Origin of the sequence: Bradyrhizobium sp. ISRA464 (assembly GCF_029910095.1) — a bacterium.
Lineage (GTDB): Bacteria > Pseudomonadota > Alphaproteobacteria > Rhizobiales > Xanthobacteraceae > Bradyrhizobium.
Window position 1 is genome coordinate 5,464,772 of the sequence record NZ_CP094526.1, and the last position, 57,671, is coordinate 5,522,442.

Annotated in this window: 46 protein-coding genes (1 of these 46 cut by a window edge); 27 read left to right on the top strand and 19 right to left on the bottom strand. The window is 64.0% G+C overall.

Going from position 1 to position 57,671, the window contains the following annotated elements; translation table 11 throughout:
- Nucleotides 1-303 precede the first annotated feature (303 nt).
- The 4 genes from MTX19_RS25570 to MTX19_RS25585 all read right to left on the bottom strand — a co-directional run bounded on the left by MTX19_RS25570 (nucleotide 304) and on the right by MTX19_RS25585 (nucleotide 7,032).
- Nucleotides 304-729 (bottom strand): hypothetical protein, encoded by a 426-nt coding sequence (locus MTX19_RS25570; protein WP_280979861.1) that lies wholly within the window; start codon nucleotides 727-729, stop codon nucleotides 304-306.
- Nucleotides 730-1,014: 285 nt separating this feature from the next.
- Nucleotides 1,015-4,521, bottom strand: a complete 3,507-nt coding sequence (locus MTX19_RS25575) for an error-prone DNA polymerase (protein ID WP_280985525.1) — start codon at nucleotides 4,519-4,521, stop codon at nucleotides 1,015-1,017.
- Entirely contained in the window at nucleotides 4,518-6,002 is a 1,485-nt protein-coding gene (locus tag MTX19_RS25580) for a DNA polymerase Y family protein (RefSeq protein ID WP_280979862.1), read from the bottom strand. The genes MTX19_RS25575 and MTX19_RS25580 overlap by 4 nt, the downstream gene beginning before the upstream one ends.
- A 235-nt stretch (nucleotides 6,003-6,237) precedes the next feature.
- On the bottom strand, nucleotides 6,238-7,032 hold the full coding sequence (locus tag MTX19_RS25585; RefSeq protein WP_280979863.1) for a DNA repair protein: 795 nt from the start codon (nucleotides 7,030-7,032) through the stop codon (nucleotides 6,238-6,240).
- A gap of 257 nt (nucleotides 7,033-7,289) precedes the next feature.
- On the opposite strand from MTX19_RS25585, the gene MTX19_RS25590 reads away from it, so the two are divergent.
- The gene (locus MTX19_RS25590; RefSeq protein WP_280979864.1) at nucleotides 7,290-8,717 is read left to right on the top strand and encodes a UdgX family uracil-DNA binding protein; all 1,428 of its coding nucleotides are present in this window, start codon (nucleotides 7,290-7,292) and stop codon (nucleotides 8,715-8,717) included.
- A gap of 496 nt (nucleotides 8,718-9,213) precedes the next feature.
- Nucleotides 9,214-10,836, top strand: a complete 1,623-nt coding sequence (locus MTX19_RS25595) for an inorganic phosphate transporter (RefSeq protein ID WP_280979865.1) — start codon at nucleotides 9,214-9,216, stop codon at nucleotides 10,834-10,836.
- 111 nt (nucleotides 10,837-10,947) lie between these two features.
- Here the strand turns inward: MTX19_RS25595 and MTX19_RS25600 are convergent, their stop codons facing one another.
- Entirely contained in the window at nucleotides 10,948-11,856 is a 909-nt protein-coding gene (locus MTX19_RS25600; protein WP_280979866.1) for a LysR family transcriptional regulator, read from the bottom strand.
- A 230-nt stretch (nucleotides 11,857-12,086) separates the two neighbouring features.
- On the opposite strand from MTX19_RS25600, the gene MTX19_RS25605 reads away from it, so the two are divergent.
- From MTX19_RS25605 to MTX19_RS25635, 7 genes are all read left to right on the top strand, one after another.
- Nucleotides 12,087-12,377 (top strand): hypothetical protein, encoded by a 291-nt coding sequence (locus MTX19_RS25605; protein ID WP_280979867.1) that lies wholly within the window; start codon nucleotides 12,087-12,089, stop codon nucleotides 12,375-12,377.
- A 55-nt stretch (nucleotides 12,378-12,432) separates the two neighbouring features.
- Nucleotides 12,433-13,704 (top strand): divalent metal ion exporter subunit IhpA, encoded by a 1,272-nt coding sequence (gene ihpA / locus MTX19_RS25610; protein ID WP_280979868.1) that lies wholly within the window; start codon nucleotides 12,433-12,435, stop codon nucleotides 13,702-13,704.
- Nucleotides 13,701-14,657: a divalent metal ion exporter adaptor subunit IhpB gene (gene ihpB, locus MTX19_RS25615; protein WP_280979869.1), complete on the top strand. Its 957-nt coding sequence runs from the start codon at nucleotides 13,701-13,703 to the stop codon at nucleotides 14,655-14,657. The genes ihpA and ihpB overlap by 4 nt, the downstream gene beginning before the upstream one ends.
- The gene (locus MTX19_RS25620; RefSeq protein ID WP_280979870.1) at nucleotides 14,650-17,850 is read left to right on the top strand and encodes a CusA/CzcA family heavy metal efflux RND transporter; all 3,201 of its coding nucleotides are present in this window, start codon (nucleotides 14,650-14,652) and stop codon (nucleotides 17,848-17,850) included. The genes ihpB and MTX19_RS25620 overlap by 8 nt, the downstream gene beginning before the upstream one ends.
- A 17-nt stretch (nucleotides 17,851-17,867) precedes the next feature.
- Nucleotides 17,868-18,239, top strand: a complete 372-nt coding sequence (locus MTX19_RS25625; protein WP_280979871.1) for a hypothetical protein — start codon at nucleotides 17,868-17,870, stop codon at nucleotides 18,237-18,239.
- A gap of 98 nt (nucleotides 18,240-18,337) precedes the next feature.
- Nucleotides 18,338-19,186 (top strand): cation diffusion facilitator family transporter, encoded by an 849-nt coding sequence (locus MTX19_RS25630; RefSeq protein WP_280979872.1) that lies wholly within the window; start codon nucleotides 18,338-18,340, stop codon nucleotides 19,184-19,186.
- A 135-nt stretch (nucleotides 19,187-19,321) separates the two neighbouring features.
- A complete protein-coding gene (locus MTX19_RS25635; protein WP_280979873.1) occupies nucleotides 19,322-20,503 on the top strand; it encodes a cytochrome P450 in 1,182 nt (393 codons plus the stop codon).
- A 24-nt stretch (nucleotides 20,504-20,527) separates the two neighbouring features.
- On the opposite strand, the gene MTX19_RS25640 is transcribed toward MTX19_RS25635, so the two are convergent.
- Complete coding sequence (locus MTX19_RS25640) at nucleotides 20,528-21,700, bottom strand: M20 aminoacylase family protein (RefSeq protein WP_280979874.1); 1,173 nt, start codon at nucleotides 21,698-21,700, stop codon at nucleotides 20,528-20,530.
- A 168-nt stretch (nucleotides 21,701-21,868) separates the two neighbouring features.
- Nucleotides 21,869-22,639 carry an IclR family transcriptional regulator C-terminal domain-containing protein gene (locus tag MTX19_RS25645; protein WP_280979875.1) on the bottom strand — a complete coding sequence of 257 codons (771 nt, stop codon included), beginning with the start codon at nucleotides 22,637-22,639 and terminating at the stop codon, nucleotides 21,869-21,871.
- A gap of 182 nt (nucleotides 22,640-22,821) precedes the next feature.
- On the opposite strand from MTX19_RS25645, the gene MTX19_RS25650 reads away from it, so the two are divergent.
- The 12 genes from MTX19_RS25650 (at nucleotide 22,822) to MTX19_RS25705 (ending at nucleotide 33,767) form a co-directional block, all read left to right on the top strand.
- A complete protein-coding gene (locus MTX19_RS25650) occupies nucleotides 22,822-23,313 on the top strand; it encodes a MaoC family dehydratase (RefSeq protein ID WP_280979876.1) in 492 nt (163 codons plus the stop codon).
- An 11-nt stretch (nucleotides 23,314-23,324) separates the two neighbouring features.
- Nucleotides 23,325-23,777, top strand: a complete 453-nt coding sequence (locus MTX19_RS25655) for a MaoC family dehydratase (protein WP_280979877.1) — start codon at nucleotides 23,325-23,327, stop codon at nucleotides 23,775-23,777.
- A 298-nt stretch (nucleotides 23,778-24,075) separates the two neighbouring features.
- Nucleotides 24,076-24,273, top strand: a complete 198-nt coding sequence (locus MTX19_RS25660; protein WP_280976899.1) for a DUF3311 domain-containing protein — start codon at nucleotides 24,076-24,078, stop codon at nucleotides 24,271-24,273.
- Nucleotides 24,270-25,736, top strand: coding sequence for a sodium:solute symporter (locus tag MTX19_RS25665; RefSeq protein ID WP_280979878.1), 1,467 nt, complete (start codon nucleotides 24,270-24,272; stop codon nucleotides 25,734-25,736). Before MTX19_RS25660 ends, MTX19_RS25665 begins: the two co-directional genes overlap by 4 nt.
- A 187-nt stretch (nucleotides 25,737-25,923) precedes the next feature.
- The gene (locus MTX19_RS25670) at nucleotides 25,924-27,543 is read left to right on the top strand and encodes a GMC family oxidoreductase N-terminal domain-containing protein (RefSeq protein ID WP_280979879.1); all 1,620 of its coding nucleotides are present in this window, start codon (nucleotides 25,924-25,926) and stop codon (nucleotides 27,541-27,543) included.
- Nucleotides 27,544-27,547: 4 nt separating this feature from the next.
- Nucleotides 27,548-28,486 (top strand): alpha/beta hydrolase, encoded by a 939-nt coding sequence (locus MTX19_RS25675; protein WP_280979880.1) that lies wholly within the window; start codon nucleotides 27,548-27,550, stop codon nucleotides 28,484-28,486.
- A 64-nt stretch (nucleotides 28,487-28,550) separates the two neighbouring features.
- On the top strand, nucleotides 28,551-30,470 hold the full coding sequence (locus tag MTX19_RS25680) for a KUP/HAK/KT family potassium transporter (protein WP_280979881.1): 1,920 nt from the start codon (nucleotides 28,551-28,553) through the stop codon (nucleotides 30,468-30,470).
- Between the two features lie 134 nt (nucleotides 30,471-30,604).
- The gene (locus MTX19_RS25685; RefSeq protein ID WP_280979882.1) at nucleotides 30,605-30,871 is read left to right on the top strand and encodes a hypothetical protein; all 267 of its coding nucleotides are present in this window, start codon (nucleotides 30,605-30,607) and stop codon (nucleotides 30,869-30,871) included.
- A gap of 190 nt (nucleotides 30,872-31,061) precedes the next feature.
- Complete coding sequence (locus tag MTX19_RS25690; protein WP_280979883.1) at nucleotides 31,062-32,006, top strand: metallophosphoesterase; 945 nt, start codon at nucleotides 31,062-31,064, stop codon at nucleotides 32,004-32,006.
- An 18-nt stretch (nucleotides 32,007-32,024) separates the two neighbouring features.
- Nucleotides 32,025-32,348, top strand: a complete 324-nt coding sequence (locus MTX19_RS25695) for a cupredoxin family copper-binding protein (RefSeq protein WP_280979884.1) — start codon at nucleotides 32,025-32,027, stop codon at nucleotides 32,346-32,348.
- A 94-nt stretch (nucleotides 32,349-32,442) separates the two neighbouring features.
- Nucleotides 32,443-33,000, top strand: coding sequence for a sigma-70 family RNA polymerase sigma factor (locus MTX19_RS25700; RefSeq protein WP_280976891.1), 558 nt, complete (start codon nucleotides 32,443-32,445; stop codon nucleotides 32,998-33,000).
- Complete coding sequence (locus MTX19_RS25705) at nucleotides 32,997-33,767, top strand: anti-sigma factor (RefSeq protein ID WP_280979885.1); 771 nt, start codon at nucleotides 32,997-32,999, stop codon at nucleotides 33,765-33,767. The genes MTX19_RS25700 and MTX19_RS25705 overlap by 4 nt, the downstream gene beginning before the upstream one ends.
- Nucleotides 33,768-33,903: 136 nt before the next feature.
- On the opposite strand, the gene hpnO is transcribed toward MTX19_RS25705, so the two are convergent.
- Entirely contained in the window at nucleotides 33,904-35,295 is a 1,392-nt protein-coding gene (gene hpnO / locus MTX19_RS25710; protein WP_280979886.1) for an aminobacteriohopanetriol synthase HpnO, read from the bottom strand.
- A 102-nt stretch (nucleotides 35,296-35,397) separates the two neighbouring features.
- Here hpnO and MTX19_RS25715 point away from each other — a divergent pair, with 102 nt between their 5' ends.
- Nucleotides 35,398-36,024, top strand: coding sequence for a DUF2147 domain-containing protein (locus tag MTX19_RS25715; protein WP_280979887.1), 627 nt, complete (start codon nucleotides 35,398-35,400; stop codon nucleotides 36,022-36,024).
- Nucleotides 36,025-36,199: 175 nt separating this feature from the next.
- Here the strand turns inward: MTX19_RS25715 and MTX19_RS25720 are convergent, their stop codons facing one another.
- Nucleotides 36,200-38,815: an MMPL family transporter gene (locus tag MTX19_RS25720; RefSeq protein WP_280985526.1), complete on the bottom strand. Its 2,616-nt coding sequence runs from the start codon at nucleotides 38,813-38,815 to the stop codon at nucleotides 36,200-36,202.
- Between the two features lie 453 nt (nucleotides 38,816-39,268).
- Here MTX19_RS25720 and ispH point away from each other — a divergent pair, with 453 nt between their 5' ends.
- Nucleotides 39,269-40,195 carry a 4-hydroxy-3-methylbut-2-enyl diphosphate reductase gene (gene ispH / locus MTX19_RS25725; protein WP_280979888.1) on the top strand — a complete coding sequence of 309 codons (927 nt, stop codon included), beginning with the start codon at nucleotides 39,269-39,271 and terminating at the stop codon, nucleotides 40,193-40,195.
- Nucleotides 40,196-40,237: 42 nt separating this feature from the next.
- Nucleotides 40,238-41,407, top strand: coding sequence for an adenosyl-hopene transferase HpnH (gene hpnH / locus MTX19_RS25730; RefSeq protein WP_280979889.1), 1,170 nt, complete (start codon nucleotides 40,238-40,240; stop codon nucleotides 41,405-41,407).
- A 112-nt stretch (nucleotides 41,408-41,519) separates the two neighbouring features.
- Here hpnH and MTX19_RS25735 read toward each other — a convergent pair whose 3' ends face one another.
- The 6 genes from MTX19_RS25735 to MTX19_RS25760 form a co-directional block, all read right to left on the bottom strand.
- Nucleotides 41,520-42,248, bottom strand: a complete 729-nt coding sequence (locus MTX19_RS25735) for a phosphorylase (RefSeq protein WP_280979890.1) — start codon at nucleotides 42,246-42,248, stop codon at nucleotides 41,520-41,522.
- 26 nt (nucleotides 42,249-42,274) lie between these two features.
- Nucleotides 42,275-44,236: a squalene--hopene cyclase gene (gene shc / locus MTX19_RS25740; protein ID WP_280979891.1), complete on the bottom strand. Its 1,962-nt coding sequence runs from the start codon at nucleotides 44,234-44,236 to the stop codon at nucleotides 42,275-42,277.
- Nucleotides 44,237-44,304: 68 nt separating this feature from the next.
- A complete protein-coding gene (hpnE, locus tag MTX19_RS25745) occupies nucleotides 44,305-45,555 on the bottom strand; it encodes a hydroxysqualene dehydroxylase HpnE (protein WP_280979892.1) in 1,251 nt (416 codons plus the stop codon).
- Complete coding sequence (hpnD, locus tag MTX19_RS25750) at nucleotides 45,555-46,391, bottom strand: presqualene diphosphate synthase HpnD (RefSeq protein WP_280979893.1); 837 nt, start codon at nucleotides 46,389-46,391, stop codon at nucleotides 45,555-45,557. Before hpnD ends, hpnE begins: the two co-directional genes overlap by 1 nt.
- A complete protein-coding gene (gene hpnC / locus MTX19_RS25755) occupies nucleotides 46,388-47,266 on the bottom strand; it encodes a squalene synthase HpnC (protein ID WP_280979894.1) in 879 nt (292 codons plus the stop codon). The genes hpnD and hpnC overlap by 4 nt, the downstream gene beginning before the upstream one ends.
- A 197-nt stretch (nucleotides 47,267-47,463) precedes the next feature.
- Nucleotides 47,464-47,706 carry a hypothetical protein gene (locus MTX19_RS25760; RefSeq protein ID WP_280976879.1) on the bottom strand — a complete coding sequence of 81 codons (243 nt, stop codon included), beginning with the start codon at nucleotides 47,704-47,706 and terminating at the stop codon, nucleotides 47,464-47,466.
- Between the two features lie 405 nt (nucleotides 47,707-48,111).
- Here MTX19_RS25760 and MTX19_RS25765 point away from each other — a divergent pair, with 405 nt between their 5' ends.
- Nucleotides 48,112-48,615, top strand: a complete 504-nt coding sequence (locus MTX19_RS25765) for a hypothetical protein (protein WP_280979895.1) — start codon at nucleotides 48,112-48,114, stop codon at nucleotides 48,613-48,615.
- Nucleotides 48,616-48,682: 67 nt separating this feature from the next.
- Here the strand turns inward: MTX19_RS25765 and MTX19_RS25770 are convergent, their stop codons facing one another.
- The 4 genes from MTX19_RS25770 to MTX19_RS25785 all read right to left on the bottom strand — a co-directional run bounded on the left by MTX19_RS25770 (nucleotide 48,683) and on the right by MTX19_RS25785 (nucleotide 55,165).
- On the bottom strand, nucleotides 48,683-51,067 hold the full coding sequence (locus MTX19_RS25770; RefSeq protein WP_280979896.1) for an MMPL family transporter: 2,385 nt from the start codon (nucleotides 51,065-51,067) through the stop codon (nucleotides 48,683-48,685).
- Between the two features lie 200 nt (nucleotides 51,068-51,267).
- Nucleotides 51,268-52,059 (bottom strand): ethanolamine ammonia-lyase subunit EutC, encoded by a 792-nt coding sequence (gene eutC, locus MTX19_RS25775; RefSeq protein ID WP_280985527.1) that lies wholly within the window; start codon nucleotides 52,057-52,059, stop codon nucleotides 51,268-51,270.
- A gap of 4 nt (nucleotides 52,060-52,063) precedes the next feature.
- Nucleotides 52,064-53,650: a B12-binding domain-containing radical SAM protein gene (locus MTX19_RS25780; protein ID WP_280979897.1), complete on the bottom strand. Its 1,587-nt coding sequence runs from the start codon at nucleotides 53,648-53,650 to the stop codon at nucleotides 52,064-52,066.
- A 132-nt stretch (nucleotides 53,651-53,782) separates the two neighbouring features.
- Nucleotides 53,783-55,165, bottom strand: coding sequence for an ethanolamine ammonia-lyase subunit EutB (locus tag MTX19_RS25785; protein ID WP_280979898.1), 1,383 nt, complete (start codon nucleotides 55,163-55,165; stop codon nucleotides 53,783-53,785).
- Between the two features lie 325 nt (nucleotides 55,166-55,490).
- On the opposite strand from MTX19_RS25785, the gene MTX19_RS25790 reads away from it, so the two are divergent.
- Together MTX19_RS25790 and MTX19_RS25795 are read left to right on the top strand one after the other, a co-directional pair.
- Entirely contained in the window at nucleotides 55,491-57,197 is a 1,707-nt protein-coding gene (locus MTX19_RS25790) for a methyl-accepting chemotaxis protein (protein WP_280979899.1), read from the top strand.
- 154 nt (nucleotides 57,198-57,351) lie between these two features.
- A protein-coding gene (locus MTX19_RS25795; RefSeq protein ID WP_280979900.1) for a sensor domain-containing diguanylate cyclase crosses the window boundary here: on the top strand, nucleotides 57,352-57,671 show its beginning. Its footprint extends 1,183 nt past the window's final position; 320 of the gene's 1,503 nt are visible here — the first part of the coding sequence; it begins with the start codon at nucleotides 57,352-57,354; its stop codon lies off the right edge, out of view.

Genomic DNA, 57,671 nt, shown 5'->3' on the forward strand with positions numbered 1-57,671 from the left:
CACCGCATCCCGACCCAACACTCGTGACGATCGCGAAGCGCCCCTCAAGCGGGTGAGACGGACTCTTCATACACTGAGTTGTTATTCTGGAAAACAGAAATATTTTTGATGCGAGGGCTTGCGCCGTCGGGCAACTCAGTGATTGCACGTAAGGGAGACACCGGCGAAAGGGTTCCCTCTCCCCTTGCGGGAGAGGGTTAGGGAGAGGGGTGCCACACGACGCGCACTCTCCGTATTCGCTACAGCGGCAAGCGAACGCAATTTGCGAGGACAAACGCCCACATCGATCAGTTCAGTCCGCGGTCAGCAGCGACCAGAACGTTCCTCCACGCGCATGCCTATCCTGTGCAGTGTACGTCCGCAGGGCGTGACCTCCACCAGCGCCTCATAGAAGTCGCCGCCCTTGGGATATTGATCGAGCTCGGCTTGCTTCAGTCGGTAGGCGACCCGAACGTATCGGAGCTTGTTGCCAAGAATAGTGTCGAGGAAAGATTGGCTCGGTGGCGCCCATTCGCAAACGGAGCAGCAATCCGGATGCTTCGATAGGTAGGCGTGAGCACTCTCACCGGGAGAGAGATCGCCCATGTTGGATGCTTGGTGCAGGATCGCATTTTCGAACAGCTCCTGCTGCGAAGCATATCCCCGATGGTAGCAGAACGACGTTACGTTCAGAAACAGGATCGTCGACAGAAAGATCAGTGCAATTCCGATCCACTTTGGCGCCGTCATGTACTTCCCTGCAACCTGAAGAGCGGGTTAGTCCTACTGCGTCACAAACGTCGCAACCCCTCATGGTGAGGAGCGCGGAACGCGCGTCTCGAACCATGAGGCCCCGTGGCCTACATCCTTCGAGACGCCCTCTTCGCGGTCTCCTCAGGATGAGGAGATACAACATTTATGACGCAGTAAGATTAGCAAAGCGTAACCTGCCGTTTTGCCTGCGGCAAAGTTAGGGTGGGTTACGCCTTCGGCTAACCCACCCTACGGGACCACCCTACGCTTCCCGCAACTTCGTCAATGAAAATCGCGCGACGGCGGCAGGATGCGGACGTTGCGCGGGTGACGGATTTTTTGCGCCGGCGTATCGGCATGATCGCGGCGGTCGTCGTTGAGCGGCTCGACCAGCGCCGGGCCTGCCGGCACCGGGTGCTTGCGGCTGAGGGAATCGTTGGCGAGACCGATCAGATCGTGGGAGCGATCGATCATGCGCTGCGCCACCAGATGGGTCACCCCTTCCGGGCTGCTCTGGATATAGCCCTCGACCAGGATCAGGCGCGCGCCCATCACCTCTTTCCGGTACTGCTCCATCACCTTCGGCCACACCACGATGTTGGCGATGCCGGTCTCGTCCTCCAGCGTCATGAACACGACGCCCTTGGCGCTGCCCGGGCGCTGCCGCACCAGCACCACACCGGCGCAACGAACGCGGCGGCGATCATTGTCGCGATTGATCTCGTGGCAGGCGACGACGCGCTCCTTCGTGAACATCTCGCGTAGGAACTCCATCGGATGGCCCTTCAGCGACAGACGGATGGTCTGATAATCGGCGACCACCTGCTCGGGGCGCGGCATCTCCGGCAGCGGCTTTGCGTTTTCATCCGGCTGCTCGCGCGCCGTCGCCGCCTCGAATAACGGCAGCGGCACGTCGTCCGGCAGCCGTCGCACCGCCCACAGCGCCGCGCGGCGATCGAGCCCGAGCGAGCGGAACGCATCGGCGTCCGCCAGCAGGATCAGCGCCCGCTTCGGCAGGCCGGTGTCGCGGGCGAAGTCTTCCAGCGAGGTGAAGGGCCGGCGGTTGCGCGCGGCGACGATGCGATCGGCCCAGTCTTTCTCTTGCTTCACCTCTCCCGCTCGCGGGGGAGGCCGCAGCGCGGATGCGCTGCGGGTGGGGGCTCTCTCCATAATGGGACTCGCGGAGACACCCCCACCCCAGCCCTCCCCCGCAAGCAGGAGAGGGAGTGCAAGCGTACCCCGGAACGACTGCTGAACTTCCTTCAGCCTCTGCTCGTCCGGATCCAGCCAGTGAAAGCCGTCGATCTGGCGGAAGCCGAGCCGCACGGCGCAATGATCGCCAACCTTCTCTTCCAGCGTGTTCTGCGCAAAGCTGTAGGAGACGTCGACCTCGCGCACCGTGACGCCGTTCTTGCGCGCGTCGCCGACGATCTGCGCCGGCGCGTAAAAGCCCATCGGCTGCGAGTTGAGCAGGCCGCAGCAGAAGGCGTCGGGATGATGGTGCTTCAGCCATGATGAGATGTAGACGAGTTGGGCGAAGCTCGCGGCGTGGCTTTCCGGAAAGCCGTAGGAGCCAAAACCCTTGATCTGGTCGAAGCAGCTTCTGGCGAAGTCCGGCGAGTAGCCGCGCGCGACCATGTTGCCGATCAGCTTGTCCTCGTATTTGCCGATGGTGCCGAGGTTGCGAAAGGTTGCCATCGAGCGGCGCAGGCCGTTGGCCTCCTCGGATGAGAAATGTGCCGCCTCGATAGCGATCCGCATCGCCTGCTCCTGGAACAGCGGCACGCCGAGCGTCTTGTGCAGCACATTGTAGAGTTCGTCCTTGTCGCCCTTGTCCGGCGCTGGCGAGGGATAGGTCACCTTCTCGATGCCGTTCCGCCGGCGCAAGTAAGGATGCACCATGTCGCCCTGGATCGGCCCGGGGCGCACGATCGCGACCTCGATCACGAGGTCATAGAACTCTCGCGGCTTCAGGCGCGGCAGCATGTTCATCTGCGCGCGGCTCTCGACCTGGAACACGCCGAGCGATTCCCCGCGGCACAGCATGTCGTAAACTTTTTCATCGTCCTGCTCGACAGTCGCCAATTCCAAATGCCGGCCCTTGTGCTTTTCGATCAGGTCGAAGCATTTGCGGATGCAGGTCAGCATGCCCAGCGCCAGCACGTCGACCTTCATCATGCTGAGTGCGTCGACGTCGTCCTTGTCCCATTCGATGAAGGTGCGGTCGTCCATCGCGGCGTTGCCGATCGGCACATAGGTGTCGAGCCGGTCCTGGGTCAGCACATAGCCGCCGACATGCTGCGAGAGGTGACGCGGAAACTCGATCAGCTCGGTGGCGAGCTCGACCGCGAGATTGATCATCGCGTTCTTCGGGTCGAGCCCGGCCTGCCGCACCTGCATGTCGTTGAGGCCCTTGCCCCAGCTGCCCCACACGGTATCGGCGAGCGCCGCGGTGACGTCCTCGGTCAGCCCGAGCGCCTTGCCGACGTCGCGGATCGCGCTGCGCGGGCGATAATGGATGACAGTGGCGATAACAGCCGCGCGATGACGGCCATAGCGGCGGTAGACATATTGCATCACCTCCTCGCGCCGCGAATGCTCGAAATCGACGTCGATGTCGGGCGGCTCCAGCCGCTCCTTGGAGATGAAGCGCTCGAACAGCAGATCGACCTTGGTCGGATCGACCGAGGTGATGCCGAGCACATAGCAGACCGCCGAATTCGCCGCCGAGCCGCGCCCTTGGCACAGAATGCCCTGGCTGCGCGCATAGTGCACGATGTCGTGCACGGTGAGGAAGTAATGCGCGTATTTCAGCTCGGCGATCAGCGCGAGCTCTTTTTTGAGAGTGGCGTGAAGCTTGGTGTCGATGTTGGCCACACCGCCGAAATATTTGTCGACGCCGGCCCAGGTCAGGTCCTCCAGATGCTGCTGCGCGGTCTTGCCCGGCGGCACCGGCTCGTCGGGATACTGGTATTTGAGCTGGTCGAGCGAGAAGGTGATGCGCTCGGCAAAGCGCATGGTTTCCGCGATCGCGTCGGGCAGATCGCGGAACAGCCGCACCATTTCATGCGCGGGCTTGAGATGGCGCTCGGCATTGGCCTCGAGCCTGCGGCCGACCGCCTCGATCGTGGTCTTCTCGCGGATGCAGGTCAGCACGTCCTGCAGCGGACGGCGCGCCGGATGGTGATAGAGCACCTCGTTGGTGGCGAGCAGCGGCACATCGGCCTCGGCGGCAAGCCCATGCAACTGTGCGAGGCGGCGCCTGTCGTCGCCGCGATAGAGCAGGCTTGCCGCGAGCCAGACGCCGTCGGCCGCGCTCTCCTTCAACCGTGCGAGCAGATCAAGCGCCTGCGCCGGATTGAAGCGATGCGGCAGCGCCAGCACCAGGAGCTGGCCTTCGGCGTAGTCGAGCAGGTCGGACAGTTTCAGATGACACTCGCCCTTCTCGATGCGCACGATGTCGTTGCCGCGGTTGCCGCGGGTCAACAACTGGCACAGCCGGCCGTAAGCGGCGCGGTCGCGCGGATAGACCAGGATGTCGGGTGCGCCGTCGATGAAGACGATGCGGGCGCCGATCAGGAGCTTGGGCGGATGCTTGACCTCGGAATTATCGAGCTCCTTCCAGGCGCGCACCACGCCGGCCAGCGTGTTGTGATCGGCGATGCCGATCACGGGAATTCCGAGCTCGCTCGCCTGATGCACATAAGCGCGCGGATCGGAGCCGCCGCGCAGGAAGGAGAAGTTGCTGGTGATGCCGATCTCGGCATAATCTGGTACAGGCCGGCTCATGCGAACAGCCCGTGCACATACCAGTTGGCGGGAACGGGCTTGCCGTCTTCGTCTCTCAGCTCGCTCTCATAGAGACCGTCGCGGAAGATCCAGAAGCGCTGGCCCTCGGCATCCTCGACGCGGAAATAATCGCGGGTCAGCGATTGGCCGTCCTGCTTCCACCATTCCATCGCAATGCGCTCGGGGCCCTCGGCCCGCACCACCTCATGCCGCGCGCGGCGCCAGGTGAACTGATGCGGCGGGCCGTCCGGCACGGTCGCGAACGGCACCTTGATCAGCTCGGGCCGGTCGAACAGCCGCAAGGGACGCAGCGGCGGCTCGCCCGCAACGCGCTCCGGCCAGGCGGCCGCGCTCGCGGCTGCAAGGTGATGCTGCGCCGGCACGGCGAGCGCGGCGCGCTCGGGGATGTGGCTCTCCAGCGGCAGATGCACGACGACGCGCTTGCCGCCGATGCGGGCGGCGATGCGGTCGATCAGCGCGGATACCTCGTCGCTGTCATGGACAGTGGCGTCGAGATCGCGCTGCTGCTGTACCACGAGCTCGGTGCGGCCGGCGGCGAGACGAATGAGATCGAAGCCGAAGCCGGGATCGAGCGGATCGTTGAGCGCATCGAGCCGCTCACGGAACAGGCGGTCGATCATCTCCGGCCGCGTCACCGGACGCCCGGTCTCGACCACGATCGAGCGCACCGCGCCGTCGGTGCGGAAGAAGCTCGCCTCCAATTGCCGCGCGCCCTTGCCCTGCTTGTCCATCGCCGCGACCAGCATCCGGGCGAGGTTTTGCAGCGTCAGCGCGATCACGGTGTCGGTCGCGATCGGTTCGGGGAAACGCTTCTCCACGATGTAATCCGGCAGCGGCTTGCGCGGGCTGATCGGGGCATCGCCCTGCCCCAGCGCATGACTGAGCAGCGTGGTGAACGCGGCGCCGAACCGCGCCGAGATCTCATGTGGTGCGCGCGCGGCGACATCGCCGATGGTCTTCAAGCCGGCGCGACGCAGGCCGGTCGTGATCGCGGCATCGGCGCCGAGCGCGGACACCGGCAGCGGACCGACGGCCTCGGCCTCCTCGCCATCGGCTGTGATTTTCCCCGAGGCATGCCGCGTCAGCGTGCGCGCCGCAATCGAGGTGCCTGATATCGCGGCACTAACGGCAAAGCCGCGGCGGCTCAGCGCGTTCGTCGCGATCTGCAGCAGCGCGCGCTCGCCGCCGAACAGATGCGCGCAGCCGGTGATATCGAGAAACAGGCCGTAAGGCGGATCGAGCGCCACCAGCGGCGTGAAGCGGTCGCACCAGTCGGCGATGTCGTTCAGCGTCTTCAGATCGGCGACGGGATCCGCGTCGTAGACGGTCAGCTCCGGGCAGATCGCGCGGGCGTTGGCGAGCGGCAGCCCGATCGACAGCCCCGCGCGCACCGCGGCCTCGTCGATGGCGTGGAGCAGGATCGCGTTGTGATCCTTTGCGACCACGACGCTAGGTGCCACTTGCGCTTCTGTCTCATTCTCTCCCCCCTTGCGGGGGAGGGGCAGGGAGAGGGGCAAGCCACATACGCCGGCGTCCGTGGTACCGCTCTCTCCAACTCTCCCCCGCAAGGGGGGAGAGAGCCCTGCCACCTCCCGAGTGGAAACTCTCTCCTCACGAAGAGCATCGCTCGTGGCGAGACCCCCACCCCAACCCTCCCCCGCAAGCGGGAGAGGGAGCCCGACGACCTCCCGAGCGTCAACTTGCGAGACGCTGCGCTGTGCGAGCTTCCGCTTGATGCGGTCGATGGGCAGGCGTGGCAGCCACAGGCTGAGGATACGCCGACGGTTCACTGAATTGGCACTCATCACATTTCCATTCCATGATCCATCGCCCGACCGGGCCATGACGATTGCGCACGAGTTCGGCGTCGAAGCGCGGCGCGCCCCAGGCGCTGGCGGCGGTGCCGGGCGGCGAATGCGCCGCGCGCACGATCCAGCGCGTCTCCGCGGTCGAGGGGATCGGGCTCGCCGCGATCCGCAGCACCAGCGCGGTGACGCCGGAGGCCTGCGCGGCCAAGGTCAATTTGCGGCTGGCGACGAGATCGAGCTGGCGCACATTGCCCCAGACCTCGAGCACGACCGCGCCCAGCGCATCGCAGGCGAGCGCGTCAGCCGTGGTGCGCAACGCGGCATCGACATCGGCGGCGCGCACCGTGACGAGCAGGCGCGGATCGAGGCCGAGCTCGGCAAGCCCGCTCATCGACAACGCGCCGCTTTCGCGATCGGAGAAATCCTGCCGCACCCAGACCAGCGGCTTGCGCGGTGACATCCGTCCGGCGAGCCCCGCGATGAAGCCGGTCGCGGCCCCGCCCTGATGGCCGCTCGCGAACACCTCATGCAGCACTGCGGGCGCAAGTCCGCCGCGCAGCATCGCATCCGCGCCCACATGCCCGAGCGAGACGCGGTTCAGTATGTTCGCATCCGATGGCGCCTCGATGCGCGCGATGCTGCCGCGCAAGGATGCAAGCGTGCTCATGCGTGCGCCGTTCATAGCGCCGCTCCTTCCCAACCAAGATTTGAAGCCGTCACCGGTCTGAACAGAGAACCAGGGTCTGGCTCATTTGTTCATGATATGTTCTAATATAAAGCTAACAGGACCGGCGGAGTCAATCGGATTGGTGGGATCGCCGATTCATGAGCGGAATCAAGGGGATTCAAGCGCGTCGACGCGGCCCGTGCAGCCTCTCCCTGGCGTCACCGGACGCGCGGGCCCTGAAATGACGGCGAGACGAAAACGGAGCAGATCGCATGCATATCATCATGCTCGACAGCGACACCGATTTCGAAGGCTGGCGCAAGGCCGCGCGACGACTGGCGCTGAATGACGTAAGGCCATCTGATGTCGCGTGGACGGTGAGCGGCGAGACCGAACTATTTTCGTCATCTCACGCGAACGACCTGCCCGATGCGCCGCATGCGACGTTCAACGTCCCCGCCAGCTTCGTCGAGCTGGCAAGGACCGCGATCCTGCATCGTCATGACGAACGCTTCGCCCTGCTCTATCGCATCCTGTGGCGGCTGCGCAGCCATCACGATCTGCTCAGCGCGACGACCGATCCCGAGGTCGCCGAGGTCAACGCGATGGCGCGCGCGGTCTATCGCGACATGGACAGGATGCACGCGCTTGTGCGCTTCCGCGAAATCGGTCGCGAGCACAAGGCGCATTACGTCGCCTGGTTCGAGCCGGAGCATCACATCGTCGAGCTCGCCGCGCCCTTCTTCGCCAGCCGCTTCGCCGACATGCCGTGGTCGATCCTGACCCCCGACGTCTGCGCGCATTGGGATGGGCATGCGATCTCGATCACCTCCGGCGTCGACAAATCCGAAGTGCCGACCGAGGAGCGGCTCGAAGAGATCTGGCGGCGTCATTACAGCGGTCTCTTCAATCCCGCACGGCTGAAAGTGATGGAGATGCCGCAGGCCTATTGGAGGAACCTGCCCGAGGACTCGATCATTAAGCCCTTGCTCGAAGACGCGATGCGGATGACGAGCGGCGCCTTCATCGCAAACAAGGCGGCGAAACCGCAGGCGCCGCAAAAACCGCAGGACACGCCGATGGCCCGCAGAGACGCCCACGACACGATCGCGACGCTACGCGCCGAAGCCGCCGATTGCCGGGCCTGCCCGCTGTGGAAGGATGCAACCCAGACCGTGTTCGGCGAAGGGCCGCAAAGCGCAACCCTGATGCTGGTCGGCGAGCAGCCCGGCGACAAGGAAGATCTCGCCGGCAAGCCGTTCGTCGGTCCGGCCGGATTGATGCTCGATCGCGCGCTGGAGGAGGCCGGCATCGACCGCGGCAAGGTCTACATCACCAATGCGGTGAAGCATTTCAAATTCGTGCCGCGCGGCAAGATCCGGCTGCATCAGAAGCCGAGCACGCCGGAAATCCGCGCCTGCCGTCAATGGTACGAGCGTGAATTGGCGGCCATCAAACCGGAACTGGTGGTGGCGCTCGGCGCGACGGCCGCACAGGGCGTGCTCGGCAAGATCACGCCGATCAACAGGAACCGCGGCCGCCTGATCGACCATGATGGAACCAAGGTGCTGGTCACCGTGCATCCCTCCTATCTGCTGCGGCTGCCCGATGAGGAGGCCAAGGCGAAGGAATATCAACGCTTTGTCGACGACCTGAAAATCGCGGCCGGCTTGCTGCGCCGTTCCGCTCGCGCGGCCTGATGTGCCCGCGCAACAACTCGTCCCCGAAATTCACACCTTGATGTGAAAAATCAGAAACAGGCCGAGAAAAATCTACAACCTTTAATTGATCCATGATAGTATCACAGGCTCAATAGGCATTGGGCGTCATGTTCACGCCATGACGTACCCTGAGGCCAGCGCGCTGCGCGGTTCGACTAGCCCCAACCGCGTGGCGCGCGACCTCTACCCGTCGGCCCGCCGGATCCTTTGGCCATACGCTGCCTGACCCTTCCAACGCAGCCTCCGCGATTTCCTGGTCCGCAAGACGCAGTCCGCACCGGCGTCTGCAATCAGTGACGTTTGTTACTGATGTTACTGAAGATTGCCGCGCCTGAAATCTTCAGGGCTTGTGCATGGATTGCATTGCAAGCAATGACTCGACCCACGCCATTATGGCCGACCGGCCACGCCGGATTTCAATTGCCTGTCATATGCATTGATCAAAATCGGCGCCATTGGGAATAGGAGATTACCAATGAGCGACGTGGCGCTACCCGGCTCGATCGAACCTGCCTTGAAGAAGGGTCCCGATCTCGACAAGGGCTTTCACCCACTGACCGGCATCATCTACATGGGCGTGGTCGCGGCAGCGCTCCTCTTCGTCGCCTACAGCATCTACGCCGACATCAACGCCACCGGCGCTCGCGTCACCTCCTATCTCCCCTTCATCCTGCTGTTCGTCGCCCTGCTGATTGCGCTCGGCTTCGAATTCGTCAACGGTTTCCATGACACCGCAAATGCGGTCGCGACCGTGATCTACACCCGCTCGCTGCCGGCTCACGTTGCCGTGGTCTGGTCGGGCATGTTCAACCTGTTTGGCGTGCTGCTCTCGAGCGGCGCGGTCGCGTTCGGCATCGTGTCGCTGCTTCCGGTCGAACTGATCCTGCAGGTCGGCAGCAGTGCGGGCTTCGCGATGGTGTTCGCGCTCCTGATCGCCGCCATCATCTGGAATCTCGGCACCTGGTGGCTCGGCCTGCCGGCCTCGAGCTCGCACACCCTGATCGGATCGATCATGGGTGTCGGCATCACCAACGCGCTGTTGCGCGGCCGCGACGGCACTTCGGGTGTGGACTGGTCGCAGGCGGTCAACATCGCCAAGGCGCTGCTGCTGTCGCCGCTGTTCGGCTTCGTGCTCGCGGCGCTTCTGCTCTACGTCCTCAAGGCCGTGCTGCTGCGCGCGACACCCAAACTGTTCGGCGAGCCGGTCGGCGACCAGCCGCCGCCGTGGTGGATCCGCGGCATCCTGATCCTGACCTGCACGCTGGTCAGCTTCTTCCACGGCTCCAATGACGGCCAGAAGGGCATGGGCCTCATCATGCTGATCCTGATCGGCACCGTGCCGACCGCCTATGCGCTGAACCGCGCGCTCCCGAGCAGCCAGATCGAGCAGTTCGCCGCGCATTCGGCTGCGGCCAGCAAGGTCATCGAAGGCAAGGCCTCCGGTTACAACGTGATCGGCAACCCCCGCCCCGCCGTGACCAACTATGTCTCCCAGCACCAGATCAACGAAGGCACCTTCCCGTCGCTCGCCGTGCTGGTCCGCGACATCGGTCAGCAGGTTGCCCAGTACGGATCGTTGGCCAAGTTTCCGGCTGACGCGGTCGGCAACACCCGCAACGACATGTACCTTGCCTCCGAGGCGATCCGCTTCCTGATGAAGGACAAGGAAGCCGAGCTCTCCGCCGCCGACGTCGCCACGCTGAGCGAATACAAGGGCTCGCTCGACAACGCGACGAAGTTCATCCCGAGCTGGGTGAAGTTCGCCGTCGCCATCGCGCTCGGCCTCGGCACCATGGTCGGCTGGAAGCGCATCGTCGTCACCGTCGGCGAGAAGATCGGCAAGACCCACCTGACCTATGCGCAGGGCGCTTGCGCCGAGATCACGGCGGCCGCGACCATCGCTGCCGCCGACGGCTACGGCCTGCCGGTTTCGACCACGCACGTGCTGTCATCGGGCATCGCCGGCACCATGGCGGCCAACGGGTCCGGTCTGCAATGGGCGACGATCCGCAACATCGCGATGGCGTGGGTGCTGACGCTGCCGGCCGCGATGATCCTCTCGGGCGTCCTGTACTACGTGTTCTATCACGTGTTCTGACGACAACGCCGTCGGGGCGATGCCCCGCGCCGGACGACAAGGCCCGCACCATCCGGTGCGGGCCTTTTGCATTTAGCCGTGAGGCAATGGCCACCGCGCAGGGCCGGATGCTCAGGCGGCGTAGCCCTTGGCCACCTCGGCGAGCAGACCGCGCGCCCATTTGTGCAAGCCTGACTTGGCGGTCCTGGCGCTCCAGTACATGTCGATCGAGATCGGCACCCGGAACGGCAGGGCAGCGACATGCAGCCCGCCGCGCATCGCGCGCGCCAGATGATACGGAATGGTGGCGACGAGCCGGGTGCCGGCGATGATGCGCTCCAGACTGTCATGATTGGGAAGGGTTACCGCCGGCTCCAGCGCGATGTCCTTGGCCTTGAGAACATCGAGATAGAGCGGCTGCCACTCGCCGCTATGGGTCACAAAGACATGCTGCGCCCTGGCATAGGCCGACAGCGCGACGCGACCGCGCGCGAGCGGATTGTCCGGATCCATCACACAAACATAGTGATCAGTAAGAATGTGGCGCCGATAGAAGCTCCCGCCGACGATCCCGACCGGACCAAGGACGATGTCGCACTGGTTCTGCTTGAGATGGACGTTGCCATGTCCGGCGGCATCGAGCAGCACCAGCCGCGCCTGCGGCGCGCTCGCGCGCAGCCGGGCGCAGAATTGCGGGATCAGCGTCTGGCGTTCGTGATAGTTGCAGGAGATCGTCATGGTGCCTTGCGCGACGGCCGGATCGAACTCGGCCGGCACGGCAAGCCCCTCCATCTCGCCGATCATGTCCCGCGCCCAGGCGACCAGCGACGCGCAGCGCTCGGTCGCGCTGACGCCATTACCCTGGCGAACGAACAGCGGATCGCGCAGCACGCCGCGCAACCGCTCGATCGCGTAGCTGATCGTCGACTGGTTGACGTCGAGCCGCTTGGCCGCAGCCGAGAACGACTGCAGGTCGTACACCAGCACGAGGGTCCGCAAGGTCCCGATGTCGATCGGATCGATCGATGAATTGGCCGCCACGCCTGACCTCCCGCATTGGCCTCCGGCCGGTAGCCTAGCACAAGGCCATGCAGAATCTCGATGACCCCGATTGTGGCCGCGGGCGGCCGGCCTCTTCGCTGCGCACAGGGCCGAGTTTGTGATAGTGCTGATTGCCGATCCTTGCTATCGGTAGGTGGATGAGGCGAAAAATCGGCAGATCGCGCTCCAGCGCGGCTTTCCTCCGTGGGCTCTTAACCGCATTTCTTGCGATGGCTTATGTCGTCGTCGGGGCCGGTGGAGAGATTTCCTGCGCCGCGGAGACGCTTGAGATCAACAGTCGGGCCACGGTAGACGTTGCGCAAGACAAAGCCGACCCGGGGACCGAGAAATCGGCCACTGTCGTCGACCATTGCTACACCTGCGTGCCTCTGTTGCTGCCGGCCCCGGTGCTGGTCGCGGAGCCACCGGCGAAGCCGGCCGTACTGACCCTCAGGACGCCAACCTTCGTTCTCAAGGCTCATCCCGGGCTCGATACGCCGCCGCCTAAATATCCGGCCTGAACGCGTCTTCGGAGTGCGGAACGCTCGACTGATCGGTTCGTCAGGTAGCTCTTCTATGTTCGCCAAGACAATTACGCGTCTTGCGTGCGTGGCCGCATTTCTGGTCGGCCCGTGGCTCGCAGGTCCGTCATATTCGCAGACCCTCACGATGAGGGCTGCGCTGGCGCGCGCGCTCGCCGCCAGCCCCCGTCTGACCGCAGCCGAACGCGACGTGGGAATTGCCACCGGCCAACGCATGCAGGCCGGGGCATTGCTGAATCCCGAGCTGTCCTACGAGCAGGATAATTCCTTCGGCTCGGGCGTGTACCGGGGAACGAAATCAGCGGAGACCACACTGCAGATCAGCCAGGCGTTCGAATGGTTCGGCAAGCGCGAGGCCCGGATCGCGGCCGGCCGCGCGGGCGTCGAGGTGGCGGCGATACAGCGGACGGCCGTTCGGTTGGAGGTCCTTTCCGAGACGGCGATCGCCTTCCTGAACGTGCTTGGGACGCAGCGCCGGATCCAGATCCTCGATGAGCAGGTCGCCGCCATTGACCGGCTGTCTCCACTGCTCCAGCGCCGCGTCGAGGCCGGTGCGTCGTCCCCCGCGGAAACCGGGCGGGCGGAAGTGGCTTCCGCCCTGGTGAAGGCAGATCGTGAACGCGTCAGAGCGTCGCTGGCGAGCGCGAGGCGCGAACTGGCAGTCCTCATGGGAGACGCAACGCCGAAATTCGCGGCTGTTTCCGGCCGTTTCGATATCGCAGGCCGGCCGCCCTCGTTTCCGTCCGTGGTGGCGGCGATCGATGCAAACCCGCAATTGGTCCGCTGGACCGCCGTCTATGCCCAGCGCAACGCCGAACTCCTGCTGGCGCGGCTGAAGCCATATCCGGACGTGAGCGTCGCCGCCGGATGGCGTCATTTCAACACCACAAACGACGATGCGGTCCGGCTGACCCTCTCTGTGCCCATCCCGGTTTTCGATCAGAACCAAGGCAACATTCTCTCCGCTGAGGAAGCTCTGGCGAAGACGAAGGCGGAGCGGGAGGCCAACCGCAACACGCTGATCGTCGTCGCGGGGCGCGCGTATGACTCGTTGCAGGGTTCGCTGCGCGAGCTTGCAATCCTGCGCGAGATCGCGATTCCCAAAGCCCAACAGGCGGCGGATGCCATTTCGGAAGGCTACGGCCAGGGCCGCTACACCCTCCTGGAAGTGCTGGATGCTCAGGCCAACGTTGCCCAGGCCCGATTGCGCGAGCAGGAAGCCCTGCAGAATTTCCACGTCGCCGTCGCAACCATCGAGGGGCTGGTCGGCAATCCTTTTTCGCTCGCCCGCGAGAGCTCACGATGATTTCCACGACGGTCAGATATCTTGCATTCATCCTCGTCGCCGCCAGCCTGATCTACGGCGGCTATCGGATGATCGTGCCTGCAACCACAAACAGTGCTGTGACGGAAAAGACCGAGAAGGCGAAAAAGGAGGAAGCTTCGGAAGGCGTCAATATGAGCGACGCGAAGGTCTCGGCAGCCGGGATCGAGCTCGCGACGGCGTCCCCGGCGGTGCTGCGTGACAGCCTGCAACTGAACGGTGCGGTCCAACCCAACCAGGAATCGCTCGTCCAGGTCACACCGCGTTTTCCTGGCATCATACGGGAAGTGCGCAAGCGGATCGGCGATCGCGTTCAGCGGGGCGACGTGTTGGCCGTCGTGGAGAGTAACCAAAGTCTTACGCCCTACGAGCTCAAGGCAGTCCTCGCCGGAACCGTCATCGACAGGCAGACCACGCTCGGCGAATACGTCTCCGAGCAGAAGCCGGCGTTTGTGATCGCGGACCTGTCAACCGTGTGGGTCGATTTTTCAGTCTACCGGCGCGACATCGGCCGGGTGCACGTCGGCGACCCGGTGTTCATCGATCCGGCGGATGGTCGACCCACAATCGAAGCCAAGATCAGCTACCTGTCGCCGGTCGGCAGTAGCGAAACGCAGAGTGCGCTTGCCCGAGCGATTGTGCCAAACCCGGACCAGCGGTTGCGCCCCGGCCTGTTCGTGACCGGCCGCCTGACATTGTCGGAACGGAAGGTGCCGGTCGCCGTGAAGTCGTCGGCGCTGCAGACGATCGAGAACCGCACCGTTGTCTTCGTCCGCAGCGGCGACAGGTTTGAGCCGCGCGACGTCGAGCTCGGTGAGCGCGATCCGCAATTTGTCGAGATCACCTTCGGTGTGCTGGAGGGAGACGTCTATGCGGCCCGGAACAGTTTCATCTTGAAATCGGAAATGGGGAAAGGTGCAGCCGACAATGATTGACGGCATCCTATCCTTTTCGATCCGCCATCGCTGGCTGGTGATGGTCGGCGTACTGGCGCTGGCCGGGTTCGGCATCTGGAATTTCGCGCAATTGCCAATTGACGCGGTCCCTGACATCACCAACGTCCAGGTCCAGATCAACAGCCGGGCGCCGGGCTACACACCGCTTGAGGTGGAGCAGCGCATTACATTCCCTATCGAGACAGCGATGGCCGGATTGCCGCGTCTCGAAAGTACAAGGTCGCTGTCGCGCTACGGCATCAGCCAGGTCACGGTGATTTTCAGGGATGGGACCGACATCTACTTCGCGCGGCAATTGATCAACGAACGGATCCAACAGGTCAGGGATCAACTGCCCGCCGGCATCGAGACCGCAATGGGGCCAATCTCGACGGGCCTCGGCGAGATCTACATGTACACGGTCGAGGCCAAGGCCGGAGCCCGAAAGGCAGACGGGGAATCGTACACTCCGACCGATCTGAGGACGATCCAGGACTGGATCATCAGGCCAAGGTTGAGGACCGTCGCCGGCGTCAACGAGGTCAATACCGTCGGCGGGTTTGAGAAGCAGTTTCATGTGCTGCCCGATCCGGCGCAACTGATGGCCTACAAGCTGACCTTTCGCGACGTCATGACCGCACTGGCCGCCAACAACGCCAATGTTGGCGCCGGCTATATCGAACGCAACGGCGAACAATACCTTGTCCGCACGCCTGGTCAGGTCAGCAGCATCGACGAGATCAAGCGGATCGTACTCGGATCGCGCAACGGCGTTCCGGTGCGGGTCTCCGACGTCGCCGAGGTCCGCGAGGGCACCGATCTGCGTACCGGGGCTGCCACACTCAACGGACAAGAGGTCGTGCTGGGCACCGCGATGCTTCTGATCGGCGAAAACAGCCGCACGGTGGCGCAGGGTGTCGCAGCCAAGCTCGAGGAGATCGGGAGGTCCCTACCCGACGGCGTGATCGCGCATACCGTCTACGACCGTACCCGCCTCGTCGAAGCGACCATTACAACCGTCAGGACCAATCTCCTCGAAGGTGCGGTCCTGGTCATCGCCGTGCTATTTCTGATATTGGGGAACATCAGGGCCTCCATCGCCACGGCGTGCGTCATTCCGCTTTCGATGCTGTTCGCGATCACCGGCATGGTGGAGAACCGGGTCAGCGCCAACCTGATGAGCCTGGGCGCCATCGATTTCGGTATCATCGTCGACGGCGCGGTCATCATTGTCGAAAACTGCCTGAGGCTGCTTGCAGCCGAACAGCACCGGCTGGGTAGCATTCTCAACCGCGAAGAGCGTTTCGCGACGATCCTGGAAGGATCGCGCGAGGTCATCGGTCCAAGCCTGTTCGGAACGTTCATCATCGCCGCGGTCTACCTGCCGATCCTCACGCTCGGCGGCGTCGAAGGAAAGATGTTCACACCGATGGCTTTGACGGTGCTGATGGCGCTGACCGGAGCCAGCATCCTTTCGCTGACATTTGTACCCGCGGCGGTCGCTATCCTGGTGACCGGCAAAGTCTCCGAACGCGAGAATTTCTTTATGCGCGCGGCGCGACGGATCTATATCCCACTGCTTGATGGATCGCTGCGCAACAGCATTGGCGTCGCGCTCATAGCAGCGCTGCTGGTCGTCGTTTGCGCGATTGCGGCGACCCGCATGGGCGGCGAGTTCATACCGAGTCTTGATGAGGGCGATGTTTCGATGGAGGTCATACGCATCCCCGGAACTAGCCTGACGCAGTCGGTCGAGATGCAGGAGATGCTCGAAAAGCGGTTGCTCAGAGTGCCTGAGGTTAAAGATGCGTTCGCGCGGACAGGCTCGGCTGAAATCGCGACCGATCCGATGCCGCCATCGGCCGGTGACGGCTACGTCATGTTGAAGCCGCGGGACCAGTGGCCTGATCCGAACAAGCCGAAAGCGGCGGTCGTCTCCGACCTCCGGGAAGCCATGGAGGACGTTCCGGGAAGCGCCTACGGAATCTCCCAGCCGATACAGCAACGTATGAACGAGACAGTATCAGGCGTCCGGAGCGATGTGGGCGTGAAGATTTTCGGGGACGATCTCGACGTTCTGGTTCGCGCTGCGTCGCAGGTGCAAGCCGTCCTGCAGAAGGTACCCGGCGCCGCCGATGTGAAGAGCGAGCAGGTGGAGGGGCTGCCGGTGCTGACCGTCAAGGTCGACCGGCAAGCTCTGTCTCGCTTCGGGATAAACGTCGCCGACGTCCAGAACGCGGTGGAAATTGCAGTCGCAGGAAAACGCGAGGGGCAGGTGTTTGAAGGCGACAAGCGCTTCGACATCGTCGTCAGGCTCCCCGAACACTTGCGTTCGGATGTCGAAGCGATCCGGTCGCTGCCGATCCCGCTGCCACCAGCGGAAAATTCAGCCAGAGCGACGCCGGCCCTGTGGGGCAATTCACCTCTTGGGCAAATCCGCTACGTCCCGCTGTCGGAACTCGCCGCGGTCGAGCTCGCGCCCGGTCCGAACCAGGTCAGCCGCGAGGACGGCAAGCGGCGGATTGTCGTCACGGCAAATGTGAGAGGCCGCGACCTTGCATCCTTTGTCGCCGAAGCCCAGAATCAAGTGGCGCAACGGGTGAAGTTGCCTGCCGGTTACTGGATCGGATGGGGCGGGCAGTTCGAGCAGCTCGTCTCTGCCGCGCGGAGACTGGCCGTTGTGGTCCCGGTCGCGCTCTTTGTCATTTTCCTGCTGCTTCTCTTGAGCCTTGGATCGGCGTCCGATGCCGTATTGGTCTTCAGCGGCGTCCCGCTAGCGCTGACAGGTGGCGTGGCGGCGCTCCTCCTGAGGGGCATCCCGCTCTCAATCAGCGCCGGCATCGGGTTCATTGCACTCTCCGGCGTCGCCGTACTCAACGGCCTCGTGATCATCACGTTCATTGAGAAGTTGCGAGGACAAGGACTCCCGCTCGCCGCCGCCGTGCGACAGGGCGCGCTGACGCGGCTGAGGCCGGTCCTGATGACGGCCCTTGTCGCCTCCCTCGGCTTCATACCGATGGCGACAGCAACGGGTGCCGGTGCTGAGGTGCAACGGCCGCTTGCGACCGTCGTCATCGGCGGCGTTATCTCGTCAACCATCCTGACGCTCCTGGTATTGCCCGCGCTTTACGTCCTGTTCCGGCGGGAGCGTGGCACGGCTGCACATCGAACCACTGTTGGAGCCAAACAATGAGCCGTTGGAGCACAACAATGAGTCGCGTCCTGCTTGTTGTCATGGCCCTTGTGATGGCAGTTCCTGCCCTCGCCGAAGAGTATGAGAAGGGTCCTCATGGCGGTCTCACGCTCGACGTTGCCGGCATCGATGCTGAATTGCTGACATCCGGAACCACCGTCACCATCAACGTCTTCAAAGCGTTCAGTCCGACGCCGATTTCGACCAAGGGCTATGTCGCGGCGGTGCTGATCACAGGCGCTACCGGGCGCGAGACGGTCACGCTTGTCCCCTCAGGCGAGAATTCGCTGAAGGGTGATGCCAGGAACGCGATAGCGCCGAACACAACGATTACGCTGACCATCAAGACCGCCGATGGCAAGTCCGGCCAAGTCAAGTTCAAACAGTAGCGTGTGACGAGACAGCCCGAGGGCCTTCGCCGATGCGATCAAGGGATCGCAAGCTGCTCCGCGAGGAAGGCAGGACACAAGAACAAGACATAGACGAAATGAACGAAACCGCGATCTCGAACTCCACCGTCCGATACCGGATCACCGGCATGGATTGCTCGGACTGCGCGGCCAAGATCAAGGGCGCAGTCAGCAAGGTGCCAGGCGTGGACGAGGTGGACGTCTCGATCGCCAGCCAAATCATGACGCTGCGGCTGGGCGAAGGTGATCATCGGTTGCCGCTTGTCGAACAGACGGTGACGGGGCTCGGATATCAGCTCGCCCGCACGGACGGCGGCGATAGCTGCCGCGACACACCCGAACCCACCCACGTCACGCCAGCCTACCAGCGCGCTCTTTGGATCGTGGTGCTGCTCAACGTCGGTTACGGCCTGGTGGAAATTATCGGAGGCTTCATCTCGGGCTCCCAAGCCCTGAAAGCGGACGCGCTCGACTTCCTCGGGGATGGATCGATCACCTTTCTGGCATTGCTTTCCATCAGTTGGAGTCTTCGCTGGCGCGCGCGCTCAGCGCTCCTGCAGGGCCTGTTTCTAGGGGCGCTAGGGATCCTCGTCTTACTGAACGCAGCCTACCGCACAGTCGTCTTGAACCAGCCGGAGGCCGATCTGATGGGCATCTTCGGTTTCATTGCCCTGGGGGTGAACTTTGCGTCGGCTGCGCTGCTGCTCCCTCACAGGGCGGGGGATGCCAACGTTCGTGCGGTTTGGCTGTTCTCCCGCAACGATGCCATCGGCAACGCGGCCGTGGTCATTGCGGCGGGCCTCGTCTGGTGGACGGAAACGCCGTGGCCCGATCTGGTCGTCGCCGTCGTGATTGCCGGCCTGTTTCTCCATTCCGCTTGGGCCATTGTTCGCGATGCGAGCCGAGACCTCAAGACAGCGCAATGATCGCCCAGAAGTGAGCGGCTGACGCCGCTCACTTCTGATGGCCATGCAATAATTCGATGACCTTGATTGAGTCTATCGAATTGAGTGATTGCGCGCCCCTGGCTAGCCTTTGCAAAAAGCCGCCCGGGAGGATCAATGACCAGCACCGTGCCGGTCGTCACGGATATCTCGTATCAGGATCTGCTCGACGACCCCTATCCGATCTTCCGCCGCCTGCGTGAGACGGCGCCCGCCGTGTTCGTCGAGACGGCGAAGCTGACGCTGGTGACGCGCTTCGACGACATCGCAAAGGTCGAGCGCGATCCGGCGACCTACTCGGCTGACAATCCCGCCTCGCTGGTCAACAAGGTGATGGGGCCGACCTTCATGCGCAAGGACGGCGCCGAACATGCGATCGGCCGCAAGGCGATCGAACCGTCCTTCCGGCCCGCGATGATCAAGGAGCACTGGGCGCCGAAGTTCACGGCGATCTGCGTGACGCTGATCGACGCGCTCGCCGGCGCGGGCGAGGCCGATCTGTTCACGGCGCTCGCTGCGCCGATGGCTTCGCTCAGCCTGATGGAGATGATCGGCTTTGACCCGATGCCGTGGCAGATCCTAGCCGAATGGTCGCAATCGCTGATCGACGGCGCGGGCAATTACGCCGGCGATGCCGAGATCGAGCGCAAGGCGATGCAGGCCGGGGCGGCCGTCGACGCCGCGATCGAGGCGGTACTCGATCATCACCGCAGCCATCCCAACCCCTCGATCCTGTCGTCGATGGTCTATGCCGATCCGCCGATGTCGATCGAGGCTGTCAGAGCCAACATCAAGGTGATCATCGGCGGCGGGCTGAACGAGCCGCGCGACGCGATCCTCACGCTCGTGCTCGGCCTCCTGGAAAATCCGGCGCAGAAGAGAAGTGTGCTGGCGAAGCCGGAGCTATGGCCGGCCGCGCTCGAGGAAGCGGTGCGCTGGGTCTCGCCGATCGGCATGTATCCGCGCCGCGTGACCCGCAGCGTCGATCTCTCCGGCGTCGAGCTGCCGCAGGATCTTCAGATCGGGCTCTGCGTCGGCACGGCGAACCGCGACGACAAGCGGTTTGCCGATCCTGACAGCTTCGACGTCTTGCGGCCCAAGCAGTCGCATCTGGCATTCGGCGCCGGGCCGCATTTCTGCGCCGGCACCTGGGTCTCGCGGCTCACCGTCGGCAAGATCGTGGGGCCGATGCTGTTCGAGCGACTGCGCAATTTGCGGCTCCGCGACGACGCCCCGCCGGTCGTGCGCGGCTGGGTGTTCCGCGGGCCGGTCTCGCTGCCGGTGAGGTGGGATGCGTGAGGCAGCAATGACGACTGGGAGAAATCACGCCGCCAGCGCGTTCTCCACGATCTTCACGAAATACGATGTGCCGTAAACGATCGCCTCGTCGTTGAAATTATAGGCAGGGTGGTGCAGGCCAGCGCTGTCGCCGTTGCCGCAGAAGATGAAGGCGCCGGGTCGCGATTCCAGCATGTAGGAGAAATCCTCGGCGCCCATCAGCGGCGGCATCTCGTGCACGTTGGCGGCGCCGGCGACTTCCTTCGCGACGCGGGTCGCGAATTCGGTCTGCGAACCGTGGTTCACGGTGACCGGATAACCGCGCTCATAGGTGAGATCGATTTTCGCGCCGGTCATCTTCGCGACGCCGTCGACGACCTCGCGCACGCGCTTCTCGACGAGGTCGCGGACCTCCTTGGTCAGCGTGCGCACGGTGCCGCGCAGCTCCGCGGTCTGCGGGATCACGTTGCGGGCGTTGCCGGCGTGAAATTCGCACATCGAGATCACCGCGGAATCGAGCGGATCGACGGTGCGCGAGACGATCTGCTGCAGCGCGGTGATGAGCTGCGCACCGACCAGCACGGAATCGATGCATTTGTGCGGCCGCGCGGCGTGACCGCCGTGCCCCTCGATCTTGATGTCGATCGCGTCGGTTGCGGCCATGATCGGGCCGGTGCGGATCGCGAACGAGCCGACCGGAATCCCCGGGCCGTTGTGCATGCCGTAGACCTGCTCGATGCCGAAACGGTCCATCAGGCCGTCCTTGATCATCGCGGCGGCTCCGGCCCCGCCCTCCTCGGCCGGCTGGAAGATCACGACGGCGTCGCCGGCGAAATTGCGCGTCTCGGCGAGATAGCGCGCGGCGCCAAGCAGCATCGCGGTGTGGCCGTCATGGCCGCAGGCGTGCATCTTGCCGGGCGTCTTGGAGGCGTACGGCAGGTTGGTTTCCTCATGGATCGGCAGGGCATCCATGTCGGCGCGGAGCCCGATCACCTTGATGTCGCCCTTGGCGGGTCCCTTCTTGCCCTTGATCACCCCGACCACGCCGGTTTTGCCTAGGCCGGTCACGACCTCATCGCAGCCGAACTCCTTCAACCGGTCAGCCACGAATGACGCAGTGCGGTGCACGTCATAGAGCAGTTCGGGGTTTTCGTGGATGTTGCGGCGCCAGGCCTGGATGTCGGGTTGCAGATCGGCGACGCGGTTGACGATGGGCATGAGAGTTCTGACCTCGAAGGTTGGACTGCAATTGTCCTCTCTAGCATGCAAGGACCGGTCCACCCAACAGCTGTGGCATGCCTCAGACCGGGTCCGGCGGAGCAGCAAATGCAGAGCCGGCCGACCGCTGGTTGTCGAACATGCGCTGCGCAGCCCGGATGATTTCGGCTAACCCGACGTGAGCATCTGGCTGCGGATTTCCTGTGCGGTGCGGCGTAGCGGAAGCAAATATTTCTTGCGCGCGCCGGCCTCGCTGACCGTGCCCGAGATGGTGTTGACGCTGAGCGCTGCGACCACCGCGCCGGCCGGATCGCGCAAGGGCACCGCGATGCCGCAGATCGCCGGATCGAGTTCGCCGTCGACCCAGGCATAGCCCTCGCCCTCGACGCGCGCGAGCAGCTCGCCCAGCCGCACAGGATCCGTGACCGTGCGCGGCGTGACCTGCCTGAAGGTGCCGGAGGCGAGATAGGTGTCCCGACTCGCGGGCGGCAGCGCCGCGAGCAGCACGCGGCCGAGTGACACCAGATGCGCCGGCAGGCGGCTGCCGACGCCGAGATTGGCCGACAGGATACGGCGCGCCGGCAGGCGCAGTGCGTAGACGATCTCGTCCTCGTCGAGCACCGCCATCGCGCAGGACTCGCCGATCTCGTTGCGCAGGTTTTCCAGCGCGCGTTGCGCATGCGCCCAGTACGGCAGCGCGTTGAGGTAGGACAGGCCGAGCCCAAGCGCGCGCGGCCTTAAGCTGAAATAACGTCCGTCGGAGGCGCAATATTTCAGCGCCACCAGCGTCGCCAGGATGCGGCGCGCGGTAGCGCGGTTGAGGCCGGCGGTATCCGCGGTTTCCGCCAGCGTGTGCCGTCCCGGCGGCTTGCCGAGCGCCTCGATGATCGAGAAGCCGCGCGCGATCGCACGCACGAAGCCGTCGCTCTCTTTGCTCATGGCGTCCTCTTTGCTCATGGCGTCATTTTGTTGGGGGCGTCGTTTTGCTCATGACATCGCAGCCCGCATGGCAGCCTGCACATGACGCGGCTCTCCGCGCTTGTCAGGGGTTCCCGACCGCGCTAGCGTTCATATAGCGAATTAATTGTTCGCCTAGCGAACTCCTAGCAGGAGAAACAAAGATGGCGCAAGCAGAAAATTCTGCGGCCGGCAGTTTCGAAGCCGATTTCTGGAAGGACGCGAAGCTGCGCAAGGTCTGGGACGAGATCGTCCCCGGCGAGCCGCGCAAGACGCTGCCCTACAAGCTGACGCAGGAGGCAATCGCGCTGTATTGCCGCGCGGTCGGCGAGACCAATCCGCTCTATCTCGACGAAGCGGTGGCGAAGGCCGGCCCCTATGGCGGGCTGATCGCGCCGCCCTCGATCCACATCCTGTTGATGTTCGCCTGCACGCCGGCCGACGACTGGATGCGCTCACCGGGCACCGTCAATGCCGGGCAGTCCTGGAGCTACAACATCCCTGCCCGCCCCGGCGACACCATCACGCTGCAGGCCCGCGCGCTCGACAAGTTCATCAAGCGCGAGCGGCTGTTTGTGGTGCACGACAACGTCTTCTTCAACCAGCATGGCGACGTGATCTGCTCGGGTCGCGGCCAGACCATCCGTCCGATGTAAGGAAGTTCAGGATGACCACAGTGAATTTCGATCAGCTCAAGGCCGGCGACACCATCGACGGTCCCGCGTTTGCCATCTCGCGGGAATCCATCCGCCTGTTCTGCGATGCCTCGCTCGACTACAACCCGCTGCATCTCGACGACGACTACATGAAGGGCAATTTCGGCAAGACCAATTTCGGCGGCATCATCATGCACGGCATGAACAATTTCGGCCTGATCTCGCGCATGCTGACCGACTGGGCGATGCCCGCGGGCGCGATCCATCGCCGCCTCGAGACGCGCTGGCTGAAGCCGGTGAAGCCCGGCGACACGATCCGCCCGGCCGGCACCATCAAGGCCAAGCAAGTGACCACCAAGTCGCGCTGGGTGCTGGTCGATGTGTCCGTGCAGAACCAGCGCGGCGAAACGGTTGCAGCCGGCGAAGCGATGCTGGAGTTCCCCGCGAGCGCGAAAGCGGGTTAACGGAGTGCGCTGAAGCAGCGAGCTCTACTTCGCCTCGACCCCGTAAGAACGAGGCGAGGGAGCGCGGTCCCGTCGCGCAGCCATTCGAGCTGATCTGAAAGCAAACAATGCTCGGCAAGCCCTGCCGGGCCGCGGGCAAGCGTTCCCAGGCCCAGGCAGGAGGTCGCGCTGGCCGAACCCGGCCGTCCCTGAATAGCCTCCCCGCCCCGCCACCAACCTGAAGCTTTCGCAACCATTCGGAACGCCGGGAACTTTCGCGAATGAGATAGGTTCTCATTGCAAACCAGAGGCCTCGTCCATGCGCAGCATCCGCTGGCTCGCCGTTGCCCCGTTCCTCGCTCTCCTCGTCGGCCCGTTCTTCGTCAACCGAGCGACGCCGCTCATCCTCGGCCTGCCATCCCTGCTGGCCTGGATCGTGGTGTGGATTCTGCTCACCTCCCTCATCATGGCCGTGATCTACGCGGCCGATCCGATCAACCGGGAGGACGAGCCATGAACGCAGCGCTGCCCTTCATCGCCGCCGCCGCGCTGCTGGCGCTGGTCCTTGGCTTTCTCGCCCGACGCGGCAAGGACATGAACCTCGAGCAGTGGACGGTCGGCGGACGCGGGTTCGGCGCGATCTTCGTGTTCCTGCTGCTCGCCGGAGAGATCTACACCACCTTCACCTTCCTCGGCGGCAGTGGCTACGCCTACGGCAAAGGCGCGCCGGCCTATTACATTCTCGCCTACGGCACGCTCGCCTACGTGCTCTCCTATTTCATGCTGCCGCCGATCTGGCGCTACGCCAAGGAAAACCGGCTCTACTCTCAGTCGGACTTCTTCGTGCGCAAATACGACAGCCCGACGCTCGGCGTGATCGTCGCGCTCGTCGACATCGCGGCGCTGATCCCCTACCTCGTGCTCCAGTTCAAGGGGCTCGGCATCATCGTCGAAGTCGCCGGCTACGGCGCGATCTCCTCGACACTTGCGATCTGGATCGGGGCCGCCATCGTCGCGGCCTACGTCATGGTGTCGGGCGTGCACGGTTCGGCATGGACCTCGGTCGCCAAGGATACCTTGATCCTCGGCATCGTGATCTTCCTCGGCATCTATCTGCCCTATCATTATTACGGCGGACTGGGGTCGATGTTCGCGGCGATCGAGCAGGCCAAGCCGGGATTTATCGTGCTGCCACCGCACGGCGAGAGCCTGTGGTGGTTCTCCTCGACCGTACTGCTCACCGCCCTCGGCTTTTACATGTGGCCGCACACGTTCGGCTCGATCTACACCGCCAAGAGCGCCACGGTGATCCGCAAGAATGCGATCGTGCTGCCGCTCTATCAGCTCATCCTGCTGTTTGTGTTTTTCGTCGGCTTCGCGGCGACCCTGCAGGTCCCCGGACTCACGGGCTCGAACATCGACCTTGCGCTGTTCAAGCTGTCGGTGAAGACGTTCGATCCCTGGTTCGTTGGCGTGATCGGCGCGACCGGCGTGCTCACCGCACTGGTGCCGGGCTCGATGATCCTGATGACCGCCGCGACGTTGATCGCCAACAATCTCTACCGCGTCGTCAAGCCGTCGGCCGATGACGAGCAGGTATCGCGGCTTGCGAAGATCCTGGTGCCGCTGGTGGCGCTGGTTGCGGTGTTCTTCACCTTGAAGGGCGGGGAGACCATCGTGGCCCTCCTGCTGATGGGCTACAGCTTTGTAACGCAGCTGTTTCCCGCCCTGGTGCTCAGCCTCGCGCAGCGCAACATCGCCACGCGCGAGGGTGCGGCGGCGGGCATCATCGCCGGCGTCGTCACGGTCGCCGTCGTCAGCCTGACGGGCGTGAACTTCCACAAGCTGTCGTGGCTGCCGACCCAGGTCCAGGACCTCAACATCGGCATCGTCGCACTGGCGGTGAATCTCATTGTGCTGATTGCGGTCAGCCTGACGATGCGGCTCGCCGCGGCGCCGGCGCGCGCTGCCGCGGAATAAGTCCGAGAAAGCGACGCGAAACCAGACATCGCTGATGCTCTGAGAGAGGCCATCCGCCCCGACTTTGGCGATTCGAAGCATGTCTGGTAAGTGGGTAATCTCGGGCTTGACGCCGCAGATTTCGATTCAGACTGACGAGATATCGGTCTAATAGTCCAGCAAAGATGACCGCCGGGGAAACGAGGACATGCCGCGAAGGCTCGAGGGTGATTTCGACTACATTATCGTCGGCGCGGGCACGGCCGGCTGCATCATGGCCAACCGCCTGTCGGCCGATCCGAACAAGCGCGTGCTGCTGCTGGAAGCCGGCGGCAAGGACAACTGGATCTGGTTTCACATCCCGGTCGGCTATCTCTTCGCGATCGGCAATCCGCGCTCGGACTGGATGTTCAAGACCGAGGCCGAGCCCGGCCTGAATGGCCGCGCGCTGAGCTATCCGCGCGGCAAGGTGATCGGCGGCTCGTCGGCGATCAATGCCATGATCTCGATGCGCGGACAGGCCGCCGATTACGATCACTGGCGCCAGCTCGGGCTCACTGGCTGGAGCTACAGCGACGTGCTGCCAGTGTTCAAGCGGCTCGAGGATCACTTCCTGGGCGAAAGCGAGCATCACGGCGTCGGCGGCGGCTGGCGCATCGAGGCACCGCGGCTGTCGTGGCAGGTCCTCGATGCGGTCGGTGATGCCGCGGAAGAGATGGGCATCAAGCGCATCCCGGACTTCAACACCGGCGACAACGAAGGCACCAGCTACTTCCATGTCAACCAGAAGCGCGGCCGGCGCTGGTCGTCGGCGCGCGGCTTCCTCAAGCCAGTGCTCAATCGCCCCAACCTGCGGCTGGAGACCAATGTGCTGGTCGACCGCCTGATCATCGAGAGCGGCCGTGCCGCAGGCGTGCTGTTCCGCCAGGGCAACGATGTGGTCGAGGCGCGCGCGAAGGGCGAAGTGATCCTCTGCGCCGGCTCGATCGGCACGACGCAAGTGCTACACCGCTCCGGCATTGGCCCGTCCGAGTGGCTGTCACCGCTCGGCATCGATATCGTGCTCGATGTGCAGGGCATCGGCCGCAATTTGCAGGACCATCTGCAGCAGCGCGCGATCTACAAGGTCTCGGGCGTTCGCACGCTGAACGAGACCTATTACAACCTGTTCCGCCGCGGCCTGATGGGGCTCGACTACGCCTTCCGCCGCCGCGGTCCGCTGACCATGGCGCCGTCGCAGCTCGGCATCTTCACGCGCTCCGATCCGACACGGTCGCGCGCCAACATCCAGTTCCATGTGCAACCGCTGTCGCTCGACAAGTTCGGCGATCCGCTGCACCGCTTCCCTGCGATCACGGTGAGCGCCTGCAATCTGCAGCCGACCTCGCGCGGCACCGTGCGCATCCGTTCGTCCGCGCCGGACGAGAAGCCATCCATTGCACCGAACTACCTCGCGACCGACGACGACCGCCGGGTCGCCGCCGACGCGATCCGCACCACGCGGCGACTGATGAAGCAGAAGGCGCTGGAAAAGTACCACCCTGAGGAATTCCTGCCCGGCCCCTCCGTCGGCGACGACGATGCCGCACTCGCAAAGGCCGCGGGCGACATCGGCACCACGATCTTCCACCCCGTCGGCACCGCGAAGATGGGGACGGCCAACGATCCCCTGGCCGTCGTCGACGAGCGTCTGCGCTTCTACGGTCTCCACGGCCTGCGCATCGCTGACGCCTCCGTGATGCCGACGATCACCTCGGGCAACACCAACACGCCGACCGCGATGATCGCCGAGAAGGCTGCGGGAATGATCCTGCAGGACGCGCGATAGCTCGATGACGCAGCCGCACCGCATTGTCGTGGGCCGCGCCGACGCGCCGCTTGCGCTGGCACAATGGGGCGAGCCCGCCTCGGGCAAGCCGCCGGCGCTGCTGCTGCACGGCACCGGATTTGTCGCCGAGGTCTGGACCGAAGTCGCGGCGGCGCTGCCGTCAGACTACACGGTCTATGCGCTCGACCGTCGCGGCCATGGGCTCAGCCACAAGCCGACCGCCGATCGCTATCACTTCCAGGATTTTGCCGAGGACGTCTGCACAGTGGTCGAGAGCCTCGACCTCCGTGGCATCTTCGGCATCGGCCACAGTGCCGGCGCCACCGACCTGTTGCTCGCGGCGAAGCTGATGCCCGGACGCTTCGCGCACCTGTTCGTGATCGAGCCGACGGTGATGGATCCGCGCACACCCCGCACCGGCGGCCTGAGCGAGTTGGCCATAGCATCGGTGCAAGGCGTGCTGCGCCGCCAGGCCGAATTCGACAGTCCGGACGTCCTGTTCCAGCGGCTGCGCAAGGCGCCGGCCTTCGCGCCATGGACCGAGCCTGCGCTCTGGGCCTATGTCCGCCACGGCTTCGCCGAGCTCGACGATGGCCGCATGCGGCTGCGCTGCACGCCCGAGATCGAATCCGCGCTGCTCAAGCCGATCTTCCAGGCGATGGAGCAGACCTATAGCGGCGATACGCGCGGCAATCCGTTTCCCTGGCTGTCCGAGATCAGCTGTCCGGTCCGCATCGCCACCGCCGAGCAGTCATGGCCGATCTACAAGGAGATGGCCGCACGTGCCGCCGCGCTGATCCCGCATGCAACCCGGTGGACATTCGAGGGCATCGGACACTGCGTCGCGCAGGAAGCGCCCGATCGGCTGCTCGATGCGCTCAGGACGTTCACCGCTGAAGTCGATGGGCACCCGCGCAACGATCCGGCGCCATCGTCGTTGTAACGGCGTGACCAGCAGCCGGGTGGCCGCCCACTTGCTCGGGACGTGACGACCATGGTAGCAGCGGATGCCCTTTTCGACGATTTCTGCCCTGGACGACAAGACTGGCTTCACCGGCGCGGCGCACAGCCGGTTTGAGCAGGCGCCGAGCGCGACCAGCATTCTGCTTGCCCTCGGCATCGTCTATGGCGATCTCGGCACCAGCCCTCTCTATACGCTGCAAACTATCGTTCACCTGATGGGCGATAGCTTCACCCCGGAAGCTGCGCTCGGCTCGCTGTCGCTGATCGTCTGGGCGCTGATCATCACGATCTCGATCAAGTACTGCCTATTCGTGATGCGCGCCGACAATCATGGCGAGGGCGGCATTCTGGCGCTGATGGCGCTGACCGGCTCGCGATGGTCCGGCCGCGGCCGATGGCTGATCGCGCTCGGGCTGTTCGGCGCCACCCTGATCTATGGCGACGGCATCATCACGCCGGCCATCTCGGTGCTGAGCGCGGTCGAAGGCCTGAATGTCGCAACCGACGTGTTCAGGCCGTATACGATGCCCATCGCCGCCGCGATTCTGATCGGGTTGTTCGCGTTTCAGCGTCACGGAACCGCAACCGTCGGCAAGGCGTTCGGCCCGGTGATGCTACTCTGGTTCCTGACCATGGCGACGCTCGGCATCAGCGCGGTCGCGCGGCATCCCGACGTCTTGCGCGCGCTCAATCCGGAACACGGCTTTCTGCTCCTGACCACCCATGGTCTGCTCGGCTTCACCCTGCTCGGCGGCGTTTTCCTCGCGCTCACCGGCGGCGAAGCGCTCTACGCCGACATGGGACATGTCGGCCGCAAGCCGATCCGGCTCGCCTGGTACGGGATCGTGCTGCCGGCGCTCGTGCTGAACTACGCAGGCCAGGTCGGCAATTTCATCGCATCGCCTGATCATGGCGCCAATCCGTTCTTCAAACTCGCACCGATCTGGGCGATCTACCCGCTGGTGGCGCTTGCGACGCTGGCGACCATCATCGCAAGCCAGGCCATCATCACCGGCTCGTTCTCCATGACGCGACAGGCCATGCAGCTCGGATGGTTTCCGGGCGTGAGGATCAACCAGACGTCGGCCGAGGAATACGGCCAGATCTACGTGCCCTTCGTTAACTGGACTATGATGTGCCTGACAGTTGCGCTCGCGGTCGGCTTCGGCAGCTCCGATCGGCTCGCGGGCGCCTATGGCGCCGCCGTCTCAACGACCATGGTGCTGACCACCGCGCTGCTCTTTCAGGTGATGCGACGCACTTGGCACTGGAGCGCGGTGCGGGCGGCCGCGATCACGGGCGTGCTGCTCACGGTCGATCTTGCGTTCTTCCTCGCCAATCTCTTCAAGATCGAGGAAGGCGGCTGGATTCCCCTGCTGTTCGGCGCGCTGGTATTTGCCATCATGACCACCTGGCATTTCGGCATCGACGCGCTGCATCGGCGAAGCATGGCGCACGCGCAGCACGTCGATGCGTTTGTCGCCGGCCTGCACGAGCAGCACATCGTGCGCGTGCCGGGGACCGCGATCTTCCTCACCCGGCTCGGCCACAGGATTCCGCCGATCATCGTCGACTATGTCAGGCAGGCGCATTCGCTGCACCGGACGGCAATCGCGCTAACCGCAAGCTTTGAAAGCGTCCCCCGGATCCGGCCGGCCGATCGCATTCGCTGCCAGCAGCTCTGCGAAGGCCTCTGGCACATCACCGTGCATTTCGGCTTCGTCGAGATCCCGGATCTCCCGACCGTGCTGGCGAATGCGAAGCAGATCGGAGTGCCGGTCCAGCACGACACGACCTACTACATCGAGCGCCACGATCCCGTCAGCCGCCCGCGCCGCAATCCTTTGGCCCGATTCCAGATTGCGCTGTTCGCCTTCATGGCACGGAATTCCGCGCACGCGATCGATCGCTTCCGGATCCCGCGCGGCTCGCTGATCGAGATCGGCAGCCGGATGGAGATCTAGCAACTGCGCCGCCGGTCGCGACGCGGCAGCATGATGGGCATTGTCGGGCCGTTCCATCACCAACCGCTGCACGAAAAAATGCCGTCCCCTTGCGGGGACGGCAGATGCTACTCACGCAGTACTGGAACCGATCAATGCTTGCCGTGGCGCTCGGCGTGATGCCGGCTGGCCTCGGTGTGGTGATGCTGGGCATGGCTCGCATGGCCATAGGCGCTATGCGCGTGGTGCGCCGCCTTCTCATGATCGCCGGCTTCCTGGTGCCTGGCAGCTTCGCGGTGATGGCGCGCCGCGTGTTCGTGATGCTCGGCCGCCTTGTTGTGATGCTCAACGCCTGCGTGGTCGCTCATAGGGCTCTCCAAGTGTGGCGAAGGAAGTCTGCCATCTTTACGCAGGAGCGCTGACACTATGCTGACGGTTGCAAGACACCTTTGTTGCGGCCGTTCATATTCGGAAGCGTTTGGCCCCATTTCAAAGCCGCCCCTCACGAAATCGTCATCTCCCCTGTCCCGCCCGGGATGGCGGGAATAAACGCCCCCGCCCGCCGATCACTTCCCCGGAAACCCAATCCCTGGGCCCACGGGAGACTTTGCCATGAGCGATCACGACCATCACGATGAGGAAAAAGGCGTCAGCCGACGCAAGGTGCTGGAATGCATGACCTGGGCCGGCACCGGCGTGCTCTGGACGATCACCGGGGGCGTGCCGCATTCGCTGGGCATTGTCGACTCGGCCGCGGCCGCCGAGGCGCCCGGCATGACGTTCATGCAGATCAGCGACAGCCATGTCGGCTTCGACAAGCCGGCCAATCCGAACGCCATCGGCACGCTGGAAGAGGCCATCAACAAGGTCAAGGCGATGCCGGCCAAGCCCTCCTTCATGATCCACACCGGCGACATCTCGCATCTGTCGAAGGCCTCCGAGTTCGACGACGCCGAGCGCATCATCTCGCAGGCCAAGCTCGACGTGCACTACGTGCCGGGCGAGCACGATTTCATCGACGAGGAAGTCAAGCTCTACAAGGAGCGCTACGGCCGCGGCACCAAGGGAGCCGGCTGGTATTCCTTCGATGCCGGCGGCGTCCACTTCATCGGCCTCGTCAACGTCGTCGACCTCAAGGGCGGCGGCCTCGGCAATCTCGGCAACGAGCAGCTCGAATGGCTGGAGAACGACCTCAAGGGCCGTTCGAAGTCCACGCCGATCGTACTGTTCGCCCACATCCCGCTGTGGACTGTCTATCCGCAATGGGGCTGGGGCACCGAGGACGGCGGCCGCGCGCTTGAATATGTGAAGGGCTTCGGCTCGGTCACCGTACTCAACGGCCACATCCACCAGGTGATGCAGAAGGTCGAGGGCAACGTCACCTTCCACACCGCGCGCTCCACCGCATTCCCGCAGCCGGCGCCGGGCTCTGCCCCCTCGCCCGGCCCGATGAAGGTCGAGGATTCAAAGCTGCGCAGCATGCTCGGCGTCGCCAGCATCAACTTCAAGCAGGGCACCGAGCGGCTCGCCATCATCGACACGCCGCTGCAGGGCTAAGAAAAGGACGACAAAGCCATGACCTCAATCAACCGCCGCGACTTCGGCATCGCCGTGGTCGCGACCATGCTGCTGCCTGTCTCCGCGGCCCGCGCGGACGACGTCGCTGTCCACATCGACAACTTCGTGTTCCAGCCGGCCCAGCTCGACGTGAAGGTCGGCACCACCGTGACCTGGACCAATCGCGACGACATCCCTCACACCGTGGTGTGTGCGGGCAAATTCCGCTCGAAGCCGATGGACACCGACGGCACCTTCTCGTTCACCTTCACGGAAGCCGGTGAGTACAAGTATTTCTGTTCGCTGCATCCGCACATGACAGGCAGCATCAAGGTTGGGTAACGTGACCAGCCAGGTCATCACAACCAGGCCCGGCCGGTGGGCTTCGGTCCTCGGCCGGGCGAAAGCTCCTTCTGGAAACGCCGGGCAGAACACGATGGCGGTCAGAGCGTCGGACGACGACCCCGATAGAGCGCGGCGCTTCCGCGAGGCCGCGCTGCCCTATCTCGACGAAGCCTACACGCTGGCGCGCTACCTGCTGCGCGACGCCGCCGACGCCGAGGACGCGGTGCAGGAGTGCTATCTGCGCGCCTACAAGCATTTCGACAGCTATCGCGGTCCGGCGATGAAGCCGTGGCTGTTCGCAATCCTGCGCAACGTTTGCCGCGCCGAATATGCGCGGCGCAAGACCGCCCCCACCACCGTCGAGGAGATGCCCGAAAGCGCCGAGCAGGCGCCGCTGTGGCACGAAACCCCGGAGACGCCGGAACGGCAGATGCTGCGCCGCTTCGACGGCGACACCGTGCGCAAGCTGATCGCGGCGCTCGCCGAGCCGTTCCGCGAGACCTTCGTGCTCAGGGAAATCCAGAACCTTTCATACCGCGAGATCGCCGATGTCGCCGCCGTGCCGGTCGGCACCGTGATGTCCCGCCTCGCGCGCGCCCGCGCCATGCTGCGATCAGCCTGGCTTGCGGAACAGGAGCAAGCGAAATGACCTGCGAGGAAGCCGAAGTGCTGCTTCACGCGCTGATCGACGGCGAGCTTGACGCCGGCCATGCGCGCGAGGTGGAGACCCATATCGAGGGCTGCGCGCATTGCGCCGCGCTGATGAAGGAGTATCAGGAGATCCGCCAGGCAATGGCCGAGACCGATCTGCGCTACAAGGCGCCGCTCGAATTGCGCCGTCGCATCGAGAAGGCGTTGCCGCAGCCTCAGCCGCAGGCGACGCCGAGCCGCCGTTCGGTGCTGCGCGGCTTCGCGATGGGCTCTGCGGTCTCGGCGATCGCCGCGACCGGCCTGTTCGCGATCGTGCTGCGCAACGACGACGAGCAGCGCATCGAGGCCGAGGTGGTGTCGGCGCATCTGCGTTCGCTGCAGGCCGGACACCTCACCGACGTGGTCTCGACCGACCAGCACACGGTGAAGCCGTGGTTCAACGGCAAGCTCGACGTCTCGCCGCCCGTGATCGACCTCACCGCTCAGGGCTTCACGCTGATCGGCGGCCGGCTCGACTACGTCAACGCCCGCGAGATCGGCGCCGTGGTCTACAAGCGGCGCCAGCACGTGATCAACCTGTTCGTGGCGCAGACCGCGAACACCGAACGCCGCCCGGCGACGATGACGACGCTGCAAGGCTTCAACATCCGCCGCTGGAGCGATCACGGTCTGAAGTACTGGGCGGTGAGCGATATCGGCGCCGACGAGCTGACGGAGTTCGGCGAGAAGTTCGAGACCGCGATGCAGGCGAACAAGGAGGGATGAACGCGCCCGTAGCCCGGATCGAGCGAAGCATAATCCGGGAACGGTCTCACCGTTTTGAGAACCCCGGATTTCGCGGAGCCTGTCATCGGACTCGCATTCGCGACCCGTTGGCTCCATCCGGGCTATGTATCGAGGCTCACGCCGACTTGCGCACCGCGTTGTCGACCAGCGTCTTGCCGAGCGACCAGATCGCGCCGGGCACCTTGTGGCTGCCGGCGATCACCTCGTCGAACGCCTTTTCGATCCAGGTGCAGTCCTCTTCGGTGATAACGAGCGGCGGCAGCAGCTTGATGGTGTGGCTGCCGTGGCCAGCGACCTGGGTCAGGATCTTGTAGTCTTTGAACAGCGGCACCGTGATGAGCTGGCAGAACAGGCCCTTGTTGGCGGTCTCCAGCAGATTCCACGACGCCTTCAGCTTGAGCGATTTCGGCGGGCCGAACTCGACACCGATCATCAGGCCCTTGCCGCGGACTTCCTTCATCAGTTCATAACCGGGCACCATCCGCGTCAGCGCGAGGCGGAGCTCGGCGCCGCGCTTGGCGGCCTGCTCGACCAGGTTCTCGGCCTTGATGACCTCGAGCGTCGCGATGCCAGCAGCCATCGCCAGATCGTTCTTCGCAAAGGTCGAGCCGTGCACGACCGCGCGATCCATCTGGTTGAAGATCTTGTCGAAGATGTTCTTGCGCGTCAGCAGCGCGCCGATCGGCACGTGACCGCCGGAGAGCGCCTTCGCTAGCAGCACCATGTCGGGCTCGATGCCCCAATGCTCGATCGCAAGGAATTTTCCGGTGCGGGCGATGCCGGTCTGGATCTCGTCGGCGATAAACAGCGTGCCGTATTTGCGGCACAGCGCCAGCGCGCCGGGCAGGAACTCGTCGGTGGGCAGGTTGACGCCCTTGCCCTGGATCGGCTCGACGATGAACGCACCGACTTGTCGCGACGACAAAGCCCTTTCGAGCGCTTCGAGATCGTTGAACGGGATCGGCGTGCAGCCCGGCAACAGCGGTTCGAAACCGGTGCGGAAGTTCGTGTCATCCGTCAGCGAGAGCGCGCCATATGACAGGCCATGAAACGAATGCGAGCAGTAGACGATGCCGGGCCGGCCGGTCGCGCCGCGCGCGAACTTGATCGCGGCCTCGACGGTTTCAGCGCCGGAATTGGCGAAAAACACCTTGTCCAGATATGGAACATGTTCCAGCAGCCGTTCCGCCAGCACGCCGGCGAGCGTGGAGACGTCGAGTTGCACCAGATTCGGCAGATCGGCGTCGAGCACGCTCTTCAGCGCCTTGCGCAACGCCGGATGATTGCGGCCAATCGCAAAAACGCCAAATCCGCTCAATAGATCGAGGTAGCGGGCCCCCTGACGATCGAAGAGGTATTGACCTTGCCCCTTTTGGAAGCCGACATCGTAGCCGATGGTCTTGAGAACGCGAACGAGCTGCTCATTGAGGTGCCGCGTATGCAGGGCGCCGCGCTGCCCCTCACGCTCCACAAAAATCTCGGAAACGTCTAAATTGGAACTTACCATTCGTTACATACGTCGGTTGATGGCCATCTCGTCAACTTAAAACGCTCCATAGCGGCGTTTTGCCCCCCGCTCTCATCGTCCAGTTAAGCACAGGTTTGGACCATGTTGCACTGCCCAAGAACTTTCGCGCGTACAATAGCCTTTTCAGGTTTATTTTTGGCCACCGTATTAACACCGGCCTTGGCTGCGGATCCAACCGGTGACTGGAGAGACGCGGACGGCTTCGCGAACATCCGCGTCGCCCAATGCAATGGCAACATGTGGGGTGCGGTTGTCTGGGAAAAAACCCCCGGCGGCAAGGATAAGAACAATCCAGATCCCGCAAAGCAGACCCGGCCGACGCTCGGCATGCCGATCCTGATCGACATGAAGAAGAAGCCCGGCGCCGATGCGTGGGAAGGCCAAGTCTATAACGCCAAGGACGGCCAGCTCTACAGTGCGACGATCAAGCCTGTCGGCTCCGATCAGCTCGAGATCCAGGGCTGCGTGCTCGGCTTCCTCTGCGGCGGCCAGACCTGGACCCGCGTCGGTCCGCCGATTCCAGTGAGCACCGCCAGCAATCCGCCGAAGGGCGCAGCCCCCAAATCGGCGGCACCGCCAAAGACCACAGGCTCGGTGGCGCATGGTACCAAGCCGGGTCAGAAGCAAGCCGCCAACGCGCCAGGTGCGCCTGGTGACACCGTCGGCGACATCTGTCTGCTTCCCGACATTGCGCACCCGACGCAGTAGCGCGGGCGACAGACGCGTCAGCGCAGCCTGCAACAGCAGCACAGTCGCAAGCGAGAGCACAAGCAGCTTGCCTGTGCTCACTGGTGCCGGGATGCCAGCATAACCGCACGCGACGAGACCGACCGGCCCGGTGGCGCTTGCGACCGAGCCGGATCAGCAGCAGACCGCCAATGCATCAGGTGACGTCGTTGCCGATATCCGAGTCCTTCGCGACCTCGCGCGGCTTGCCCATCAGTGCGGGTTGGAACAGCAGCACCGCAGCGAGCGTGGTGACCAGCGACAGCGCCAGCAGCTTGCCCATGCTCGCAGTCCCAGGATGACTGGATAGCCAGAGGCTGCCGAACGCGGTCGCCGTGGTCAGCGCGCTGAAAAAGATCGCGCGCGTCAGGCTCGACTGCAGCAGCTTCGTCCTGCCCTGCCGCCACGCAGTGACATAGTAGATCTTGAAGGCGACGCCGACGCCAAGCAGCAGCGGCAGCGCGACGATGTTGGCGAAGTTGAGCGGCAGGCCGATCAGCACGCAGATTTCCAGCGTCACGACGCCGGCGAGCAGCAGCGGCACCAGCGTCAGCAACACGTCCGTCACCCGCCGCAGCGTCAACCACAGCAGCAGGCTGATCACCAACAACGCCCAAAAGCCGGCGTGGATGAACGCCTTCACGACGACATCGCCGGATTTCAGGATCGAGACCGGTCCACCGATCGCGGTCGGTTCGGCGGCGAGCACGGCATCGGCGAAGCGGCGCAGATTGTCATTGTCGTTCGGATCACCCTTCGGCTCCGCCTCGACGCGCATCAGGCCGTCCTTGGTCTTCCAGCTCGCCACCAGCTCCGGCGGCAGGTTCTGCAGCGTGACCGTCTGCGCTTGCAGCGTGTTCCTGAGTTGGTCGAACACGATCTTCATCGGCGCGACGAAGATGTCCTGCGCCTTGTCGCGGGTCGCCTGGTTCGAATCGGCGAGCTTCTGCAAATCGTCGGCCAGGCGACGCGCGGCAACGCCGCCCGGCCCCTTGTTGTCGCCTGCCGTCTTGCGCAGGCTGTCGACCGAACTCTTCAGCGACTCGACGTTTTCCTGATCAGAGGGCGCCGGATCGATCGATTCGGGGTTGAGCGCCGGACCCAGCACCTTCGCGGCCTGCGCGATCAGCTGCAGCTTGGCCGGCTGGTCATCCGGCACAAAGCTGTCGAGCGACATCACGCGCGCCACCTCCGGCAGCTTCTCGAGCTTGGCTTCGATCTTCTTGGCGTCGGCCTCCGAGTTCGTCATCACGTTGATGGCGTTAGCGCCCGTGTTCGGATCCTTCCTGAGATCGAGAAAGGTCGCGATCGACTCCACCTTGGAACTACGCAGATTGATCGGGTTGAAGTCGAACTTCATGTACTGGAGCAGTGGCATGCCCGCGAGCGCGACCAGCAGCGTGCCGACGATGATCGGGATGCGATGCTTCTCGAGGAAGTCGTCGACCGGAGCGAGGAAGGCATAGCCGACCGGCTCTCTCTCGCCCGGCGGATTGAGCAGATCGAGCAGCGCCGGCAGCACCGTGATGCTCGAGACGAACGCCACCAGCATGCCGGCGCCGGCGATCTTTCCGAGCTCGGAGATGCCCCGGTAGTCGGTCGGCAGGAAGCAGAGGAATCCGGCCGCGGTCGCCATCGCCGCGAGCGACAGCGGTACCGCCGAACGGCGCGCCGCGTTTTCCAGCGCCAGCGTCAGATTGTCGTTCTTGAAGCGCTCGGAACGGTAGCGGACGCTGAACTGAATACCGAAGTCGACGCCGAGGCCGACGAACAGCACCGCAAAGGCGATCGAGAGCAGGTTCAGCGACCCCACCATCATCAGGCCGACCGCCGTGGTGATGGCAAGGCCGATGAACAGGTTCACGAAGACGGCGAAGATGATCTTGCCGGAATGCAGCGCCAACCAGAGGATGACCAGCACGATCAGCACGGTGCCGATGCCGTTGACGATCGCGCCGTCCTGCACCGTGGCATATTCCTCGTTGGCGATCGGCACCGGTCCGGTGAGCCGGACGCGCGCGTGATATTCGGTCGGGAATTTCAGGTCGGCCGCCGCCTGCCGGATCGCATCGGTTGCGGCCTTGCCAGGCTCCAGCGCCGAGTAGTCGATGATCGGCTTGATCTCGATAAACGCACGTCTGTCGGAATCGGTCAGCGGCTTGTCGCTGGTGAGCTCGCGCCAGGAGAAGGTGGCGTCACCCTTGGCGAGGATGGTCTCGACGGTCTCGGCGATCTGGTTGAAGGGACGTGCGGTGTTGTCGAGTTTGACCTGCCCGCGCTTGACGCCGGCAAGGCCGGTTTCGAGCGCACCGGTCAGGCCACGGATCGAAGGATCGCCCGCCATGATCTCGATCAGAGGTGCCGCCTGTTCGAGCTGGCCGGTCGTCTTGCCGACCTCCTCGGTCGGCAGGAACAGGAGCCCGTTCTTCTCGAAGAATTCGCCGGAGCCGAGCGGCGTCACCGCCTCGAAGTTCTTCTTGTCGGCGATCAGTTTGTCGGCGAGCGCCTTCGCCGCAGAGCTCGTCAGTTCTGGCGTCGCAGCCTCGACGACGGCAAGAATCAGCCGCTCGCGGTCGAAGGCTTGCTCGAACTGATTGTCGCGCTTGCGCCAGTCCAGGTCGGGCGAGATCAGCTTGTTGATGTCGGTGTTGATCGAAAAATTCCGGGCCGCGTAGTAGCCGGCGCCGACCGACAGGAGCAGAGCGAAAATGACAACAGGAAGGGCAAAACGCGTACACGTCCGAACAACGGAGACGACAATATTTGTCAGCACTTCGTATCTTTCTAATCTCGGGAAGCATGGCCGAAAACGCCCGCTGTCTAGCGGAGTTCCCGGAGCCGATCTAATGTTGTTTTGGTCATCTTCCTCGACGCGACGGCGAGGAGTACCGAACAGCACACACGGCTACGAGCCGCCGGTATAAACCGCCCCGATGGGCGATAAAGTGACGAACAAGTGAGCGGACGGACGTTCGCAGGGAAGGACTGCGGTTACCATAATACCTCAAAGTGACCTTCCTCACAGATGGCGTCCCTTTTCGGGGCGCTTAGTTTTTAACACAAAGCCTTGTACTTCCATGTGCTTGGGACGTGGATTAAGTGCAGGAACTGCGTTGGTTCGGATGTTGCAACTCGCGTTGCCGATGTCCGGCCGGGTGGAGTGCGGCGTCGAAAATGCCGCAACGGCATTGAATGAGACGGGTGCAATTTGCGTAACGGACGTCCTATGGAAGTTTTTCTTGCCCAGCCGCGCGGCTTTTGCGCGGGCGTCGTGCGTGCCATCGAGATCGTGGAACGTGCGCTCGAGAAGTATGGCCCGCCGGTCTATGTCCGCCACGAGATCGTTCACAACAAGCACGTGGTCGAAAGCCTGAAGAAGAAGGGCGCGATCTTCGTCGAAGACCTGTCGGAAGTGCCGCCCAAGTCGGTGACCGTGTTCAGCGCCCATGGCGTGGCCAGGAGCGTCGAAGAAGAGGCTGAGGCCCGCGACCTGCCGGTGCTCAATGCCACCTGCCCGCTCGTCACCAAGGTCCACAACCAGGGCAAGCGCTACATCGCCAAGGGCCGCACCCTGATCCTGATCGGCCATGCCGGCCATCCCGAGGTCGAGGGAACCATGGGGCAGGTTCCCGGGCCGGTTTTCCTGGTCCAGAGCGTCGAGGACGTGGCTGAACTGATCCTGCCGGCCGGTACTCCGGTAGCGTACATCACGCAGACCACCCTGTCCGTCGACGACACCAAGGACATAATCACGGCTCTTCAGGCAAAATTTACAGATATTCAAGGCCCAGACATCCGGGATATCTGCTATGCGACACAGAACCGCCAATCTGCGGTAAGGGACCTGAGCAAACTCGTCGACGTCATATTGGTGGTGGGGGCTGCCAATAGTTCCAATTCAAACAGGCTTCGCGAAATCGGCACCGAGGTCGGCGTCGCGAGTTACCTTATTGCCGATGGAAGCGAGCTCAACCCGGATTGGCTGAAGGATGCGAAGGCCGTCGGCATCACGGCGGGCGCCTCGGCGCCCGAAGTTCTGGTCGACGACGTGATCGAGGCCCTGAGGCGAATCGGACCGGTTACGGTCTCGGTGCTCCCGGGCCGGGAAGAGAACATCGAATTCCGGCTACCAGCCGAACTGACTGCAGGCTGATCGAAATACACCTTACGTAAAGTCCAGAAAGAAAACCGTCTAATGGCTATACCGTTCTTCAAGGAAATCCGTATCGGCGGCTACCTGATGAAGCAGAAGCTGCTTGGCCGCAAGCGTTATCCGCTCGTGCTGATGCTGGAGCCGCTGTTCCGCTGCAACCTCGCCTGCGTCGGCTGCGGCAAGATCGATTATCCGGATGCGATCCTCAACCGTCGCATGACCGCACAGGAATGCTGGGACGCGGCCGACGAATGCGGCGCGCCGATGGTGGCGATTCCCGGCGGCGAACCGCTGATCCACAAGGAGATCGGCGAAATCGTGCGCGGCCTCGTCGCGCGCAAGAAGTTCGTCTCGCTGTGCACCAACGCGCTACTGCTGGAGAAGAAGCTCGATCTGTTCGAGCCGTCGCCCTATTTGTTCTTCTCGGTGCATCTCGACGGCCTGAAGGACCACCACGACAAGGCGGTGTCGCAGAAGGGCGTGTTCGACCGCGCCGTCTCCGCGATCAAGGCGGCGAAGGCCCGTGGCTTCACCGTCAACGTCAACGCCACGATCTTCGACGGCCATCCGGCCGAGGAGATCGCCAAGTTCCTCGACTTCACCACCGAGCTCGGCGTCGGCGTCTCGATGTCGCCGGGCTATGCCTATGAGCGTGCGCCGGACCAGGAGCACTTCCTCAACCGCACCAAGACCAAGAAGCTGTTCCGCGACGTCTTTGCGCTCGGCAAGGGCAAGAAGTGGAACTTCATGCACTCCGGCCTGTTCCTCGACTTCCTCGCCGGCAACCAATCCTACGAATGCACGCCTTGGGGCATGCCGGCGCGCAACATCTTCGGCTGGCAGAAGCCCTGCTATCTACTCGGCGAAGGCTACGCCAAGACCTTCAAGGAGCTGATGGAGACCACCGACTGGGATTCCTACGGCACTGGCAAGTACGAGAAGTGCGCCAACTGCATGGCGCATTGCGGCTACGAGCCCACCGCCGCCACTGCGGCGCTGAGCAACCCGCTGAAGGCGATGTGGGTGGCGCTGCGCGGCATCAAGACCACCGGCCCGATGGCGCCCGAGATCGACCTCTCCAAGCAGCGTCCGGCCCAGTATATCTTCTCGGAGCAGGTCCAGAAGAAGCTCTCGGAGATCCGTCGCGACGAAGCGCTCGCTGCCCAGCAAAAGGCCGCGGCTGCCGCGCAGAAGGCCTCCACGGCCGCGTAAACCGCGCTGAGCCGAGCATCAAAAAAGGCCCGGTCGCGATGCGATCGGGCCTTTTGCTTTTGATGCTCTTGAGCGTGATCCGGCGCGGAACCGTCCCAGCCTGCGACGGAAATCAGGCCGCCTTCGCCGTAATCAGAACGTCCTCCACCGGAGCCAGCACGTCGTTTCCTAGCAGGAAGCCGCGGCAACCGCGCAGCGAGCGCAACGCGCGGTTGAAGTCGATCCCCGTCGACACCAGCGCGCGCAGCGTCCGCGGATTGCGCACGATGCCGCGCAGCACCTTGCGCAGGTCGATATCGCCGTTCGGCTTCACCGCGGACTTGGCCAGTTCGGGCAGCGCCCGGTGCGCCGGATCGCTGATCACGCGCAGCGCGGCAAATGGAATGCCCGCCTTATCGGCATAGGCCGCAGCGATATGGCTCTCCATGTCGACCGCGGCCGCCCCTGTGATCGAGCGTAGCGCGGCCTTGCAGGCCCGAGCCACGACGACCTGCTCCACGCCTGCGAGCCCACCGCGCACGATCCTGCGGCGCTTCAGCGCGGCGCTGGCGATCATCTCCTCGTTCAGCGCGGACGCCGCCAGGAAGCGCGTATCGCCGGACATCACCTCGGTCGCGACCACGACGTCGCCCGATTTGAGCGACGGATCGAGCCCGCCGGCCACGCCGAACGAAATCACGCCGCGGAATGTTGTTGGATCCAGTGTCGCCAGCAATGCGCGCAGTTGCTGCGGATCGCTGGAACTGCAGATCACGATCATGCCGGGACCCGCCGCAATGCGGGCCTCCTGCACCAATCCAGTCACAATCAATACCGGCCGAGGATCAATTCTGCTGCCCACGGTTCCGGCGGCCCCCGCCCCCAAAATCACATTCCGACCCCTACCACCCTGCTATTGGTGCTTCTCAAATTCCGATACCGCGCCATTGCCCAGAGCGGAAAGAATTTCGAGTAGCCATGATATCGCAAGTAAAATACGCGCGGAAACCCCGTAGCTGTGTATCGCTGCTCGTCCCAGAGTCCTTTTTCCGTCTGTGTTGCCTTTAGGTACTCCACCCCGCGGGCAACGGCCGGATTTTCGACTTCTCCGGCCGCCATCAGTCCAAGCAAAGCCCATGCCGTTTGCGAAGACGTGGACGGCGCGACCTCATAGCCCTTGTAATCCAGCCGGTAGCTGACGGCGTCCTCGCCCCAGCCACCGTCCTGATTCTGGACAGACACCAGCCAGTCGACCGCCTTTCGAATCATCGGATCGTTGCGATCGATGCCTGCGACATTTAGCGCGGATAATACCGACCAGGTGCCGTAGATGTAGTTCAGTCCCCAGCGGCCGTACCAAGACCCTTCCGCGAGCTGGGTCCGGCGCAGATAGGCGACGCCGTCGGCCATCGACTTGCTGGTCTCTACCGTCTCGCCAAGCTGCCCCAGCATCGAAATGCAGCGCGCGGTGACGTCCTCGGTCGGCGGATCGAGCAGCGCGCCGTGATCGGAGAACGGGATGTTGTTGAGGTAGTATTCGAGGTTGTTGACGTCGAATGCAGCCCACCCGCCGTCGCGGCTCTGCAGCCCCTCGATCCATTCGCGGCCGCGCGCGATCGCCGCGTCGTATTCCTTGGTCCCCGTGTGCCGCCGCGCGCGGTCCATCGCCATCACGACCACGGCCGTATCATCGAGATCCGGATAATGGTCGTTGTTGTACTGGAACGCCCAGCCGCCGGGACGAACGTTCGGCGCCTTCACCACCCAATCGCCCTTCAGCTCGAGCACCTGGCGCGGCTTCAGCCAGTCGAGTCCCTGCTTCGCCTTGGTAAAGGCGTCCTCGCCGCCCACCTCCTCGAGCGCGTGGCAGGCCAGAGCGGTATCCCACACCGGCGAAACGCAGGGCTGGCAATAGGCCTCGTGCTCGCCGATCACGAGCAACTTGTCGAGCCCACGGCGCGTGGTGGCGCGCGGCGGATAGTGTTCGTCCTTGCCGAGCGCGTCGTACATCATGATGATGTTGGCCATCGGCGGATAGATCGCGCCCATGCCGTCTTCGCCGTTCAGCCGCTCCTCGGTGAAGGCGAGCGCGGCGTCGATCGCGCGCCGGCGCAGGCTCTTCGGAAACATCGGCTCGACCACGCGCAGCACCGCGTCGAGCGACCGGAACAGATAGAACCAGGACGCGCTCTGATGCGGCGCCTTCGGCGCCATGCGGACCGATTGCGGATCCTTGAGGAATAATTCGTCGATGCCGACGCCCTTCGGATTCTTCGCACGCGGCTTCAGCGCGGCGAGCACCATCAGCGGCACCATGGTGGTGCGCGCCCAGTAGGAGATCTTGTTGATGTGGAACGGCGACCACATCGGCAGCAGCATGATCTCGACCGGCAATACCGGCGTTGCGCGCCACGACACGACGCCGAACAGCGCGAGCAGGAAGCGCGTGAAGACGTTACTGCCCGACGCACCACCGCGCGAACGGATCGCCTCGCGCGCCCGCACCATGTGCGGCGCATCGACGGAATCACCGATCATCTTCAGCGCGAAGTACGACTTCACGCTGGCGCTCATGTCGAACGGACCATCATGCACCAACGGCCAGCCGCCGTGAGCGCCCTGCACGCGACGCAGATAGTTTGCGATCTTGGCTTCGAGCTCGGCGTCGACCGGTTCGCCGAGATAGTGGCGCAGCAGAACGTATTCGGCCGGAATGGTACTGTCGGCCTCCAGCTCGAACACCCAGTGTCCGTCGGACTGGCGATGAGCGAGCAACGCCTCTGTCGCCCTGGAGATACTGTTCTGCAGCGCGACCGGGTCGACTGTTACGCCGTGATCTCTCGAAAGCATTTCGCTCGATATCCTCTTCATTGCGGCCCCGCTCACGAAGAGTCGAAAGCCGCTACAACAGGTCAAATCTAGCGCCTGGCAAGAACCAGATCGGCGGCGCGATCACCCGACCGCACCGATCCCTCGATGGTTGCCGGCAAACCGGTAGCAGTCCAGTCGCCGGCAAGGAACAGGTTTCTTTGCGCAGTCGCAGGGCCCGGACGCAGGGCATTCTGCTCCGGGGTCGCCTCAAATGTGGCACGGCGCTCGCGCACGATCTGCCAGGGCGGCAATTCGCCGGAAACGCCGGACGCCTTGCAGATATCCCGCCAGATCGCTTGCGCGAGCTCCTCGCGCGGCATGTCGACCAGGCGGTCGCCGTTGCTGATTGTCACCGACAGCCGCTGCGGGAACGCGAACAGCCATTCGACGAGCCCGCCGACGACACCGAGAATGGGCACAGCATCGCTCGGCGGATCGATGCGGAAATGCGCGTTCACGATGGCGCGGAATTTCGAAGGCGTCTTGAGGCCGGGCAGCAGCGCCGCGGCGGCGCGCGGCGGCACCGCGAGCACGACGGCATCGTCGGCCGCCAGCGCGATCTTGTCGCCGCCGCCGAAGTCGAGCTCGCCGACGTGATCGCCGGACATGCCGAGCGCGCGCAGCTCATGGCTGAACTGGACGCTGTTGCCTCGCTCCTGCAGCAGCTTCACGGCGGGCTCGATCAGCACCGAGCTCAGGCCGTCGCGCGCGATCAGCGGACGGCAGGCCTGCCCGCCCGCCAGCAGCGTCTCGCGCACGATGGCGCCGGCGAGTCCGGCCGAGCCTTCCGGGGGATCGACGTTGAGCGCAGCCAGCAGCAACGGCTGCACCAGACGGTCATACAGTGTGCCCTTGCAGGGGATGGTGTTGCCGACCAGCGCCTCGGTACCTGCCCAGGCCAGCGGCGCCAGCGCGAGATAGTCGCGCAGGCCCGTGTCCGGGACGCGGCGCGCCTCGTCGAACACCCAGAGCGGCAGCCGTGAGTCGCCGAGATCGAGTTGCCAGCGCAGGCCGGTCGCGAGGTCGACGAACGGAAACTGCGCGCGTTTCGGTCCGACGAGTCCGGCCACGGTGCCGATCGAGCGCGCGTAGCTCAGCGCATGACTGTTGCCCGACAGCAGGAGATGGTTGCCGTTGTCGATGGTGAGATTGGTGGCAGCGTCGAAATAGGAGCGGCAGCGGCCGCCGGCCTGCTGCGTCGCTTCATGGACAGCCACCCTGTAACCGGCATTGGCGAGCCGCACGGCCGCTGACAGGCCGGAGATACCGGCGCCGATGATATGAACGGTCTTTTGCATCAGATGATCGCGTAACGAAGAAGGATGCCGATCTTGGCGGCCTTGGACACACGGACCGGCGCGCGCGGGGCGGCAAAGCCGCGCGCAATCAGCAGATCGAGGATTGCGCGGTAGTATTTCGACATGATCCGCGGCGCGCGCACCGCGCGGCGCGAATTGCGCTTCATGATCTCGTCCGCCTTCTGGAAATGCATCTTGGCGCGCTCGGCGAGCGGCACGCACACCTTCGGCAGCGCCCGGTCGGCGATGACACGGGCCGGATCGTTGTTGGTGATGCCGGCGTGCCACAGCCATTCGCGCGGCAGATAGAGGCGACCGAGGCCGGCATCCTCGTCGATGTCGCGCAGGATGTTGGTGAGCTGCAGCGCGCGGCCGAGATGATGGGCGAGCTCGATGCCGTCATCCTCGGGCAGGCCGAATACGCGCACCGACAGCCGGCCCACGGCGCTCGCGACACGGTCGCAATAGAGATCGAGCGTCGCAAGATCGGGCGCACGGATATCCTGCGGCACGTCCATTTCCATGCCGTCGACGATCGCGACGAAATCCTCGCGTTTCAGCCCGAAGGTCTTCACCGAGGCGACGTAGTCCGCAAGCCGCGGCGGCGGGTTGCCGGCGTAAAGCGCATCGATGTCGTCGCGCCATTGCTGGAGCGCGGCCAGGCGCTCCGGCCGCGGGCCGTCGGAATCGGCGATGTCGTCGACCTGGCGGCAGAAGCTGTAGATCTGGAACATCGCCTCGCGCTGCGCGCGCGGCAGGATGCGCATCGCGGCGTAGAACGAGCTGCCGGACGCGGTGCTTCCGTAATTTGCGTTGGCCGCCGCCTCGACGCTCATGCACCGGCCGCCGTGTTGGAGGTCGAGCGCCGCCCGGTCGCACGGCGCGCGGTCTCGCTCGCCACCCCGCCGAGGCTGTGCAGCAACAGCTCAATCGGGCTCAAATGGACGCGCTCGCTGAGCGGATCGCGCACCTTCAGCATGTTGACGATCCTGTCCGCGAAAGCCTGGATCACGCCGATCTCGAGTCCGAGCCTGAAATCCTTCACCTCGGCCGCGAGCGACTTGCTGTCATCGAGCAGCGCAGCAGTCCGCACCGCGAGCCCCTGCAGGCACGTCAGCAATGGCGCCGGCGATTTCGCTTCGCCGAGCATCTCGACGGTCGCGCCCGATGCGGCCAGCGCATCCCGCGGCAAGTAGACGCGGTTCAGGTTCTTGTAGTCCTTGGCGCAGTCCTGCAGGTGGTTGTTGATCTGCAGCCCCGCGCACAGCGCATCCGACGCCGTCCAGGTGGACGTGTTCTCGCCATGCACGTCGAGCATGAAGCGCCCGACCGGCATCGCCGAATACCGGCAATAGTCGATCACATCATCCCAAGTCTCATAGCGCAGCTTCGTGACATCCATGCGAAACGCCACCAGCACGTCGAGCGCATGCCGGGGCGGCATGCCGCGCTCAGTGAGGGCGCGGCGCAGATTGACGGTTTCCTTCTGGGTGTCACCGTTGCCGAGCAGCTCGGCCTCCAGGAGGTCGAGATAGCGCAGCTTCTCCTCGGCGGGCAGCGTGGCGTGGTCGGCGATATCGTCGGCGGTGCGGACGAAATTATAGAAAGCCAGGATCAGGGCGCGATGCCGCGGATGAATGATCCATGACGCGACCGGGAAGTTCTCGTCGCGGTGGGTCTTTCCTGATCGCAGGTCGCTCGCGGTGGTCATTGGAATTTTGGGCTACACTGGTCATGGCACGGCGCAGGCGCGAAGTGTCAGGCGCGCGTGCTGGGATTGCGAGCCCCATATAGGGGAATACGCCGCCAAAACCAATGCTGTCTGTGACCGCCAGCATATGCGGCCCGCGGCCGGCAGCGGGTGCCGACCGTGGGCTTCGCGGCGATCCCTTGAGGCCTGAACGCGGCCTATTGGCCGTGGTTCTTCAGAACCAGGTCGCAGGCGGTGCTGATCTTGGTGCGGTTCTGCTGCAAGCAGGCGAGAATGGTGAAATCGCCCTGATCGATCACGGCGCGGCAGTGACGCTGCACGTCGCGCGCACAGGCCTTCTGCTCCTCGGGCGTGCCGCTGCGCTGCGGCTGCTGCTGGGCGAAGGCATTCGATGAAAGCGGGAGCGACAACAAGGCGAGAGCCAGGAGAAATTTACGCATCGTATTCCTTCATTTCCGACAGCAGAAAATCTGTCCTCGAAAGCGCTTCGGCAAGGCCGGGACGGATTTGTGGGGATTGTGGACGCCGCGTAACGCAGCAACGAGCCGACGACAAGCACCACTAAATGCGGCCAAATTTGCGACGCTGTAAACCCTCACATAAAGCATTGATTTTAAATGATTATTTAAACCGCTTCTCGGCAGTTCGTAGGTGATTGCGGAGCGAGCCTGCGCAAACTAGATGCGATGGCACTGTCCGCGGTTTTTGATTCTGTTCGGCGACGTAACAGCGTCACGCACACCGGTCCTGCCGTTTGAACCTAACATACCGCGGTGACACTAACCTTCGGTGCGGAGCGACGTTTTCTTTCACGAGAAGCGTTGATTTTGATGGGATTATTCACGATGAAAACGTCTGGTTCGGGCCTTTTCGGTCAGGCTCTGAAGGCTGCCGGCGTCGGCGCCGCACTCTTGCTGTCGGTCTCCGCGGGCCACGCGCAATCGAGCGGGCCGTTCGCCGGGTTTGCCGGCTCGTGGGCCGGCTCCGGCACAGTCGCACTGTCCAACGGCACCACCGAACGGATTCGCTGCAAGGCAGACTACAAGGTCGCCGCATCCGGCATGGCGCTGAAGCAGAGCCTGCATTGCGCGAGCGACAGCTACAAGTTCGACCTGTCCAGCGACGTGACCAGCCAGGGCGACCGCATCTCCGGCAACTGGAGCGAAGCCAGCCGCAATATCTTCGGCAACCTGCAGGGCACCGCGGGTGGCGGGCACATCGATGTGTTCGTCGAGGCGTCCGGCTTCGCCGCGAACCTGAACCTGCGGACCAACGGTTCCAAGCAGATCGTGCAGATCGACTCGAAGGGCGAGATCCGCGGCGTCACGATCACGATGACGAAGAGCTGAGCTTCCCGAGCTCGCTGCCCTGCCAAAGAAGGCCCGGCTCCGTGATGATCGGAGCCGGGCTTTTTTGTCAAGCCTTCTCGATCGGCGCCGGCTGCCCGCCCTTGCCGCGGAGCTTTTGCGACAGGTTGATCAGGAACATCGAGGTCGGCCGCAGGATGAAGAGATCCGCGACCAGCGCCGCAACCATCGAGAACGCGCTGAGCCAGCCGAACAGGCGCAGCGACGGCAGGTCGGAGAACACGGTGACGACGAGGCCGCAGGCCAGCACCACCGTGGTCAGGATCAGCGCCGGACCGACCAGGACCGTGGCGCGCTCGACCGCAAGCTGCGGCGTCACGCCGGGCTTGGTCTCAAGCCGCAGGCGGTTGAGGAAGTGGATGGTGGCGCTCAGGCCAAGGCCGAACGACACCGTGAGCGCCACGACGCTGGCGAATTGCAGCCCCTCCCCCATCAGCCACAGCACGGTGCCCGACAGCACCACGGGAAAGATGCCGGGCAGGATGCAGGAGAACATCACCACGATCGAGCGGAACGCCAGTCCGATGAAGATCGCGACCAGCGCGAACTCCACGGTAAGGCCCCGATTGAGCTTCTCGATCATGCTGGCGCTGTTGCGCGCGGCGATCGCCGAGAGGCCGGTGACCGCGATCTCATAGCCGGGATGCTCGGCGCGCACCTTGTCGAGCTCATGGTCGAGCTTGTTGACCACCGGCAGGATCTGACTGGAATCGAGGTCAGGCACGCGCCCCGACACCACCACCGCGTCCTGATTCTTATCGATAAAGCGACGCACCAGGTGTTCGGGGATCAGGTCGACATATTCCTTCAACGTATTGACGTCCGTTGTGCCGGCCTTCTCCGCAAGCCAACGGCGCAGGGTCTCCAGCGACCATACGTTGCCGACGCCGGCGGTCTTCTCGACCATCGCATGGACGTCAGCGATCGTCTTCAGCGTCTCCGGCGCGTACAGCGAGGCTCCTTGCGGGAATTGGATCAGCACGTCGATCGGGTTGGCGCCGGTCAGCTTGGCGTCGAGGCGGTTCGACGCCGCCACGGCCTGCCGCTTGTCCGGCACCTGATCGGCAAGCCGGTAGCGCGGCTGCAGGTTGGCGTAGATGAGGCCGAGGCTGCCGACGACGAGCAGCGCGATCAGGCTGAATAGCCCGGGACGGCCGACCATGCGCACGGCGATCCAGTAGCAGAAATTTCGCAGCGCCTGCACGCCGGCGTCGGCGCTCTGGAATTTGACCGCGAAGATCCGCTCGTTGCGCACGAACAGCACGCCGAACACCGGCACAAGGCTCAACACCGCGATCAACGCGATGATTGTGGCGGCAAGGCCCGCCTCGCCGAATTTGCGGATCAGGTCGGAATCCGAGAACTGCAGCGCGATAAACGAGATGCCCGCGGTGCCGTGGGTCAGCACGCAGGCGGGACCTACCACCAGCACCGCGTTCTTGAAGGCGGTGAACTTGTCCTGGCCCGCGATCAGCCGGTCGCGCGCAGCAAAGGTGAGCTGCATCGAATCGGAGAAGCTGATCACCATGATGAGCGGCGTCATCACGTTGAGGAACATGTTGAGATTGAAATTGGCCCAGCCGAGGCCGCCGAGCGCGAGCAGGATCGCGATCATCGGTGGAAATGCCGCCGCCACCATGAAGGAGATCTTGCGGAAGAAGATGATCGCGATGATGCAGCCGGCGAGGATGCCGAGGATGTTGTAGGTCAGTCCGTCGCGCTCGACCGCGTTGCGGATTTCGAGCTGCATGACCGGCACACCGGAGAGTTCGGCATTGAGCCCGCTGCCGCCGAGATCTTCGGCCATGATCTTTCTGATGTCGCCGACCACATCGCTGAGCTTGTTGCTGCTGACCACCTTGGGCTCGAGCGACAGCACGATCAGCGCAAGCGTGCCGTCTTCCGACAACAGTTTGCCGCGGATGATCTCGTTGCTTTTGACGGTCTCGATAAACTTGTCGTAGGCCTCCCCTTGCGGCAGCTCATTCGGGAACAGCGCCGCCGGCAGCTTGCCGGGAGCCGGCGCCTGCCGCGCAGAAAACAGCGAAACGAGGCCGCGGACCCCATCGACGAGCTGAAGGTCGGTGACCATGTCGCGCAGCTTCTGGAGATTGTCACGCGCGAGCAGCGTCTTGCCTTCGACCACGACCAGGACGTCGAATTCGGTCGAAGGGAACCGCTTGGTGACCGCCTCGTACTGTTTGAAGTCCTTGGAGTTGGACCGGAACAGCTGTGACAGCGAGTCGTCGATCTTGATCCGCTGGACGCCGAACACGGCGCCGATCATCAGAAGGACGAGAACGATGCAGGACAGGATCGGCGCCCGCATCGGGATCAGGCCGAGACGCTCGATCCCGAAAGCAATGCTGGGCCCGGACCGCGGCTCTTCGACCTTCTCCACGTGGACCTGACTTTCGGAATTCTTTTCGAGCATGCCCTGTCCAGTTCTGAAAACGACTCAATCTAGCTTGGGTGTTGGGTCCTCAGGCGCGAATGAGGCTCGTGGGCGCAGCCGATCGGCGCTAGTCCTTGAAAACACGCGAATATTGACCGGCGCCGGTTTTACAGGCCCACCTTCCTGCTCGCAAGCGCGAGCATGGAGTCGAATCGGCGGGGAACCGCCGAAAACCACCATTAAGTAGCTGATTTGTCACACTCCGGTAGCGCATTCTGGGACGATCCACCGCCGCTTTCATCTTTCAGTGCGACTCCCGTGATCTGGCGTGCCGACCCCTCGCGTACAAGCCAGGAAATCCTGAATGCGGCCTCCGGGTAGCTCAGCCCGGCACCATGAATATTGGAGACGCAGTTGCGCTCGGCGTCGGTCAGGCCGATCCGCGGCCCGAAGGTGAGATAGGCGCCAAGGCTGTCGGGCGCCGAAAGGCCCGGCCGTTCGCCGATCAGCATGACGAGCATGCGCGCGCCGATGACGGCGCCGATCTCGTCACCGAGCGCGACCCGCGCCCCGGACGCGATAACCACCGCACCGACCTCGATCTTGTCCGCGGCGAGTCGCGGGACGAGATGCCGGAGCAGTTCGACGGCGTGGACGTTGACCGCGGTCGGCGACAGGCCGTCGCCGATCACGATGGCGCAGGGGCACGCGGCGATACCCCTGCCCTCCGGGGTTCGCAGCGCTGCGGGATCGAGCCTGCGCCCGAGATCGGGACGGCGCAGGTAGTCGCGCCGGCTGTGTGCCTGGCTCGACACCTCGACCGGCGCGAAGCCGAGGCCGGCGAGACTCGCAGCGATGCCGGCGACATCGAAGGCGGCGTGAACGGCGTCGCGGGCGCGTGCGTGGTCGAGCATGAAGGAGAGCAGCGCATCGGTCGACAGGCTGGCGCCGGACCGGCCAAGGCCGACGCGCGCCGGCGTCAGCTCGCGGAGATCGGCAAGGGAATGTGATGATGGCGCCGGGGCTTTCATGCTCTCATTCGGCGGGCACGGACGCCTCGCGCAGCCGGATCGAATAGTTCGACGCGTTCTGCCTGCCGCTGGAGGCCGCACGCGCGAACGTGATCAGATGATGCCCGACCAGCGTCGCCGAGATCAGCCCCTCGATGTCGCCGCGCTTCAGCCGTCCCAGCGCAAATTTCCAGAACACGCGCCTGTAGTCGCCGAGTACGCCGACCTTCCAGAAGATGTTGCGCAGCATGATCAGGCCGCGCCGGATGTTGGCCCAGCTCTTCATCTCCGGGCTGACCGGCACCTTGATGCGGTTGGCGTAGGTATATTCACATTGATACAGATAGCGCGCGAACAGCTTCTCGGGCTGGTAGGCGACCTCCATGCATTTGCGCCAGGAATTGACCACGTCGTCGTAGGGCAGCAGGAACTGCACGTTGGAATCGCGGCTATCATCGTGGACCAGCCGCCCGGCCTTTTCGAGGCGATCCCACAGCGGCGTCTTGGGCAGCGCCTGCAGCAGATTGATGGTCAGGAGCGGAATGCGGGACTCGTCGATGAAGGAGAGCAGCGCATCACCGGTCTCAGGCTTGTCGGTATCGAGCCCCATGATGATACCGGAGACGACCTCCATCCCGTAGGAATTGATGGTGTGCACACCCTCCAGGATGGGGACCATCATGTTCTGGTCCTTGTGCATCGCCTTCAACGCGTCAGGGTCGGGCGTCTCGATGCCGACGAAGATCGTGACGAAGTACGCTTCGCGCATCTTCTCCAGGATCTCCGAGCGCTTGGCGATGTTGAGCGTCGCCTCGCAGGCAAGCCGGGTGACGTAACCGGTCCGCTTCTGCCATTCGATCAGGTGCGGAAGCAGCTCGACCGCCGCCTTGCGGTTGCCGATGAAATTGTCATCGACGAAGTAGATCGTATCGGTCATGCCGCATGCGCGCAGCTTGTCGAGCTCAGCGACGATCTGCTGTGGCGTCTTCAGGCGCGGATTGCGGCCATAGAGGCTGGGGATGTCGCAGAACTCGCATTGATAGGGGCAGCCGGACGAAAACTGAATGCTGCCGAGGAAGTACTTCTTGGTTTCGGCGAGTTCATAGGCCGGCAGCGGAAAGTCCGTCATCGGCAGGCGGTCAACCGTCTTCAGCACGATCTGCGCGTCCGGACGCCGCGTGTCCTGCGCCAGGCGCCTGATCAGTTCGTCGGTGGCGTCGCCGAGTTCGCCGACGTGGAGGTAATCGAACGAGGGATAATAGTCCGGGCAGGCGCTGACCGACGGGCCGCCGATCGCGACCGCCAGGTCATGATCATGGGCGCGGTGGCAAATGTCGTTCATCTGCTGGCGCTGGATGTGCATGCCGCTGACGAACACGGCGTCCGCCCACGCGAAATCATCATCCGACGCCGGACGCAGATTCTCGTCGATGAAGCGGACCGACCAGGTCTCGGGCAGATAGGCAGCGATCAGCAACAGCCCCTGCGGCGGCATGAACGCCTTGACGCCGGCGGTGAGCGGATAGGAGTACTCGAAGGTACCAAAGGCCGACGTATAGCGCGGAAAGACGCAGAGGATACGCCGCACCGTCTCAATGCCTTCAGCTCTCATCAAACATCCTCAAGCGAAGTACCAACAAATCTAACCACGCCATTGAACGGTGGGCCAGAAATTCTTCAACATTGTGGCACCTGCTAACGTCACAACGTCGGGATGGTTGCTACGGAGGACGCCGTTTTCGCATCAGGCCAGCAGCCTGGAAGCAAATTCGGGCAGCTGCCCCGCATCGCCAACAAGGCGAAAGTCCTGCCCCGCAAGGCCGGCGCGCATCAGCCAGTCGTCGAATTCGGGCGCCCGCTTCAGGCCGAAGAGGTCGCGGATATAGAGCGCATCGTGAAACGAGGTCGACTGGTAGTTCAGCATCACGTCGTCGGCGCCGGGAACGCCCATGATGAATGTGACGCCGGCGGCCGCCAGCAACGTCAGGAGATTGTCCATGTCGTTCTGATCGGCCTCGGCGTGATTGGTGTAGCAGACGTCGACACCGAGCGGCAGGCCAAGCAACTTGCCGCAGAAGTGATCCTCGAGCCCAGCACGGATGATTTCCTTGCCGTCATAGAGGTATTCGGGACCTATGAAGCCGACCACGCTGTTGACGAGAAGCGGATCGAACGCGCGCGCCACCGCATAGGCCCGCGCCTCGCAGGTCTGCTGATCGACCCCGTGGTGAGCGTTGGCCGACAGCGCCGACCCCTGCCCGGTCTCGAAATACATGACATTGCCGCCGACCGTGCCGCGGTGCAGCGAGCGTGCCGCCTCGCGCGCTTCGCGCAGGATCGAGAGGTCAACGCCGAAGCTGCGGTTGGCGGCTTCCGTGCCGGCGATCGACTGAAAGACGAGATCGACGGGTAGTCCCTGTCCGATCAGGCCGAGCGTGGTCGTGACATGCGTGAGCACGCAACTTTGCGTCGGAATCTCCAGCCGCGTGATGATGTCATCGAGCAGCCGCAGCAAGGCCGCGATTACGTTGGGATCGTCGCTTGCCGGGTTGATGCCGATGCAGGCATCGCCCGATCCGAGCAGAAGCCCGTCGAGGATCGAGGCGGTGATGCCGCGTGCGTCATCGAAAGGATGGTTGGGCTGCAGCCTTGCGCTCATCCGCCCGCGCAGGCCGATCGTGTTGCGAAACCGGGTCGTCACCTCGCACTTCCGCGCGGCCAGGATCAGGTCCTGGTTGCGCATCAGCTTCGAGACCGCCGCCACCATCTCCGGCGTGACGCCGCGCGAGATCTTCGTCAGGGCGTCGGCGGTCGCGGTGTCCGACAGCAGCCAGTCGCGGAAGCCACCGACGGTGAGCGACGACATCGGCAAAAATCCCGCAACGTCATGGCTGTCGAGGATCAGACGGGTGACCTCGTCGTCCTCATAGGGGACCACCGGCTCGTTGAGGAACTGACTGAGCGGAACGTCGGCAAGCGCGAAACGTGCGGCGATCATCTCCTCGGCGCTGTCGGCCGCGATGCCGGCCAGCCGGTCACCGGAACGCGGCGGCGTCGCCTTGGCGAGCAATTGGCGCAGGTCATCGAAGACGTAGGAGGTCGCAAAAACGGTGTGACGGTAGACCATGGCATTTCGGGTCTCGGAGGGAGGCGGGACGGTGCAGCGTAGCACCTCTTTGCTAACAGCTCCCATGAAGCGTTGATGACGACTGGCAGATGCCCGCAAGGTTCCAGCAACGCTGCCCGCGCACCTCCAACGGAACTCGCATCATGTGAACGCCCCGCATTACTCGTCAAACTTCGAAGGTTGCAACTGCGAAAAGCTCGCGCATTAAGGAATCGTCCACGAAGATTCTGCATAATTTTTGATCGGCCGAAGGGGTTCGCCGACCTGCTGGGGTGCCCTGGATGCCCATCTCGAACGTCTCCCGGCCTCCTCCCTCAGGCGTCCCATGGCATCCCGATTCTCGCTCGCAGCCAAGCTGTACTCGATCTTCGCCCTGATCGCCGCGCTGACCGCAGCCATCACTTTCCTGTCCGACTACAACACGCGGCGGAATGCGGAACTGACCGAGGCCGTCGACCTCGCGAGCCGCGCTGCGCTCAACGTCGAGCGGGTCAACTCGCTGGTCTATGCCGTGGTGATGGAATCCCGCGGCATCTACATGTCGACCGAACCGGCGACGGTGAAGAAATACGGCGATGGCTTGTTGAAGTTCAACGAGCAGATCCTCGCCGTCGTCAGGAACTGGGAAGCACTGGTGCAGGCCGACGACGCCGAGCAGTTTGCGACCTTCAAGAAGCGGATCGAGCAGTTCGTCGACTTCCGCAAGGAGCTGGTCCGGCGCGGCGTCGAGATCGGCGCCGCCGCCGGACGCGAATGGGGCGACAACGACGCCAACCGCCAGGTGCGCTCCGCCCTGAACAAGGATCTCGAAGCGCTGTCCAGGGTCTACGCCGAACGCAGCAAGAGGCTCGCGCGGCAGGCCGCCGTCAACCGCGACATGGCCCTTGTCCTGACTTGCCTCGGCGCCGTGGCCCTGATCGTGGTCGTGCTCGGCGTGCTGATCATCGCCCGCTCGGTCGCCCGCCCGCTGTCGCAGATCACCGCGACCATCAAGCGCGTGGCCGAGGGCGCTGACCACGTCGACGTTCCGCATATCGGCCGCGGCGATGAGATCGGCGCACTGGCGCGCGCCATCAAGGTTTTCCAGGAGGCGATGCAACGCAACCGCAGCCTCAATGCGCAAGTCGTGCAGGACTCCGAGGCGCGCGACGCCCGCAGCCGGCGCATCGAGACCTCGGTGGAGGCGTTCCGCGGCACGATCGGCTCGGTGCTTCGCGCGGTGCACGACAATGCGGCCGCGATGCGCGACACCGCGCAGACCATCGCGAGCGTCGCAGCGAATGCGAGCGGAGGTGCCGTTACGGCGGCGAGTGCGACCGAGCAGGCCTCAAGCAACGTCTCCGCCGTGGCCGGCGCCGCCGAGGAACTCTCCGCTTCGGTCCAGGAGATCGGCCGACAAGTGAAACAATCCTCCAACGCGGTCGAGCAGGCGGGTGCGCGCACTGACAAATCGATCAGTGAGATCGAGGGCCTTGCCGCCACCACCCAGCGCATCGACGGCGTGCTCAACCTTATCCAGGCGATCGCCGAGCAGACCAACCTGCTAGCCCTCAACGCCACCATCGAGGCCGCGCGCGCCGGCGACGCCGGCCGCGGCTTTGCCGTCGTCGCGCATGAGGTCAAGGCGCTGGCCGGGCAGACCGCGAAAGCAACCGCTGAAATCAGCGAGAATGTCAGCCTGATCCAGGCCTCGACCCGCAACTCGGTCGGCGCCGTCCGCGAGATCGGCCACGCGGTGCGCGAGATCAGCGACGTCACCTCGACGATCGCCGCCGCCGTCGGGCAGCAGGATGCAGCCACGCGCGAAATCTCGGTCAATGCGCAGATGGCCGCACAAGGCAACGAAACGCTGGTCGCAAACATCGGCTCGCTTCGCGATAACATCGGCCAGACCAGCAAGGCGGCGGAATCGGTGCTTACGGCATCGAACGACCTGACCGCGACCGCAGAGACGCTGTCGCGCGAGGTCGAGCAGTTCTTCCGCAACCTGCGGACCGATGCCGCCGACGGAATCCGACGGACCGGGACCTGAGCGCTGGGTCGGTGCGACGCCGCATCCGCTCCGCTACGGTTAAGGACAGCCTAACCGGCTCGCATAAATTGCCAGCTGTTCGCGCCGGCTTTTTCAATTTGATGCCCCTATCAAAAAGACCAAAGCGCGGGGGCGCGGAATTTGGAAGCGAGTCATGGACGGGCTTTTGCCTCGGCCAAAAGCGGTGCCAGCCAAACGGCTACTTGCGCTTGGCATCGGCCTCGTTCTGGGGTTTTCGGTCGTCTGCGCGTCCATCCTCTGGGAGATGGCGCAGAAGGACTACCAGCACGCGAAGGAAGGCGCGACAAACCTGGTCGCCTCCATCGCAAGCGAAATCGACCGCAACATCGAGCTCTACGATCTCTCGCTACAGGCGGTCGTCGACGGAGAGAAGCTTCCGGAGATCAACAGCATCAGCCCTGAGCTTCGGCAGGTCGTGCTGTTCGACCGCGCTGCGACCGCCAAGGATCTGGG

Excerpts from the sequence above, each read along its gene's own strand:
- MTX19_RS25570 (WP_280979861.1), bottom strand. The coding sequence starts at position 729 with ATGACGGCGCCAAAGTGGATCGGAATTGCACTGATCTTTCTGTCGACG.
- MTX19_RS25575 (WP_280985525.1), bottom strand. The coding sequence starts at position 4,521 with ATGAGCCGGCCTGTACCAGATTATGCCGAGATCGGCATCACCAGCAAC.
- MTX19_RS25585 (WP_280979863.1), bottom strand. The coding sequence starts at position 7,032 with ATGAACGGCGCACGCATGAGCACGCTTGCATCCTTGCGCGGCAGCATC.
- MTX19_RS25590 (WP_280979864.1), top strand. The coding sequence starts at position 7,290 with ATGCATATCATCATGCTCGACAGCGACACCGATTTCGAAGGCTGGCGC.
- MTX19_RS25595 (WP_280979865.1), top strand. The coding sequence starts at position 9,214 with ATGAGCGACGTGGCGCTACCCGGCTCGATCGAACCTGCCTTGAAGAAG.
- MTX19_RS25605 (WP_280979867.1), top strand. The coding sequence starts at position 12,087 with ATGGCTTATGTCGTCGTCGGGGCCGGTGGAGAGATTTCCTGCGCCGCG.
- ihpA (WP_280979868.1), top strand. The coding sequence starts at position 12,433 with ATGTTCGCCAAGACAATTACGCGTCTTGCGTGCGTGGCCGCATTTCTG.
- ihpB (WP_280979869.1), top strand. The coding sequence starts at position 13,701 with ATGATTTCCACGACGGTCAGATATCTTGCATTCATCCTCGTCGCCGCC.
- MTX19_RS25620 (WP_280979870.1), top strand. The coding sequence starts at position 14,650 with ATGATTGACGGCATCCTATCCTTTTCGATCCGCCATCGCTGGCTGGTG.
- MTX19_RS25625 (WP_280979871.1), top strand. The coding sequence starts at position 17,868 with ATGAGTCGCGTCCTGCTTGTTGTCATGGCCCTTGTGATGGCAGTTCCT.
- MTX19_RS25630 (WP_280979872.1), top strand. The coding sequence starts at position 18,338 with ATGAACGAAACCGCGATCTCGAACTCCACCGTCCGATACCGGATCACC.
- MTX19_RS25635 (WP_280979873.1), top strand. The coding sequence starts at position 19,322 with ATGACCAGCACCGTGCCGGTCGTCACGGATATCTCGTATCAGGATCTG.
- MTX19_RS25640 (WP_280979874.1), bottom strand. The coding sequence starts at position 21,700 with ATGCCCATCGTCAACCGCGTCGCCGATCTGCAACCCGACATCCAGGCC.
- MTX19_RS25645 (WP_280979875.1), bottom strand. The coding sequence starts at position 22,639 with ATGAGCAAAGAGAGCGACGGCTTCGTGCGTGCGATCGCGCGCGGCTTC.
- MTX19_RS25650 (WP_280979876.1), top strand. The coding sequence starts at position 22,822 with ATGGCGCAAGCAGAAAATTCTGCGGCCGGCAGTTTCGAAGCCGATTTC.
- MTX19_RS25655 (WP_280979877.1), top strand. The coding sequence starts at position 23,325 with ATGACCACAGTGAATTTCGATCAGCTCAAGGCCGGCGACACCATCGAC.
- MTX19_RS25660 (WP_280976899.1), top strand. The coding sequence starts at position 24,076 with ATGCGCAGCATCCGCTGGCTCGCCGTTGCCCCGTTCCTCGCTCTCCTC.
- MTX19_RS25665 (WP_280979878.1), top strand. The coding sequence starts at position 24,270 with ATGAACGCAGCGCTGCCCTTCATCGCCGCCGCCGCGCTGCTGGCGCTG.
- MTX19_RS25670 (WP_280979879.1), top strand. The coding sequence starts at position 25,924 with ATGCCGCGAAGGCTCGAGGGTGATTTCGACTACATTATCGTCGGCGCG.
- MTX19_RS25675 (WP_280979880.1), top strand. The coding sequence starts at position 27,548 with ATGACGCAGCCGCACCGCATTGTCGTGGGCCGCGCCGACGCGCCGCTT.
- MTX19_RS25680 (WP_280979881.1), top strand. The coding sequence starts at position 28,551 with ATGCCCTTTTCGACGATTTCTGCCCTGGACGACAAGACTGGCTTCACC.
- MTX19_RS25685 (WP_280979882.1), top strand. The coding sequence starts at position 30,605 with ATGCTTGCCGTGGCGCTCGGCGTGATGCCGGCTGGCCTCGGTGTGGTG.
- MTX19_RS25690 (WP_280979883.1), top strand. The coding sequence starts at position 31,062 with ATGAGCGATCACGACCATCACGATGAGGAAAAAGGCGTCAGCCGACGC.
- MTX19_RS25695 (WP_280979884.1), top strand. The coding sequence starts at position 32,025 with ATGACCTCAATCAACCGCCGCGACTTCGGCATCGCCGTGGTCGCGACC.
- MTX19_RS25700 (WP_280976891.1), top strand. The coding sequence starts at position 32,443 with ATGGCGGTCAGAGCGTCGGACGACGACCCCGATAGAGCGCGGCGCTTC.
- MTX19_RS25705 (WP_280979885.1), top strand. The coding sequence starts at position 32,997 with ATGACCTGCGAGGAAGCCGAAGTGCTGCTTCACGCGCTGATCGACGGC.
- hpnO (WP_280979886.1), bottom strand. The coding sequence starts at position 35,295 with ATGGTAAGTTCCAATTTAGACGTTTCCGAGATTTTTGTGGAGCGTGAG.
- MTX19_RS25715 (WP_280979887.1), top strand. The coding sequence starts at position 35,398 with ATGTTGCACTGCCCAAGAACTTTCGCGCGTACAATAGCCTTTTCAGGT.
- ispH (WP_280979888.1), top strand. The coding sequence starts at position 39,269 with ATGGAAGTTTTTCTTGCCCAGCCGCGCGGCTTTTGCGCGGGCGTCGTG.
- hpnH (WP_280979889.1), top strand. The coding sequence starts at position 40,238 with ATGGCTATACCGTTCTTCAAGGAAATCCGTATCGGCGGCTACCTGATG.
- shc (WP_280979891.1), bottom strand. The coding sequence starts at position 44,236 with ATGCTTTCGAGAGATCACGGCGTAACAGTCGACCCGGTCGCGCTGCAG.
- hpnE (WP_280979892.1), bottom strand. The coding sequence starts at position 45,555 with ATGCAAAAGACCGTTCATATCATCGGCGCCGGTATCTCCGGCCTGTCA.
- hpnD (WP_280979893.1), bottom strand. The coding sequence starts at position 46,391 with ATGAGCGTCGAGGCGGCGGCCAACGCAAATTACGGAAGCACCGCGTCC.
- hpnC (WP_280979894.1), bottom strand. The coding sequence starts at position 47,266 with ATGACCACCGCGAGCGACCTGCGATCAGGAAAGACCCACCGCGACGAG.
- MTX19_RS25760 (WP_280976879.1), bottom strand. The coding sequence starts at position 47,706 with ATGCGTAAATTTCTCCTGGCTCTCGCCTTGTTGTCGCTCCCGCTTTCA.
- MTX19_RS25765 (WP_280979895.1), top strand. The coding sequence starts at position 48,112 with ATGAAAACGTCTGGTTCGGGCCTTTTCGGTCAGGCTCTGAAGGCTGCC.
- MTX19_RS25770 (WP_280979896.1), bottom strand. The coding sequence starts at position 51,067 with ATGCTCGAAAAGAATTCCGAAAGTCAGGTCCACGTGGAGAAGGTCGAA.
- eutC (WP_280985527.1), bottom strand. The coding sequence starts at position 52,059 with ATGAAAGCCCCGGCGCCATCATCACATTCCCTTGCCGATCTCCGCGAG.
- MTX19_RS25780 (WP_280979897.1), bottom strand. The coding sequence starts at position 53,650 with ATGAGAGCTGAAGGCATTGAGACGGTGCGGCGTATCCTCTGCGTCTTT.
- MTX19_RS25785 (WP_280979898.1), bottom strand. The coding sequence starts at position 55,165 with ATGGTCTACCGTCACACCGTTTTTGCGACCTCCTACGTCTTCGATGAC.
- MTX19_RS25790 (WP_280979899.1), top strand. The coding sequence starts at position 55,491 with ATGGCATCCCGATTCTCGCTCGCAGCCAAGCTGTACTCGATCTTCGCC.